This window comes from Dyella sp. (genome assembly GCF_035277725.1).
Classification (GTDB): domain Bacteria; phylum Pseudomonadota; class Gammaproteobacteria; order Xanthomonadales; family Rhodanobacteraceae; genus Dyella_B.
In genome coordinates this window covers 1-53941 of record NZ_DATEJY010000124.1, presented here as the reverse complement: position 1 = coordinate 53941, position 53941 = coordinate 1, and the positions used below count along the sequence as shown (strand labels likewise).

Below are 53941 nucleotides of genomic sequence, written 5' to 3'. Positions count from 1 at the left end.
TCAGGAAATTCGCGGAATTGTTGACGCAACGCCGTCCCTTATTGAGGGTTGCGGGGGTGATCTGGAGCGCCTTTACGCATATGTCGGTTTAGATTTTCAAACCACCGTTCACCAGCTCAATACGGTTTCGGATGCACTCTACGAACGCATCCGAAGCAGCTTTATCAGTAGTCGTTCAGAAGCGTGGCGTCTTTGCCGGACGCTCAAGGCGGATCTAATTAGAGAGCACGTTATTCGCGGTGTGGCGCTAGATCCCTATTTTGAGGTTATCAGCCACCTTCAGGATGCGCTGCGTGGTAATGAAACGAGAAATTGTGAAGGCCCAAATGATTGGAGGGCTGCAATCCGGGCGGCGCGGGATCACATTGAAGTAAGCAATTGGAGGCAGACAAATAACGAGCAAATTTATGCGCGTGAATTTGCTGTGGCGAGAGCCGGTAAGTTTCTCGATAGCCTCGGGTACGGTATCCGGTTGGCTCCTGATTTCATTGGTTTGGAAGATGCGGCAGAAACTGCGTTAGTCGCAGAAATAGAGAAGCTCGTATCTCAACTTGGAGGGCTCAACCTAGCTAGAAAAATCTTTGAATTTATATCGCCGGTCTATGATGCTGACATGCAGAGATATCATATCGTTCCCAATATCTCTGTGACGGGAGGAGGTGCGCCTCAAGTTCCTTGGGGTTATCTACTTCAGCTCGCAGTTAAGCATATTGATGGGAGGAAGCCATATTTAAATTTTGATAGCCACTGGCCTAGACTGTTGAAGCTAGTCACAGGATATGCTGCAGTCATTGATGTCCAGCCATACACCCATTCTGCTTGGTTTGGTTTTGATGCAACGGGCCTAATAAAATTCCTCCAGGAACAAGCGCTTTACGATTCAATCTTTCGATTTCCACAGTTGCGAAGTTCGGATGTGTTGAAGCTTTGCCGAGGAGCGCTTGCGTTTTTAGATGGTGGCGCTATCACCCCTGGGGGATGGTCGCTAGATGATGCCTTCGACGTAATCGGTCATCTTGTGGATCCAATGCATGACGTCCGAGGGCCAGTAATCGTAGAAGAAGCAAATATTAAGCGAGCTCTTCGGCATATTCCCGGAAATAGAGTAACTACTTTCCTTCGTGACGTGCTGTCCCATCCCCTAGAAGGGCCAAATCAGAAGTTCTCTCGGCCGACAGACGCACCGATGCCAACGGATAGAGCAAGAGGCGCAGACTTTTACCTCAAGCCGCTCATTCGGCGCTCGGGAGGTCGCTATCTGATAGTTGATCGGTCAATGTGCGGCTGGGGATATCTAGAAGCACTAATGACATCTTTGCGAGACCATTGTCACGAATTCGACAAGAAAGTTGGATTGGCTGTTGAAGGCTTTATCCAAGCGGAACTCGCGGGCCATGGCGTTCCATCAGTGAGCGGCAGCTATAGTCTGGCTGGCGAGGAAGGTGAGTGCGATTTAGTCGCAATAACATCGAAAGATTTAGTCTTCATGGAACTGAAAAAGAAATCTTTGACTCGGCGGGCTAGGGCCGGCTCGGATGCTGATCTTTTATTGGATCTTGCCGGAAGTTTGCTCGCGGCACAGGCCCAACTCGGGTGGCATGAGCTACGTATTGTCCAAGCCGGATCGTTGGACCTCACACGCGACATAATGCGGCATCATCTTTCGCTTGACGGACGCGGTGTCGAGAGAGTTGCCGTCGGATTGATGGACTTTGGCAGCTTCCAGGATCGGATAATGTTGAAGCACTTCTTGGAAGCTACGCTCAGGGTTGAGTTCAACTCAAAAGATGTGAGCTACGCCAAGCGCTTCAAAGAGATGAACGAAGCGCTAGGGGAGATTAGAGAACAGTTTTCGAAGGCGTACGATGGTAAAGCTGAGGTCCATCAGCCCTTTTTTAACTGTTGGTTCGTGAGCGTGCCCCAGCTCTTAATTTTCCTGGACGAAGTAACAGGGGCGGACAGCTTCAGAGACACGCTCTGGAGATACAGGCATATGACCTACGGTACGTGTGACTTGTATTTTGAAGTTTCAAAGATCAGGTCGTTGGCGAAGGGAGCCGATCGCTCGATTTGATTCCTTTGGCGGGGTGAATCACTTATGAGTGCAGGAATTTCAAAGCGCAGTCGCGTATCAATTGGCTATCGGCAGTGGTGAACCCCAATAACGGCCGAGCGGGATACCTTGCCGTCGGCCCATCCGGCGCCACACGATCCCTGCCACCTTCCTGATGTACGCGCGCCAGACGGGCCACGCGTCCGAAAAAGCCCACTTCTGTGCCTTCGCTGGTGACGTTCGTTTTCAGCCATCGCGCGGTGCGAAGCTTAACGAACATGTCCCCGTTTCGACGCCGGATCGCACCACGCTTCCCGCGCAGTGTGGGAGCGCGCTTGCGTGCAGTGTAGGGCGTGCCGTCCGGCGCCACCTGGGCGGCGATGCGCTGCTGTTGCGCGCGGCGCAGATCGAGGGCGATCGCGCGCGCGAGCTGCCGCCGTTGCGCCGGCGCAAGCTTGGCCAGCAGTGGTGCGGCCCACAGTTCCAGTTGCGTCAGGTCGTCGGCCACAGCCATGCGCTTGTCGGGTCAGCCGGGGGCTCGGCGGGATGATTCAACGTGCCGTCGTTGTTGGCGTAGATAGCTTCGGTGAGATCGATTTCGATGACGACGTCGGCTAGCTCGGAGGTCATCAGTTCGCACTCGAAACGAATGCCGCGCTCGGCCTGCGCCGGGTTCTTCAGCATGTCGGGCTGTTCCACCGCCACCCAGGCGATGACTGCCTTGGCCAAGCCATCCATGTCGCCCGCGAAGTCCTGCAGGATCGCGGTGAGCTGGTAGCTGTATTGCCACCCCGCGTTTTCGGTACCAGTGGCAACGAGCTTGCCTTTCTCCACAAAGATCGACAGACGCTGCGGATCGTTGGCGAGATCCGGCAATGCAGCGAGCAAGGCGACACGGAAGCGCTCTGGCTTATTCATGGTGTCGGTTCGCTGTTAGGGGGCGCTTCAAGTCGATCCAGCACCGCATTCAACTGCTCGCGGATTTCAAGACAGGTGCCGTAGTTGGCGGCGATGACGTCGGCGGCGCGAGAGGCTGTAATGTCGGAGGCCTGCGCATCAGTATCTCGGGCAGGGCCGGGCAAGCCATGCGTAGCGGCGGCGTCGTGCACGCGGACAAAGCCGCGAGGCAAAGGAAAAGCGCGATCTGTGGCAGGCGTGACATAGGTCGGAATCTCCCGCTGAAGCGTTTGCGTGGTGTCGTGGACCACGCGCACGCGGTCCACGTACTGGGTGACGATCTTCACGTCGCGCCGCATGGCCGATGCATCAAACAACGCGGCGAAGGTATTGGCCTCGGCTTTGGTCAGGCGGGACGACAGGGATGTGGTTTCGTGACGCTGCCAAGCGATCACGGCCAGCGCTGCGATCAATAGCGCGGCCAGGATGCCTGCCAAGCATTTGAGTACGAGATTCATGCGGCTTGGACCTCCTGTGGCGCGCTGGCGTCTTCCAGGCGGCAGCGCGCGATGTCGCAATTCACGCTGTCGAGTTCGACGCCAATGAAATGCCGCCCTTCGATCAGTGCGGCCACACCGGTGGTGCCGCTGCCGGCGAAGGGATCCAAAATCACGCCGCCCGGTGGGCATACCTTCACGATCGTGCGCATCAATTCCGTGGGCTTGCCGGTGACGTGATGCTTGTCTTTCTGGCGGATCGATTCGACGTGATAGCCGGGCAAGTAGCCGACCTCGATCCGTGGCGGCATGTCGCCCTTGCTGCCCCACACGGCATATTCGGCGCCATTGCGGAAACGGCCGGGACCGCTGGGGCGTCCGGCGGGTTTCAGCCACGGCACGATGCCGCGCCAGGTGGCACCGGCCGTTTGCAGTGCATCGGTAGTGCTGGGAAGTTGCCGCCAGTCGGTGAAGAGCACCACGGGCGAGCCAGGCTTGGCGACACGCAAGGCTTCGGTGAGCCACAGCGTGACCCACAGCGTCCAGCTTCGCTGATCGCGATTGTCACCGCTGAAGCCGTGGTAGTCGCGTTGCGTGCCGGTCTGCACGTATTTCTTGACTGGGGACTGTTGGCGTTGTGCCATGTGCAAGCCGCCGGAGCTGTACGGCGGATCGGTGATGATCGCGTCCACGGACGCATCGGGAAGGGTACGCAGGAAGGAAAGGGCTTCGCCCTGATGCAACTGATACGACAAGGGTCTACATCTCCACACGGTTGAGCACCCAGCCAAAGAGATACTTTCGCTGGGACGGTTTGGATTCGGTGATGGCGAGATAGCGCTCGGCCTGGATGCCATTGAGGCCGCGCATCAGTACGGTGATGCCTTGCGGTCCACGCCAGCGCAGAAACGTGCGCAGCGCGTCGAGCGTGACGGCACCAATGCGGCCGTCCACGTGCAGATCGCCATAGCGGCTGCCGGTATCGTTAAAGCCATTGAGCCAGCGCTGCAGAAACATGGCGGCGATCGCGGTGCCCATGTTGACGCCGGTATCGATCAGCTCCGCGCCGACGTTGGGCTCGATGGCGAACACGTCCGCGAAACGCGGTTCATCCACGTAACGCTTGCGATAAATGGCGCGCGCCACCGCTTCGGGCATGTCTTTCATCGGGCCTGTGTAGCCATAGGCGCGCGCCGATGCGACGGTGATGCCCCACTTGGTTTCCTTGCCGGCATCGTCGGGGTCGTTGGTATAGGCGTCCCAGCCTTCGGCTTTCATCACGTGGGTGATGAGGGACTCGATACGCTGTTCGGGGAAGGCGATCACCACGTGTCCCTCCGCCAGATCCACGCGAGCCAGGCGCGCGGCGCACGCAACACGTGGGCGAGGTTGCCGCGATGGATGACCAGCAGGATCGCGAGGGCGACGGTCAGCAAGGCTTCCAGCGGCCCCGGCGGCGGGCGAATGCCACATAGGAGTTTGACGGCGGTAGTGGTGCACGCGACGACGAGGAGCCACGACGCCCACGCAATGGCATGGCGATGACGCGAGTGGCCACGGCGGAAGGTGAGCAAGCGCAGCACGATGACGAGGCAAGCCATCAGTTGCAGCAGGGACCAAACGCCGATCAGCGCGAAGGGCAGGGGCACGGTTCAATCTCCTTTGCGGAACAGGGTGGCGAGGTCGAACGTCTTGGCGCGTTCGATCAGTTGCATGGTCAACGTGACGACGAGCGCGCCGGCCAGGAAGGCCGCGATAGCCGTGCTGTGCAGCGGCACGTGCGCGAGAACCTCGGGCGCGGCGAGGTAACCCACCACGGTGCTGATGACGAGATAGATCACGCGCCGCATCAGGGGCAGGTCGCGCGAGCTGGTCACGAACAGCGCCGCGCCCGCGACCGCGCCGACCAGGGCGTTGCCGTCGATGCCAGGCAGCAGCGCGGTGGTGGCGGTCGCGGTGCCCAGTGCGGCGGAGGTCGCGAGGGTGGCGAGGGCAGGCTCGGACATCATCAATCCCATAGCTGGAGAGTGGCGAGCACACGCGTGCCGACGTCTTGCGCGTCGGGAATCAGCACAGGCGTGCCCATCGGGAGGACCGGGCCGAGTGCTGCGAGGCCGCGGTTCAATTCGTAGACCGTTTCAACCACGCCGGCCGTCACGCCGAACGTGCGCCAACAGATCGCATCGACGGTATCGCCCTGGCGTGCGTAGACCGTCTGCGCCATTCAAAGCAGCTCCACCACATTGCGCGGCCGGCCGAGAATGTCGGCGACCGCCCAGCGCGCATTGCGCCGGAAATCGTCGGCCGAATCGCTTTCGCCTTGGCCGCGATAGTCACCCGCACGCGTGTTGTCCCAGTCGCGGTATTTCTCGGCGATATCGGCTTGCACGGTGCTGGCGACGGCGCGCAGATACCGGTGCACCAACGCGCTCGCGCCCGCGATGGTTTCGCCGACGTCGGCGGCGTTGTCCCAGCCTTCGCCGATGCGCGCGGCTTTGTAGGTCGCCAGCTGCGTGTTGACGTCCAGGATGGCTTCGATCGCACTCGCGCGCAGTCGCTCGGCCGTGACGTTGCCGGTGAGGCGTGTGGAGGCGCGCAGCATGGCGAGGTCCACGTCTGGCCAGAAGCCGTCGTTGGTGATGACGCCTTCGTTGTTGTTGGGGATGGCGAGGGTGCCGCCGTTCGCAATCACGCTGCCCATGGAAGTCCTTTAAAAAATCCGGCGGTGGACGGGGGGCACGGCATGCGTCATGCGCATCGTTCGCCACCCGTGCCGCCGGGGCGCCGGGGGGGAGGCTCAGGGGCCGCGCGAACGCGGCGAAGGGTTGCCGGCGGACGGGCCGGAGTCCGAATTGCGCAGTCGCCGTTCCAACTGCTCGATGTCTTTTTTCGCGCCCACCTTGTCGTTCAATTCCACCGCGCGGCGCAGATGGTCCAGCGCGCGTTGCGGCGTTTGCTCGGCCTGGTGACGGCCGATGGCAAAGTGAAGCTTGGCGCGTACCTGATCGGGCATGTCACGCATGGCGGTCAGAGCCAGGATCGTTTCCAGCACGTCGATGTCGAACGGCTTGCCCGCGTCGTATGCCTTGAGCGCCTGCACCGCCGGCTCTTCGGCCACCAGCGTGGCCGGCGTGCGCTCGAAGCGATCCGGCAGCGACAGGTTGTGGTCGAGCACGTAGCGCGCGACATCGAGCGCACCGCTGTAATCGCCGATATCGATGCGCCAGGTCAGCACGTAGCCGATCACGTCATCCTGCACACCCTGGCCGCTGGCGAGCACGCCGGCCACGTAATCGTCGTAATCGGGCAGGATCTCGCGCTTGATGGCGATCTTGCGTTCGACCGATTGCACCTGGTGCAACCGGCGCCGGTCGGCGTCGAGCTTGGCGCGCATGAGGTTGTGCGCGCGGGAGGTGGACGCATCCACCGCCGCGCCGGGCGCCGCTTGCGCGGTCGCCCGTTTCGCTTCCACACGCATCAGGTGCGCTTGAGCGGGAGACAAGCCCATGATCAGCCGCCCGTCTTCACCGACCAGTCGCCCAGCACGATGTTTTCCACCAGTACCGCGCCTTGCAGGCGTTCGACCACGTAGGCGTCATTGCTCGACTGGTAATCGGCCACCTGGTCGTAGTCGGGCTCGTCGCGCAGCAGCCGACGGCGTGCACCGGCCTGGTAGTAGATCGAGAGATTGTCCGGGCGCGTGATCAGCAGCGAGTTGCCGGGGAAGTAGGGCAAGCCCAAACCCTGCAGGCCGCCCATGGTTTTCTGGCTGACGAGAATTTGCGTGGCCAGTTCATCGGTCGCGCGCTGCTGCTGGTTGATCTTCGGAAAATACTTGTCGTGCATCAGCTTGCGGCCGACGTGCACGCGCAGGCCCGTGTCTTCCTGGAACCAGGGCGCCAACAGCAGGATCGCGTCGTAGACCAATGCATCGAGGTTTTCGTAGTCGCCACCCGGACCCACGCGCACCTGCTTGCTGTCGGCCTTGGCTTCCGTCATCACCTGGGCCGGTGCTTGCTCACGCAGGATTTGCAGCCAGCCCTTGTTGACGTCCTGCAACAAGGGGTTCTTGGCGATATCGGTATCGTCGGCGACGCTCGTGCCGTTCCAGCCGATCATCAAACGGTCCAGTGCTTGCTGAGTGACCAGCATGGCGGAGAGGCGCGTCTGGAAATCCGGAAACTTCGCCCACGCATCGAGTGTGGCGTAGGGGAAGGACGTGTCAAAGTTGGTCTGGTAGCAGGTGTAGGGCTGCGCATCCATGTCGCCCATATAGCGCGGCTGACGCTTTTTATTCGCGCTCGTCTTGGTGCGGCTGGCCACGGGACCGGCCACGCCAAGATGCAGCTTTTCGCCGGTCTTCTCGGTGACCGGGTGAACGTTGATCAGCTTCAGGTAATCGCTCGACTCCTGGATGCGATTTTCCATCGTCTGCTGCACGGACGGCTGCACGTCGAATTTCTCGGACGCGCTGGTCACGCCGTTGAGCTTCGCGACCTGGGTAGAGAGGGCATGGAACTTGACGCGGGTTTCGTTCTTCATGGGTGTCCTTGTGTGAAGGCGTGGAAGGCGAGGCGCACAGGAGGGATCAGAAGTCGGTGAGCGCGTCGTCGGTGCCGGTCGCCAGGGGGCGAGTGGCGGTCGTGGCCGGCGTGGTGTGGAACAGCCGCTCCAACGCGTCCACGCGCGCGGTCACGTCCGTGATGCGCTGGGCACTGGCATTAAGCGTGGTGTCCACCTGCTCGAACTGGCGCGCGGTCTGTGCGCTTTGTGCTTCGCCGTGCTCGGCGATTTCTTCCAGCGCCGATTCGATATCGCCAAAGCGGCGGTTGTCGTTGGTATCCTTGCGGGTGAAGAGCTTGCGCACGCGCTCCAGAATGCTCGGCGCTTCGCTGTCGTCGGTGAATTCGATCAGCGTTTCCACCGCTGCCGAGAAATGGTTGTCCGGGTGTAGCTTGCGCGCGGCGAGGGGATTGGCGGTCGGGTTGGAGGCCGCAAATTGCAGCATTTCGGTGCCGAGGCTGGCCGGGTTATCGGTGACGGCCAGGCCCACCAGGTACGCCTTGCCGCTGTCGGCAAATTTCGGGTTGACCTCGATCGAGGTGAAGACCTTCTGGCCCTTTTGCGTGAGGTTGACCAGGTCATCGGTCGGCGTGATCACCGCGAACAGTTCCAGCTTGCCCTCGGCGTTCTGTTCCTGCGACAGCGCATCGACAAAGCCGTAATTGCGGAACGGACCATCCGGCAACAGCCCACGGATGTGTTCAAGGTTGATCGTGGCGCGGTATTTGGCCGGGTCGTAGCTGTCGGCCATCTGCGTAATCCATTCGCGCTGGATAGTGCGGCCGTCAACGGTCGCGCCTTCGGTGGCAACGCGGAATTTCTTGGACTTCTTCATACACGGGGCCTCGGCGTAATCGATTCGTGGAGTCCTCGCCAGCATCGGGACCGTCGTTCACACCGGCAATAAAGCGCGGTTCTGTACGCCGCCATGCAGAACACCCCGCCGCCCAGCCCCCGCATGCGCGTCCCTACGCTGTCGCCATGCTCATTCCCGCCGTCGGCACCGATCCCCGCACGCTCGCGCGCAGCCTGTATTTCCAGGGCTGGAGCGTGACGGCCATCGCCGAGCAGATCGGCCAGGCGCGTTCCACCGTGGAATCGTGGAAACAGCGCGACGGCTGGGCGAACGCGAAACCGATCGATCGCGTGGATGCGGTGCTGGAAGCGCGCCTATGCCAGTTGATCGCCAAGGACCGCAAGGACGCGCACGACTTCAAGGAAATCGACCTCTTGATGCGCCAGGTCGCGCAGATTGCGCGCGTGCATCGTTATGAGGCGCCGGGCGGTCACGAAGGGCACCTCAACCCGAACGTCGCGAATCGCAATGCGAGGCCGAAAAAGAAGCCGCTCAAGAACGACTACAGCCCCGAGCAGGAAACGCGGCTGGTGGAAGCGTTCATGGATTCGCTGTTCGCCTACCAGCGGACCTGGTACGACGCCGGCCTCGCGCAGCGCATCCGCAATATCCTGAAGTCGCGCCAGATCGGCGCGACCTGGTACTTCGCGCGCGAGGCGCTGGTCGATGCGATCACGACCGGGCGCAATCAGATTTTCCTGTCGGCCAGTCGTGCGCAGGCCGATGTATTTCGCCAATACCTCACGCAGTTTGCGAAGGAGGCGGCCGAGATCGAGCTGAAAGGCGATCCGATCACCCTGCCAAACGATGCCTCGCTGTACTTCCTCGGCACCAACGCACGCACGGCACAGAGCTATCACGGCAACCTGTATTTCGACGAATACTTCTGGGTGTACGCCTTCCAGACGCTGCGCAAAGTTGCGTCCGGTATGGCGATCCATAAGAAATGGCGGCAGACGTATTTCTCCACCCCATCGGCGCTAAGCCATGACGCCTATCCCTTCTGGTCGGGCGCGCTGTTCAACAAGGGCAGGGCGAAGGCGGATCGCGTCGAGATCGACATCAACCACGTGGCGCTGGTGAATGGTCTCGCGTGCGCAGACGGCCAGTGGCGGCAGATCGTGACCGTACTGGACGCGATGGCCGGCGGCTGCAACCTCTTCGACATCGACCAGTTGCGCCTGGAATACAGCGCTGAGGAATTCCAGCAGCTCTTGATGTGCGAATTCATCGACGACTCCGCGTCGGTGTTTCCGTTCTCCCTGGTGCGTCGCTGCATGGTCGACAGCTGGGAGGTGTGGGACGACTTCCGTTCCTATGCGCCGCGTCCGCTCGGCGATGCACCGGTGTCCATCGGCTTCGACCCTTCCAAGGGCACGAGCGGCGGCGATCCGTCGGGTTGTACGGTGAACGCGCTGCCCTCATCCATGCGGGACATGTTCCGCGTGGTGGAGAAACACCAATGGCCAGGTCAGGACTTCGACGCGCAGGCCGGCAACATCAAGCGCCTTTGCGATGTGTACAACGTCGCCGATATCGCCATTGACACTACCGGCATGGGCACCGGCGTGTATCAGTTGGTGAAGCAGTTCTTTCCCACGGCGCGCGCGATCCAGTATTCGCCCGAATCCAAGGCGCTGATGGTGATGAAAGCGCAGGACGTCATGGGCAAGGGACGCCTGGAATGGGACGCCGGCTGGACCGATCTCGCCGCGGCCTTCATGGCGATCCGCAAAACCCTCACCCCGAGCGGGCGGCACGTCACCTATGACGCCAGCCGCTCGGCCGATGTCGGCCACGCGGATCTCGCCTGGTCGGTGATGCATTCCCTTATCGTCGAACCGCTGGAAGGCCGCGCGGCCAACAGCCAAAGCTTCATGGAGATTTCCTGATGGGCAAGCGCAAGACCACCCGGCCGCAGGCCGACGTTGCCGCGACCACAACCGCTAAGGCGCATGCCTTCACCTTCGGCGAACCGGAGCCGATCGACCGCGCGTCGCTGCTGGACTACGTACAGGTGTGGAACAACGGGCGCTGGTACGAGCCGCCCATCAGCGCGTTGGGGTTGGCCAACATGTTGCGCACAGCGCCGCATCATTCCTCGGCGATCTTCATCAAGCGCAATTTGCTGGTGTCGTCCTTTATCCCCACACCGTACCTGTCCGTGGCCGACTTCGAGGCATTCGCCACCGACTACCTGGTCTTTGCGCATGCGTACCTGGAACAGATCCCGGCCATGTCCAAGCGGCTGCTGCGGCTCAAGCGGTCACCGGCGTTGTTCACACGTGTGGGTGTCAACGGCGGGCCGTGTTGGTTCGTGCCGTACACGGGCGAGGCGTTCCAGTTCGAGAATCCGGTGTGCCAGCTCATGGCGCCGGACGTCAGCCAGGAAATCTACGGCGTGCCGGAATACTTGAGCGCCTTGCATGCGGCGCAGCTCAATAAGTCGGCGACGCTGTTCCGGCGCAAGTATTACGACAACGGCTCGCATGCGGGTTTCATTCTCTACATGACCGATGCGGCCCAGCAAACGGCCGACATCGATGCGCTCCGCGATGCGTTGAAAAACTCGAAGGGACCGGGGAATTTTCGGAACCTGTTCATGTACGCGCCCAACGGCAAGAAAGACGGGCTGCAGCTCATTCCGATCAGCGAGGTCGCGGCGAAGGACGACTTTGCCTCGATTAAGAACACCAGTCGCGATGACATCTTGGCTGCGCATCGCGTGCCACCGCAGTTGCTGGGGATGATTCCAACCAATGCGGGCGGCTTCGGTGATGTCGAGAAGGCAAAGCAGGTGTTTGTTGAAAACGAGATTGCCCCGATTCAAACCAAGCTGACCGGGCTCAACGCGCTCATCGGCGTCGATGCGTTTAGATTCAAGTCTTTCGTTGCGTAATGTAGATGATGCTCGATAGCGCATCGTTTCGTTTCTTGCGCACCGTCTCTGGTGAGAAACACAGTTATCATATTGATAGCGAAATGCTGAGTGCGGAAGGGATGAGCTGGCAGAGCGCGCGCTGAAGGTCATTCATGGGGTCGGTGTGTGTAACCGGAGCAACATGCTGATCGAGGTTGAGTGCTGCCGAGATGAGCTTGTCGAATGCCAGTAGCTACCGGAGGCCGAGATAAGGTTCGTTTGATGGCGTGAACACGATGGGCGTGTCATTCATGGCATGCTTGGTTCCCCATTCTGAGCTTTCGAAGGTTGCTGTCGACGTCGGCTTAAGTTGCCTCGATCAGAGCGGGGCCCGTTGGCTCGTCGTGCCCGTCAGGTACAAATTGCTTTCTGAATACGTTAGCGAGAACATTTTGGGCGTGTTTCAGCGCTACCGCTCTGTTGAGGTCTTCCCAGTGACCTTTCACATCCCGGTATCTCTCTCTAAGCATTTCGAGGAAGTCGTTTGTTAAGAATAGAGCGCAGTGCGAATCGTCTTCAGGCGTAGGATCGTAGAAAACATTGAACAGGCCTGGCTCTGACTGTCGTATCTCTTGGACGCTTGCAACGCAGAAGCCGTGGTAGTTGTCCAAATCGGCTTCAGGAATACTTGGCTTCCTTTGCCGGGTTTGTTGATTTTTTCGCTCAGCAAGTTGGTGCCCGTTTTGGTGGGTCCTGTTGGGTTCTTGCAACGCGGCCCACGCGACGGACTCTTCGCGTTTCGTTACTCCGTGTTCGTTGGTTCTTGATTGAAAAACGAATGCTCCCACGGGGTAGTTTTGAAGTTGGCCGGTGCGCACTTGTCCGACGTAATACATGCGTTTCCAGAAAATTTGTCGTCTAACATCTTCTTCGTTAGGGAGCGGGTTGCCGGCTCGCCGATCAAGAAGTGCCAGTTTTGCGGATTTAGATTCGGGAGAAATGGCCATATTGCGTTTAGAGCTTTGTCCGTGAGTGGCGTTTTCTTTCCAACATACTCAAGTTTGCTGCCGGCGGTGACCATTGATTGAACGTCTTTTCCAGAAACGATTAGCGCTGCAATAAGGTCGTCTTTGTACCACGAGAAAGTCACGTCGCCATCTTCGTCCCACGACAACATTGGCGCTGGTATATCAGCGGTTTTCAATTCATTGAGAACGACATTTGCTGCTGCTACAGCGAAAGCGTCGCAGTTCTCCCCGTAATTGCAGAGTGAGTAGAGCTCGCGCGACACCAATTCCCACTCGTGGGTATGAATATGCACGTCATCTAGCGCCGTCTTGCTCGTAACCGCCACGACAAACGTTCGAGCTTCGTTAGTTTCAGTCGAGGCTGAAGTAGACGAAATTTGAAGTACGGAAAGTTTACTTTTCACGAGCCCACTCCCGATACTTGGTTGTTACTCGTTCAAAAAGCTCGCTCTGCAATTTGTATGCAGTTGCAAGCGGCCATTTTACGTCTACGGCGGGCGAGGTATTAAAATCCATCGTTCCACGTACCAGCCACATCGGTGCAGATGCTGTTTTTGGAAGAGGCAAAGAGCCAAAAAGTACGACCATCGCTTGCTGTTGAACCACCGCCCACTGCTGGAGCAAGTTGAATTGAGTTTCTCCAACCGTTTCACTAGTGGCGTGTTCATTGCCCTGCACAGCTAGGTCAGTAAGGTCTGCCGCTTGAGAAGTAAGGTACGGAAACCGTTGCAAGACGATTGCATTCGCAGATTTCAATGAATCTTCATTCCACACTGCGTTCGCCTGAACAGCTACTCGATTGATCTCCACATTGAATTCAAGTTTTGCTAGTGCGTCCAATATTTCCCGGACGCGTGCGAAAGCTTTTTCGAAATCAATTAAGCCGAACAGGTTTCCTTGCTTCTCTTGATGAACATCTTTCGCGGTTCCGCGCAGCGACAAGTCTAGGCGGCCAGGCCCTACTGAAAGCATGTACGCGTAGCTTTCGTCGGAAGCAAGAACAACGGCCGACTTGTCGACTGGTCGAGCGTTAACAGATTCCGGGCCAGGCAGGCCGAGAGCACCCCAAATATCTTCAGGCCTGCCCTGCAGAACTCCGTTCAGGAAAAGGGTAAGGGAGCAACTTTCAAGGACCATGTGCCTGGTTTTTCAGAATAGAGAGGGGAAGGTCGGGCGCGGAGTTCCACGTCCGGAGAAAATGGCTGTGCTCACCGTTGATCTCAAGGTCTGAGAAAAGTTCGCATACAACTTGGCGGCACATGTATGCCAAAGGCCGCCAAGGTTGAGTACGTCGACGGTGAAAAGTTGGTCTGCCCATGCATTTGGGGTGCGCACCACAAGGCAGGCACCTGCTCGCCTGCTTGCAATAGTGGCTAGTTGGTTCACTCCTGTCCCCCTTGATCCCTGTGGTCCAAGACTAACGAAATTTCGTTGCCTTCACATTAGCCGCGCGCCACTTGGATGCAATGACATGTCCCGTGAAAGGCCCGTGAAAGCCCTGTGTATACCGCGCCGCCCCAATGATAGGCGGGATCGATCGCGGTCGCGCGGTCGTCCCCCTCCTCGCCTGCGCGCTTCCCCCCTCGCTTTTGACGCAGGTGACGCAAGGCCGAAAACGGGGCCATGGCAAGCCCCGATAGGGCTCGGAACGGGCGCCCGGGTGACGCGGTTTGACGCATCGGAAGACGGGGCACTTCGCGTTTTAGGCTTGGTGCCACGCGGGGTCGGCAGCTTCGATGTGCGAGCCGAGGTCGCGCATCAGGCTACTCAGGAGCGTAATGGCCTGATGGGGCTCCATCGCATTTTTCCGCAGCGCCTCTCCCACGCCTGCCAGCGCATGGGCGGTATCGCCGATACGCAGGGCGATGTCGCTGCACTTATCGGCCAGCTCATGCCGGTTTTGAGAGAAGACGATATCGGGTGCGGCGCTGACGGGGCCGGTGAGGCGCAGCGGCGTTGCATCCGCCCTATGCTGGCGGCGGCCATCGTCGCGGAAGACCCAGCACTTCGGGATGCGCCGGCCACGGGAAAACATATCCTCGCGACCGATGAAGGGGTATTGCAGCGAGGTTTTGAGCAGGCGACTTAGCTTGGAACGTTCGGCGATGGGAAGACCACGTCGCCACGCGGCAAGGATCAGGGTCGTCAGGTGGATCGCGATCAATCCCTGGTTGTCGGAATAGTTCACGCGCTCCCCGCGTTCGATGAGTTCCTCGTAGGTGTCCCAGAACTGGGCGACGATCGGGTGCTCGTCCGCGCAGATGGGGGAGGGCGGCTGGCCCGTGACCAGGGCATCAAACGCGCGGATCACGGCCAGGTGGAATTTCGGACTGACCCACATGGCATAGGCATAGACCAGTTCCTTGGTGACGTAGGTGCCGGGGGAGGCACCGCCGTGAACCAAGGCCACTGGAGCAAACGCCATTTCTGGCGTTTGCTCAGCGACCAAGGCTTGAAAGCCTTCGGTGCGGGTATAGCGGTTTGGACTGTGGCGCGCTTCGCCACCTGCGACACGATGCAAGTCATTGAGGCAGAAGCGACCGGCGCTATCGCGGCGGATCGTGGTCTTAAGGATGGTGAGTTCCTGCAAGGGTGTCCTCCATACGGGATAAAGAGCCAGTAAGCCGAAATGACGCCAAGGATGGTCCCGAGGGAGACCATCGCCGGATTCGATTTTGGAAAAGGTGATTTTGGTGACCGTGTTGCCGAAAGGCAATCTAAGCCTTTGTTTTAATTTTTAAAATCGGGTTACGGAAAAAGGTAATCTCAAGGTAATAAAAATTACCCTTCTCCGTAAGTGCTTGAATGTAAAGGCAATGGTGGAAGGGAAAAATTACCTTCCAGAAAGGTAATCGAATTACCTCAAATTACCTTTGGATTACCTTTTTCCGATCTCGCCTAAATCATTGATTGAGCGAAAGAAATGGGATGTTTTGCCGGTGTGGTTACCAAAATTACCTTTTTCCGACGATGCCAAACATTGGGGCCTATATAGAGGTGGCCCGTCGCTATCGTTCCTGGCTCTCTGCAGTTCCACCTTCTCCATCGTTGCGACCACTTCGTCCAGTTGTGCGTGGATGGCGCGCGTTTGCGTGGTCATCAGCGTGTACAGGTGGTCGGCGTCGACCATGCCGGCGCGCAGTCCTGCAACCATGCCGGCAGCCAGGCTTTCCAAGGCCGCGACGTGCTGCTGGGCGTGGACGATCAACGTGAGAAGTGTTGCTGCTGTAGTCATTCCGGTTATTCCCTTCTGTTCCTCCGGATAACATCGTGGCCCACAATGACTAACGCAAGTTTTTTCGTTGGTAGTTTGTGGAGCGAAGTGGATCAACAGTGGCACGTGATTGCCTCGGCTAAGCTGGTACCAGTTCCTTGAGGGCGGGCAATTCGTTTGCCCATTCGGACGACCGGGGGGGAGAACTGATATGTCGCCAATGCACGCTTGGCTCAATCATATTTTCGGTGACCCTACCGTAGCCTTGGTGGTCGGCCTGATGGGTGGTGGGCTGATCGGTTATGCAATTAGCTGGTGGTTTGCGCGAAGCAGCAGCAAGGAACTGCGCAACCAAGTCAAGACGCTGCGCGCGCATGTTGAACTGCCGGCTCGTATGCTTGAAGCACAAGGGCAAGGTCAAAAAGTGACACTGAATCGAAACGAGGAAGGGGAGGTTACCGGCTTGGTGCATCACGCGAGTCTGCACGATGAAATTCAGAGCAGTGTGCAGATACTCGGTGCCACCCTGACAACGGTGAAGCCCGAGGACTCGCCACCGAGACCGAAATGAAGCTGTTCTTGATCAAGCGCCGTATCACGCGGCGGTGTTGCCTTAACTGCTTATCGAAGATCAATACTGTCGTGCGATGAACTGGTCGATATGCGTGTCCTCTGTCATCGCCGCTAAAGCAGCTTCATCATCGATGCCCACGTGGGGCATCGGTTCCAACAAACCGGTGACGTCATACACAGACAGCTCTAGCCAATCGAGCTCATCTCCGCGTGGTGCCCCACCCACAGAGCGTTGAAACGGCCCGAGTGTTCCCCATGCGTCGGCTTCCCTGGTTGCTCGGTTACACGCATCCACTGGGTTTGTGGCGTGGCCTACGAAGACAACGAAACCGGTGGCGTCACAGATTACTCCATATGTACGCATGGATTTTCCTCTTATTTGGTTCTTAGAAAAACTAGACCGTCGACGTGCTTCAAGCTGTATACCCAGATACTTGGTCACGCAGGCTGCGGAATGCTTTGTTGGTTTCTTTAGCAGGCCTCCGTCGCTGCCCCATGGCTTGCACTCAAGCCATCCAATGCGTATTTCTTCTCGGTGGGGCTGGGCGTTCAACGACCTCACCTGTCTTAAATTGCTGCTTACACATTGGGCAGTCGATGGTGATGGTTCCGTACTTTCGATTTTTCTGCAGAACAGCCTTCTTGCCGCTGTCAAAGCATGGCTGACATAAATAATGCTGTGGCTCGCCAGATGCTTCAGACGCTCGATATACGAAAACACCTGGCGAAAGCTGAAATAATGCATAGCGACCGCGCTCGGCCAGTGCTTCGTTGAGCTTGCGAATTTCTTCACAAGCTTCGAAGTATTTGCCTTGCAGCTCCGCAAATTGGGCATTGTGTGTGAACAGGTTGTCCTGTGCTTTTAAGAGCTGACCGTTCATCTCCGATATGATCGAAGCGACCTTATTGAAGTCGCGAAGGCCGATCATCGCTTCGCCAAGTTGCTTAGCATGGGAAAGTGCGGTGAATGCTGTGCTTATGGAGGCGTAGTCCATGGGTGTTCCTGCATGTGGTCACTTTGGCCTAAATAGCATATCGCTCACGCTTTAGGGGCGTAATAGGGGCGGGATTCCTCGGCCCTTGCCGGGCGCGAAAAGAATCTTCCACTCGTGCCCGGTGTCGCATACTCGACAGAACGGCTGCGCCGCATAGTCGACGCGGAATAAACCAAGTCATCGCTCCAGAAGTGGCTTGCGTCGCCGATAAGAAGTTATCTGCCCGAATGGATACGCTCGTGAACGTGAAATCCCGCAATGCTCGCCTCGATATGCTCAAGGACGGGTTGGACCTGGTCAGAAATTACGGCTTCGGGTTGACGGTGCTCAGTTTGTCCTATGCAGTGGGATATGACCATTGGCAGTTTGGCCGCGTCGGACCGAAACTCGTGTCGGTTTTGGGAACCTTAATTGCAGTTTTCTATATTGGGGGCACCCTTTTCCACTTCTGTGCTAAGCACTGGCCCGAAGGACGGTTGGCGCAAGCACTCTGGTTGGTTTTCATCTCTTTCACGCTGGTCTTTGGTGGCGAGTTTTGCATCATCATCGTCACCAGATACCAGGAATGGGTCCATGTGAAATCTGCGGTCAGCCATTGATATGACGAACTGCATTGTTGTGGTGCCTTGGAAAACCCCGGCGTACTGGAAGTGGCTCTCTGATAGCTGCTGGAATCGGTGCATAAAATTCCCGCGTAACCTATTGATAAAAGGAAGCGCGCGAACCCAATTTGTATAAATTGGAGCCATCTAACTATTTGATTTTTCGATTAAATTTATCTGACTGTTAATCAGGGGGTCGTTGGTTCGAGTCCAACTTCGGGCGCCATAGTTTCTTCTCAGGTTCCCTCACTGAACCTCAGCATTCTGAAAAAGCCCGCTTTTATGCGGGCTTTTTTGCATCTGTCGTTGCAGTTCTTCTCATGGTCTCTCAGCAAAGCGCAACGCGGATGAGGGTATTTTTAGGGGTACATAGATGCCGCAAGATATTGCGACAGCTATGTACCCCAGGGCACACTCCCTCCGTCGCAAAGCACGGAGAGAGAAACGATGGCAGAACTGACCGCCCTAGCTGCACGCAACGCGCAACCAAGAGAAAAGCCATATCGGCTCGCTGCAGGTAGGGGACTCTATCTACAGGTCATGCCCAATGGGGCGAAGTATTGGCGCCAGAAGTACCGATACCTTGGAAAGGCCATGATGATTGGGCACGGTGTTTTCCCGGAGGTGAGTTTGGCGCAAGCCCGTGAAGCCTGTGATGAAGCACGGAAGGTTTTAGCGTCAGGCGTTGATCCAAGCAGCCATCGCAAAATGGCTAAGCGGGCGCTGAAAGTTCAAACCGAGAACAGCGTGAAGGCGGTAGTGACCGAATGGTATCGGCTGCATAGGGACGAATGGTCCGAAACCTATGCTGAGCGCATCATCCATTCCATGGAGAACGACATTTTTCCGTGGCTCGGTGATCGTCCCATTGGGAGCATAGAACCGCGTGATCTTCTTGTCCGTTTGCAGGAAATTCAGCAGCGAGGAGCCAAAGAAACAGGACATCGACTGCGGCGTTGGCTAAGTCACGTCTTCCGTTACGCGATAGTCAAGGGTGTTGCCGAGCGTGATCCTGCTGCGGATTTGCAGGGAGCATTAAAGCCCATCGACCAGAACAATTTCCCTACCATTACAGAGCCGGAACGCATTGGCGAACTTTTGCGGGCCATTGAAGGATATTCAGGCACCTATATCACGCGCGCCGCGTTGAAGCTGTCACCCCTCGTGTTCACCCGGCCCGGAGAACTTCGCTTTGCAGAATGGAGCGAGTTTGACCTGGAAAAAGGGGAATGGTTGGTACCTGGAAGCCGCCTCAAGCTGCGCAAGGCACAAAAGAAAGTGGCAAAGCCGCACGTTGTCCCATTGAGTCGTCAAGCAGTGCAGATTCTTATCGGGTTGAAACCTTTGACGGGAGCGGGCCGTTATGTTTTCCCTGGTGAGCGTACGGCAACTCGTCCTTTATCAGAAAACACGCTCAATGCCGCGTTGCATCGCATGGGTTTCAAAGGTGAAATCGTGGCACATGGCTTCAGGCACATGGCGAGCACCGCACTTAATGAAGCAGGGTGGAGTGAAGATGCTATCGAGCGCCAGCTTGCACATAAAGATAAAAACTTCATCCGTGCCACATACAACAAGGCTCAGTATCTGGAAGAGCGGCGCGCCATGATGCAAGCCTGGGCAGACTACCTGGACAAATTGCGCGTAAAGGATGTGGAGCGGCCTACCGCATTGCGGAAGGTTGCGTAGGCGGGCAACGTATACCGTTACCCGCCAAGTGTTTTATTCTGAGGCAAGCAACCGTAGCAACTGATCAGCGCGCACCTTGAGGTCCGTGCTGATCACATCCAGAAGCTGATAGGCAGCATCGGCATGCAGCACGTTCCGGCGCATGCCTTCGGCGATACCCGTCGACGCCGCATCCAGTGCATCGAGGCGCTGACGCAACGCTTCCACGTGACGAATCAGCTCCGCGGCGGGCGTGATCAACTCCGTGAGATGGTGGGCCATCAAGATCATAGTGTCTCCCTGTTTTGACTAATTCTGGGGTCACTCGACGGCGCGTGCCGGCGTCGAGTTTGTTCTCGCAAAATATTGCGCACCAGAATATCAGTCAGCACGCTTATCGCCCACACGGACACGACAATGATTGTCGACATCACAACGATCACTGCGTGAAACATTGTCGCGCGTCGACCATGCATCATGACTCATGCTCGATCGTGCACGATATCGATCAATCGTGCATCGTCGATGGTGCACGATCGCGACGAAACACCCAGCACTTCACCGACACGCCGCGACCTTCCACGATACGGATGGCGCTATTCACCGTGCGATAAGCGATAAATTTTCGCGCCCGGCTTTCCGGCAATAAGCGCTTAAGTTCACCGTATGAGGGAGCCTTTAACCCAAATTGTGTAGCGCGGCTCTGAAACTCCGGCAGGCTCACGGCAATCAAATCATCATCGCGACTGTGATTGAGCTTCTCGCCCTGGTCCGTGTCGTTGAGGTGATCGAACAACTCCCAAAATTCCTGCACGACGGGATGATCCGCGTTGATCGCCTTCTGTCGATCCACCGCCATCTGCGTGAGCAGGTCGAACGCCGCGCGCTTCTGCTCGACCGTGATCGGTACGACGTGCTCGAGCGCATCCACCAGCGCCATGATCTGCGCGTGGTTCTTGCAGATACGCATGCTCTTCAAATTCGGATGGGCTTTAAGCATGGCTTCGTAGCCCGGCGCGAACTCCGCCATGGTGGCGAGGATCTTCTTTTCACGCCGGACCGCCGCCAGGACAAAGCCGCTCACCTGGTCCGCCGGCCAGTTTTCCAACGCCTTGCCGGCCACGCTGCCTTCGGGCGTGTGACCGCTCTTGTCGAACGTCAGATGCACGATGCGCTGCAGGATCGCCTCGCTGGCATCGACCACGGCGTTCTGGCTGATGACGACCGTGCCACGAAACGGTGGCTCGTAGGTTTCATTACCGGCGCTCTTGAGGCCGCGGGCACGGCCAATGCGTCCGTTGTAGAGCGGCTTCAACTCGTCCCAATCAAATTGCTTGGCGTGCAGTTTGTCCGAACCGTTGGAGCGATCGGCTTCGATCATCACGATCGGCAGATTGCCGACCTGGCCGAAGGTGCGCGTGCGGCCTGCCAGGGTGCTCTTGGTGGGGTCAATACCTTCATGGTCACGACCCAGCAGCTTCCACAGAAACTCCAGCAGCGTGGTTTTGCCGGCGCCGGCCTCGCCGATGACTTCGAGAAAAGGAAAGCTTTTGTCGCGTGCGCGGATCTGCTCGGCAAACAGGCTGCCCAACCAAAACGCGAGCGTAACCAGGCCCTTCACACCAAAGGCCGTCCACAGATGGCCGAACCAGGCGTCGGTGTAATCGGCGCGGTTCGTGTTGATGTCCAGCTTCATCGAGTGCAGCAGGCTCTTGATGTTGAGCTTGCCGATCTCGAAGTAATCCTCGCTGTTTAATTCATACAGCACGCCGTCCTTGACCGCGACATCGCCCAGCACATAGGTCGCGTGTTCTTTGCTGTAGCCGATGAAGTCGATGGTTTCCACGGTCTTGATGGTGCCGAGCTGGTCTTCCATCAGGCGCAGCAACTGCTGCGTATTACCGGTGAACAGCCCGCCGGGACAGATGCTGGCCAGCCGTTTACCAAACTCGCTCGCCGCCGTGACCTGCGCACCGATAAAGGTGTTCTTCACCGCCGGCCGGTCGTCGGGCAGGCTGACGCGGAAGTAATACCAGCTCTCATCCGTGACATCGTTGCGCTGGAAGTACAGCGCGCGCGGGTAACAGGTGCTGATCGGCGTGACGGCGTTGCATTCCTGCAGTGCGGCGTCTTTGAGCTCGTCGTCGCTCAGGCCATGGTCTTTATCTTCGAGCGCTTCGCGCGCCTTGGCGACTTTGGCGAGGTCCAGCTTGAACCACCACAGGCGGTTGCCATACTCGAAGGGAAACTCCGCCTTGTTCGCCCGGCTGTAGATCAACAGGGCTTTTTCGCTTGGCGTGCGCGCGATCAGCAGCGCGCCTTCGTGCAGGTAGTCTTTGAGGTGCGCAGGGCTGAGCCGGTCGCGCTGATGCAGGTCGTTCCAGTCGATTTTGTCGCGGCCGTTCTGTCGGATCTGCGCGGCCTTGCAATCCCAGCCTTGCTGGCGTGCCTGCTTTACCCACTTGCGAATGTAGCGCTGCCCAGCACCGTCGTTATCGGTGCCATCGGTATCCAGCGCCCACACCAACGTCGGCCGGTGTCCCGCGCGCAGCGTGGTGAGTTTCTCCAACGCATGATGCGGGTAGTTGTTGCAGCTGAGCGCCGCCACCGCCGGGATGCCGTGCAACCACAGCGCGATGGCATCAAAGACGCCCTCGACGATCCAGACCTCGTCGACCGTCGACAAATCCAAGCCTGGCGGTGCCCACCAGTGGCCGGCATGCTGGCTGCCGAAGTTGAAGCGGGCCTTCTTCTTGCCGAATCGCTGTGGTTGATCGATCAACCGTTCCCAGTATCCGCCGCCGGGCAACGGAAACCGCACCGTAGCCGTGCTGGCATCCAGCTCGCGATCGACATAGCTCTCCTGCGTGTAGCAACCGCGCAAGCGCGCGATATCAAAACCACGCGCGTGGGTGAGGTAGGCGTCCGCCGCCGCGTGCGGGTTGGTCTCGGAGACCACGAAGCGCTCTGACCAGCTTTCAAAGAGATCGGCATAGAGATCTTTGACGTGACCTTCCCACCCGCACTTGTTCTCGCGGCCACAGCGCACCACCCACGGGCTGTGCGCATTCGTGTAGAGCTCTTTCTTGTCGCAGTGGGGACAGCGCCCTTCCTGCAGCCACTTGCCTTCCTTGTCCTTGAACGCGTAATCCCTGAGCAGGCGTTGCGTGATGTCCTGATGCAGGGATGTGTTCATGTGTCGCCGCCACGCGCCGCGATCCAGGCGTTGATGGCGCTCTCGCGCCATCCCACCGCCTTGCCGCCCAGGCTGACGGCGCGGGGAAAGTGACCGGCGGCGATGCGCCGGTACACCGTGGCCGCGGACAGCCCTGTGCGTGCGCACACCACAGGCAGGCGAAGAATGCAGTCACGCGGTGCCAATGCCGGCACCGCGTCATGTTCGACGGCATTCACGGCGCGGCCTCCGGCGCCGCATCCCGTTGCGCCATAACGGCGCGATAGTGGTGAGCCGCCGCGATCAGCGCGCTTCCCACCTCGATGGCTTGGTCGAGGGACAGGTAGATGCCGGCGGGACCAGCGTGCAACGCGACAGGATGCCGTGTACCCGCGAAGGCGCTGGTGGTGACATCGAGCTGGCCATCGGTGAGCGCAACGGTGGTGTGGCTGGCCAGAGCAGGAACAAGTTGACTGTGCATGCGCGTGTCCCGTCAGTGCGTGGTCGCCATCGCCTCGTGGCGCGCTGCATGCTCACGCGCGAGACGGATGAGATCGGCGGCGGTAAAGGCGATGCGCGCGCGCGTCACGGGATCGACGACGAAGACGGCAAAGCTCGTGCAGTGCGTCAGCTCCACGTGGGCCTTGGTGGCTCGCGTATCCACCTCGCCCAGTGCTTGCAACGCGACGATATGGGCGCGTTCCGTGGTGGCGCCGTGTTCCTGCAAATGCTGCGCGCAGCGTCCGATCAGGTGGTGGCGGTCGTGGGTGAGATGTTCGGCCTGGTGGGCGAGCAGGTAGCCGATGGCCACCTCGTGCAGGGTCGTCTGCGACATGGTGAAGTCTCTCCGGGTTGTGGGAACGAATCAGCCGGCCGGGGTGGCCGGCTCGCTGCGGTGCGCTTGCCCGGTGGCGAGCGGAATGGCAATGGCGGGATTGGGGATGTCGCTCGGGCACAAGGTGCGCAGGGCTTCCAGCCCGGCTACCCAGATATGCCCGCAGGCATCGTTCTGGCACTCGAAGCGCACCTCGCGGTACGTGGGCGTCAGGAGGTCGCTGCTGCGCGCGCGGGCGAAGCTCAGGCAGTGCGGGCACTTCACCCTGAAGCGACTCTCGCGCCGTGCGGAAGCTGAACCGGTCGGGTGGCGGCTCATGCGCGATTCACTCCGACGGCCTTATTCATGCAGCGCGCACCGGGCGGCACGGCGGCGGAGGCTTCATAGCTTGCCAGGCCGCGCAGGTACATCTGGCGGGCAAAGGCGGCGCTGGAGCAATCGTTTTGGCGAACCAACGCATCATGCCGGGCGTGCTCGGGGGCGAGCAGGCGCAGGGCAATGACCTTTTTGGTGACCCCTCGCGGGGAATAGCGGACGGGGGATTTACGCATGCTCGGCATGGGGTACGATGGCCTCGATGTGTCACACAATCCGAAGAATACACGCAAATTGCGTTATTGCAATATGAGATATGCAGGAATTACGCAAAACGAGGGAGAGGCACGTGGCCGAATTTGAAGCAGCACCGATCATCGACCGGATGCAGGAAGTGGTCGGGGTACGAACGGATATCGCGTTAGGGCAGTATTTTGGCTACGGCACCAGCACGGTCAGCGGCTGGCGGACGCGGAACAAGGTGCCCTACGAGGAATGCATGATTCTTGCAAAGCGCAAGGGCGTCAGCCTGGATTGGCTACTGCTGGGGACCGGAGCGATGCATGGGGAAGCGACCTCCGCCACGATCACCGAAAGCGGCAGCAGTGATCCTCGGATGCATCGCATCGGGGGATTCCTGTCGCACTGGATGGGTACGCATAACGAAGACGAAAAGGCGTGGCTGGAAATGCAGCTTGCTCGTGCGGTACCCGAATATGCCGATTGGGTAGCATCGCGCCATAAAACGTAATCCGTCACATTTTTTCGCACTCACTTCCCCGCCAGGCTTAAGTAAGCACCGCGCCCGCCGACTACTCCAATAGCCATGCAGGGTCGCGTGTGACGCGGCCGTCGAGCGGATGACACGTGCGAGGGATCAAATGAGCGGAGATATCAGCAGCCGGCTGGATGCACTTCTGGCAGAAAGGGACGCCGAGCGACAGAAATACAGTAGCCGCGTAGAAGAAAACATTCGAAAGGCCAACGCCGCAGAGAAGCGTTTTCTCGAACTCCGAGACGACGTGGTTCGACCTGCCATGGAGGAAGTGGGGCGATGGCTTGTCGGGAAAAATATCCAGTTCGAGATCGACTGTTCCAACTACGTACTGTTCAACAGCAGCTACCCTGCGATCGAATTCGAGATGGTTTTGGATGAAAGAGGGCGCGGGTATAGCAATCCATTCTATCGAGTCGTTTGGAATCACGACAAAGTGGAATTGACCAAGAACGTGCGTATTTATGGGGGAGGGACGCAGGCATCGAAGGCAGGCGATATCACCCTGGAAGAGCTGACCAAAGAAAAGGTGCAAGATGACCTTTTGGACGTCATAAAAACAGCCATCTAGCGATGGGTTGCGATTAGAGTTAATGCTGCTCCGGAAGCACGTCGTCAGTGCGATGTTCTAGCTCTAGCCGCGTTACGAAGCCTTGCCCATCCAGCGAGTGCTCTGCACGCACGACAATCCAATCGGTCGCATTGATATCAGGCTTGAACCCGCGCACGTGCGCGTGCATCTCGGGAGAGATATCCGGGCGCCCGCGCGCAAGCGTGTAGTTGAACGTCACAATACCGCGCAGCAGTCGACAATATTCACTACGCGCGGCGCGTAGTGCATTGCTCTTGCTCGCGTAGATGGTACGCAACGTTTTCACACCTTGGCTGTCGTCAGTACCGACCAGGACCGCTTCGGTCTTGCCGGTGTTCACATCGTCGTATAGCGCACGAATGCCCCCGTACGCATCACGATCCGCCGCGTGATAGCGATGCTGGTCACCATCGGCACGCACCAACGTCACGCTGGGCAGCGGCTTGCCGGTCGCGGTGGTACCTTCGCCGATCGGGCAGAAGATCAGCACCCCCGCTTTGATGGTGGCCACTGCATCGTAGTGCTTGCCTAGCCGTGTCAGAAAGTTGATATCGCTTTCGTTGGTCTGCTCGATATGATCAACCACTGCATCGGCAAGACTCGGATGACAGCGCGAGGTGAGCCCATTGCGCCCTGCTAGCTGGTTGATGATCGCGCCGAGTGTCGTATCGATATAACTCTGCTCGCGCTGCTCACGCAGATTGCCACGCAGGTGCGCACTGCGCCCGCGCAGGATGAGCTGATCGGGCGCACCGGTATGTTCCAGCTCGTCGATCGCAAACGTGCCCATGTCGGTGAGCCCGGTGTCATCCCAACCCAGCCACACCTGCAGTGTGGCGGTCTTCGGCGGCAGCGCGAGTTGCCCATCATGATCGCTGAGTGCGATATCGAGCTGGTCGGCGCTGTACTGCCGGCAAGCACTGATGGTGAGCGAGATCAGACGTGGCGCAAGCGTTGACGTCAGATCGCGACCGTCGAGCGTGACCTTCCACCGCGGCTTCGGGTTGCTGCTGCTCATGCATAACCCTGCATCGCACTGCCGTTATTGACGGTACCGGTAAGGTTGTCGTGACCCGGTGGCGCACTCTGCACGCGCCCGTCATCCGTGCGGGCCAGCGAGATCGTAAATTCCGTCCGCCGCGGTACGCCGTCCGGCGTGAAATACGTGGCCCCTTCCTGCAGGTGATCGATGACCCAGGCGCCCAACACATTGCCGGTGCCATCCACCAATGCGTAGGCATCACCGGTGTCGGCCATGGTGCGCAGCGTGGTGAGGCTCAACCGTTTGCCGGCGATCTCCGGTACCAACACGCCGCTCAAGGTGATCGTATCTTCGCCCGGCCCGACATATTGCCGTGCCTCGCGCGCACCCACGCGGCTGTTGCCGGGATGTCGCCACGCGGTCGAGCGGCGCAGCTCGTGATACGCGAGATCCGGCAGTTGAAACACAAATTGGCCCAGTGCCATCAGCATGTATTACTCCGAATCACTCAAGCGCGAGCGATGCGCCGCCGCCTTGGCGCGCTCGCGCCGATCCAGCTCGGCGGAGACGGCGCGTGCCGTCGCGTGCGCATCCGCGCCCGGCGCGGCATGCACGGTGACCGCGTAGCTGTTGGTGATGGTGCTCCCCGCGTTGGCCGCCTTGAGCGGGGGGCTGCTATCAAGCGCAAATCGCGGTGGCGGCACTTGGCCGTCATTCCAGTCCCACGTGCGTGCGTCGCTGCTGGCGCTGGCTTTGTCTTGTCCGAGCGCGGCTTTCAGGGCGCGCCACTTGTCGAGCAACCCCTCGATCTTGTCGCTGATCCAGCGGAAGGCGGTGGCGAAGGGCTGTTTGAGGACCTCGGTGATCCCGCTCCAATTCACGGTGATCCAGCCGATGCATTCACCAATGGTTGTGCCGAGCCACGTGAACGCCTGTACGGCCCAGGTGATCGCCGTGACCACACCAGCCAGTGCGGCGCCGAGCACGCGGCCGAAAGTAACACCGCGTGCGGTGGCGCCCGCCAATTGGTCGGACGTCGCCTGGAGCGGTTCAAACAACCCGACGAGCCAACGCCATACCGCACCCAATGCATCGGCGATGGCATCCCATGCGGGTTTCAGCGGAGCGAGCGCCGTACCGAGCGCGAACAACGCCGGCAGCAGTTCATCACGCAGGCCCATACCGATGCCGCCGAAGAACGCCTTGATCGGCTGCCAGTATTTCCAAACGACGATGCCCAGCGCTGCGACGGCCGCGATCAGTGCTAGCACCGGCCAGCTCACTCCGGTGATCGCCAGCATGGCTGCACGCGCGCCAGTTGCCATCGCCGGAAAGACATTGCGTGCGAGTCCACCCAGACGTGCCAGCATGCCCGCACCGGCGGTTTCTCCGCCCGCGGCGGCCGCACCGCGTGCCGCCCATCCCAACCGGACGCGCCCCATCGTAAAGCGCAGCAGCGCGAACTGGCCGATCAATCCGCCCAGCACCACCATCAAGCCGCCAGCACTCATCATCAGCACGCCAAAACCACCCGCGATGAGCGCCAAGCCTTTGGCGATGACCGGATGTTTCTGCCCGCCCTCCGCCAGTATCTTCAACACGACGACCAGCTTGCGCAAACCGGCCACGTACAGCGGCAGCACCTCTTTGCCGAGCGTGAGGTACAGATTGCGTTTCTCCGCGTCGAGGTCCGCTTCCTGACCGGCGGCGGTGTCACCGGTCATGCGATATGCGTCGTCGAGGCTGGCAAACTTGCCCGCGGCAGCCAGCTGCTTCTCGATGTTCGCGCGCTGCATGAACATGCCGGCGAAGAGATCGCCGCCTTTGCGCGCACTGAAGAGCGCATTGAGCTTGCTTACCACCTGGTCATCGGTGAGCTTGCCCGTCGGGTTAAGCCGCGGGATGACCTCGGTCATCATGTACTGATAGGGGTTGCTCTCGTAGAGCGCCTGGTTCTTGAGCGCCCCCGGCAACATCTTGGTGATGTGGCCGTTCTTGCCGTATTTGACGGCGTCCTTGTTGATCAGGCCGAGCTGCGCGAGCGCTTCGGCGGTTTGCTGCGTGCTGCGTCCCGCCGCCCAGTTCTGATACGCCGACGCAAAGCCGGTACCGGCGCGCATGCCGCCCATTTCCTGGATGGTGTGCATGGCGCCGAAGAACAGCGCCTTCTCGTCCATCAGCTTGGCGGCGACGCCACCGACCTTCATGGTTTCCAGATAGTCGGAGGGCTTCACCAGGCCACCCGAGCCGACATACGCGCGGCTCATCATGTCCAGCAGATGCTGGAACTCTTCCGGCGTCTTGGTGGCATTGCGCAGCTCACCGGTACGGATCGCATCGATCAGCTGGTTGACCGTCTCCTGGCCATGGCCACTGCCATCGCCATGCTCGGCCATCAGCGATTCAAAGGTGTACTTGGCTTTCAGCAGCGACGGTGCAACCTGCACGGCCTCGTGCATGTCGCGGAAGATCGAATTCGCGTCCTTGAGGATCTCCAGCTTGTCGTTGACGGCGCTGCCGCGGGTGGTGTCGCTCCGCACGAAGCGTTCCGCTTGCGCGACGTCCGCGTCACTGACGCCCTGTGCGCGCAGTTGCGCGAGGTTCGTTTGATAGATCTTCGCCTCGTGGATCGCGGGTTGCACCTGGTCCACCAGGTGTCGGCCCGTCTGCATGGCGGCATAGCCGGCGATCGACAGGTTCGCACCCATCGCTTGGCCGCGCGCCAGGCGCTCGCGCAGCGCGACGAGTTGTTGCGCCTGGACGCCTTGCGCCCGTAATGCGGCCGTCTGCTGTTCCATCACGCGCGTGGCGGCGGCTGATTGCGTGCGCAGCCGTGCTTCGGCCGCACCGAGGTGCCGTGTATCGACACCGGCCGCGGCGAGCCCTTCGCGTAGCTGCTGCAGCGTGCGAATCTGCTCGACCTTCTGCGTCTTGAGATCACGCGCCTCCGCCGTCAGCCGCTTGAACTGGCGGGACAGCGCGGCGGTGGGCTTGTCGGTCTCGCGCATCTCGCGCGCCACCGCATTGATGCGCGCCTGCAGATCCTTCATGCGCACTGCGGTATCGCGCGTGCCTTGTTTCAGCTTGCGGAAGTCGCCCGCTTTTTTCTGCACCTCATCCAATTGGTGCAGCGTGTCGCGCGTTTTCTTGAGTTGCTCGGCAGCGGCCTTGCTGGCCGCCTGCACCTTCTTGAGCGGCGCGGTCGCCTTATCCAGGGTCTGCAACAGGACCGATAGCTTGAGATCCACACATCACTCCGTACCGCTACGCAGCCGGGCGCGTTCGCGCCAGGCCATCAGTTCGTCCAATTCGAAATCGGCCATCGCGACGGGAGACCAGTGGAACACGACCGCGATGTCCGCCATCACGTCCTCTACGCAGACAGGAACGCCGCTTTCTGCGACGGCAGCAAAAAACCGACGATCTCCGCGCCGAGCTTCATGAGGTCGCTGGGGTCGAGGTTTTCCACGTCACTGCCGGTCAAGGTGGGCAGGGACACACGCGGGAGCACCTTGATCAGCGCGGACACGTCCAACTGCGCCAGGTCGGACAGGTTGACGCCGCGCAGCTCGCCGGACTTGGGACGACGCAGATCCACGGAGGCGATGGTCTGGTTGCCGCGCACGATGGGGGCATCCAGCGTGACGGTGACCATGCCGGTTGATGCAGAGGTCGGGATATCGTGGGGTTGCGTCATGGTGGCTCCAAAACAAAGAAGAAAGGGACGGCTCGCCGATAGCGGCGGGCAGCGAAAGAAGAAAAAGGCGGGTTAAACGCCGAGCGCGCGGCGCTGGTCGGCGAGACGATCGATACCGCCGACGTTGAAGATGAAGTTCAGCGGATCGATCTCGATCAGCACCTCACCGTTGACGGTGAGCTTGTAATAGGCGCAGCTCGTCGTGAACTTGTGCTGGGTGTTGTCAGCCGGCTTTGCGGTACCGAAGTCGATTTCCTTGTGACGCCCGCGCACCACGACCTCCACCGCATCGGTCGCCCCGGTGTCGTCGCGCTGATACGCACCGGCAAAGCGCAGCAGGCAGCCGACGGCGCTGGTAACGCCGAACTGCTTGAGCGCATCCAGCATGATGCCGCCGGCCGTCCATTCCAGGGTGATCGGCTCACCGCCGAGATCGGCTTCGACGCCGGTGTCCATGCCACCGCCGCGCCACTCTTCCATCTTGCGGCTGAGCTTGGGCAAGGTGATTTCGGCAATCTGGCCGAGATAGCTGTTGCCGTTGTTGAACAGGTTGAAATTCTTGAGCTTGCGCGGCAGGGCCATAGGGGCATTCCTTCAAAGGGCAGAGAGCGAGCGGCTGGCATGCCAGCTGCTGTCGGTCAGGCGTTGATCGATGCGGCGAAATCGACGAGATAGCGATCCGTGATGCGCTGGCGAAGCTGCAGGTCTTCCAGCGGCGGAACCGGCGTGTAGTCGTAGTCGATGAAGAGATCGCCGCCGGCCAGCGAGGCCACGGCATTGGCGGATTCGTCGTACCAGGCACTCGCGCCGATCACGTAACCGCCGGTCTTCATCTCTCGGAACTTGGCGTTGATGCCTTCGAGGATGTCTTTCACCAGGCTGGGATACATCGACTTGTCGACGGCCCACATATGGCCGTCTGCAATGGTGTCGGCCAGCACCTGCGCGGTACGCGTCGCGCTCTCGAACACGAACTTGGGGTCGTCCGAACACGTGCGGTTACCCCAGAAGCGAAAACCCTGCGCATTGATGAGCGTGGTAATGCCGGCCTGGTTGAGGAGACCGGCATCGGTCGCCGGATCTTGCAGATCCCAGCTTACGTCGATGCTGATGCCGGTGACGCCGTTCACCGCCACGTTGGAGAGGGTTTTCTGCCAGCCCTGGCTCTCATCGATGGCGGCACGCAGACCCAGCGCATAGGCCGCGGAGGGCACTTCCACCGTCGCGTTGCTGGCTGTGTCCCACGCCATGAAGTTGGGCCACACCAGCATGACTTCGCGCTGGCTGAAGTTGGCGCGGTAGGCGATGACCTCTTCCACCTTCGTGGCATCGGGCACGTTGAGGTACGTCATCGCGCGCAGCTTCTTGGCGATCGTCGCCAGGGCCACGCCAACAGGCTGGGTATCGAGGCCTGGCGCCCCCAGGATGCGTGGCTTCACACCCAGGCGCGCTTGCGCCGCCAACAGGGCCTGCGCGCCGGTCAGCCGGCCGTTGGCGGCCGTCGTGCCAATGACATTACTGGTGGTCTCCGCGGCATCTTTGCCCTGCGCCACGCGCACCACCACCAGCACCGGCTTGGTTTGCGCATCGATGGCGTTGAGCGCGGCAACCAGCGTGCCCTTACCGGGACTGCCCGCCTTGCCGATCGCCATCTTGAGATCGGTGACCAGTGTCGGCGTATCGAGGGGAAAGGTCGCGGGATCGGCGTCCTCGCTGATCGCCACCAAGCCGATGACGGCGGTGGACACGGTAGTAATGGTTCGCGCGCCATCGGTTACTTCGATAACGCGCACACCGTGGTGATAAGCCTGGGCCATGAAGGATTCCTCGTGAAGGGCGCCGCTACGACGCGGCGCTGAGTGACAGGGGGACGGTGAGGGAAACGGGCGTGGCGACCGGCGTGTCGGTGCGCATGCCATCCAGGATCAGCACGACCGGGCCGGGCGTGCCGCCGAGCTCTATCGACACGCGTGACAACTGCAGGCGCGGTTCCCAGCGCATGAGCGCGGTGGCGGTCGCGGCGTACAGGCGCAGTCGTGTCGCGGGATGAAAGGGATGGTCGATCAGGTACGGCAGCAGCGAGCCGTACTCACGGCGCATCACGCGCGTGCCATAGGGCGTTTGCAGGATGTCGCTGATGGACTGCTGCAGATGGGCCAGCCCGTCGATGGCTTTGCCGGTGGTGGCATCGATACCGCGCATGGTTACGTCGGCTCGCCGGAAAGGTAGGTACCGGGCTGCACGCCTTAGGTCTTGTGATGCTGCAGGCTGATGGTGCCGGCGATCACGTCGTCCGCCGCTTTGATGCCAGCATCCACGGTGATGCTGTCGGTGACGTGCAATGCACCGGCAATGCGCGTATTGCCGGCGATGTTGATCCCGGCCGGTGCGTCAAGAATGATTTTGCCGCCCGAAGGCAACGCCACGCGGAGTTCGTGCTGTTCTGGGGCGTAGCTGATCAGTGCACCGTCGGGATATTGCGTGATGTGCGTGGTATCACCCTCGATCGGCGCGGGCGCGTCGTCCGCGTACAACGCTGGCAGCACCGTGCCGCGTGCGGTGTCACCACCCGGGCAAAGCAGAATGACCTGCTCGCCGACGCTAGGTGCCCACCAGGTACGCGCATCACTCGCGCGATAGGTTAGCCAGCGCAGGGGTTTGGTGACCAGTTCGCCGCTTTGAACCGTGCAGCGACGTGCCGCGTGATCGACGGAGGCGATCACGCCGTAGCGCAGCAGGTTTTGCAGCAGGCGGGAGAGTTCGACAAGAGCGTCCATGCCGGCATGCTGCCGACGTGGGGTCCTTGTGAGCGAGAAAAAAAAGCTGTACCAAAGTATTGGTACAGCTCTTTTCGCAACTCTATGGCGTATGAATAAGCTCGAGTTCGTCGAAATGCGGGTTGGTGATGCGAGGGGTTACGTTTCCTGCCAAATCCTCAGTTTGAACATAGTCTGCACTCCAAGTGACCTCGAAGGAGACAGGCGGCAAAAGGAAATCGTCCCAACGCCCGACCGGGCCACCTGGTCGGGGCGGTTGGGGGATAGTTGGCCAAGTAGATCCAACGGGAGGAGCAGTGCCCGGAAAACCGAGATTGAAGGAACGCAAATCCTCAGGTCCTAGTGGTTGCGAGCCGTAGACCCCAGATCCGCTATAACTTCCGGCCAAATTGAAAGCCGCCAATGCCTCCTGAGAAGGCGGGGCTGGCACCCAAAAGCTACCTACCAATTCGATATCAAGACGACACTGGAAGGAAACTCTTGTCATTTCCTTTCGGAGAAACACGGGTGGCTGAAATGTGCGCTTGAATACTCTTACGTTGTTAGCGTTAGGATAGCTATTTATCGATGCAGCATGCTTGGCTTCAATTTCTTGGTAAACGGATGCCCAAAAGGTTGCGTCGTCTTTCAATAAGGATACGGCCACAGACGGAAGCTGTTGGGCCAAGCTGGGTGGTATGTCAGAAGCAAGCACATTGAGCTCGTTGCTCAATGCATCAATATTCTCCACTACCTTGACGCGCTTGCCTTGTGTGCGCGCAAGAATGTGTTCCCTAAGCAATTCATCGTTGGTAACAACGATCGCCGTATCAGTCGTTTTGTCTATCACATCCGAACAAAACTGAAAGAACGTTTCTGCAACCACGGCATCCTTAAACCCTTTTTCCTTTGAATTGTCAGGGCTGAAAGGTAGTTGGCGAAATCCAGCTGCATACGTAAGTGCGTCCCAGTTCACGCGTGACATATCACATTCGACGACTGATACGCCGTGGCTATTCAAGTCTTCTTCCGCAAGATCGCTGATGCGTTTATGTACTTGGGAGATGTCCCAAAGAGCTTTGTTAAACAATCTCGGCATTTTTGAAGCGTGGGAAACCGCACTCTTTGCAGCTTCCCGCATGTGATGCTCACGCTCGTTTCGGACCATACGCGGTATTGCCCAGCTTAGATTGAGCTTTTTATGCTTCGGATCGTTGATAACGGCAATGACTTTGGATGGAAGAAAGTTGTCAGTTGTGCCGCTGGATTCCTGACCCTTGCCAGCAAATATCGCGTTTGTATCCAAGACGATATGCGTTTTGTGAACCCTTCTTGCCATTGCGGTGACCCCTCCCTGTGGCTAGATCCCTAGAATATAGTCGATACCGGGCGATTTGACGTGCAATTGAATCACTAAGGCGGAGCATCGTACGAAACCAACATCCACGTGCTGGTCGCTTCATTCCAGACGGCGTCCGCATGGTCGCTGGTCGGTGGCGGTAGCGTCGTCAATGTGTCAGGTAATTCAACTCCGGCGGGCAATGATGGCGCTCGTTCTGCGGTAGCTTTTACCCACAATGGATAACGACTGTAATCGGGCGCGGCGACCCATGCCCCCTGACCCTCATCCCACGCAGCACATTTGCAATCTTGGGAGCTATACGTCGGGGGAGTTATGCATGTAATGCCCGGTGGCAACATATTTCCAAGCGCAAGTGTATTTGGCACAGGAAGCGCTGTTTTGGTATCCCACAGCATGATGTAACGAAAATCATCCACCGCCTCCCATGTGCTGCCATCCTGTGCGAGACGACGCGCTTTCAGCGGCCCCGGATTGGAGCCAGGCTCCACAAAGGTGGCGTTGCTCGGCAATGGATACGTGCCTTCCAGCGGCGAGAGATAGGCTTCCAATTCGCCAAGATACTCGCGCGTTTTGGTACAGAACGTGTATGCCCGTTTCGTCGGCGGAAAATTTGTATCATGCATGGATGTGCGCTCCTCAATACGCAATGCAGTGGAGCAGGTAAGTGCCAGCAGGCAGGTTGTCAGTCCCGCCTGCAGCCGCGACCGTCAGCGTGTGCGTGTGACCACCCGCACCGCCGACACCGACGGTGTGGTTGTGATCGCCGACTGCCGCGACGTAGATGTTGTGCGAGTGGTTGCCGGGACCGTTCATGCCGATCGCGTGACCATGATTGCCTTGCCAATCGGTGGAGAAGTTGTGCGCATGATTGCCAGCGTCATTCGTTTGCCGCTGCATGCTACGGAACGATGGTCCACCACCGCCGACATAGCTCGATCCTGATCCGTCGCCGAAGATGTTATTCAACGTGACGTGTGAATGTTGTCCCTGCGCATCGGTCGAGCCGCTGTGTGCATGATTGCCTTGGCCGTCCGTCCAGGCGTAATGGATGTGATCGCCCTGCGCATCCGCACTGGCTGCGTGTGCATGCGAACCGGCATTACCCAAGCTCACGGTGTGCGCGTGATCGCCAACGGCCGCTGCAGAAGCCGTGTGGGTGTGCGACAGGATCGTACCGGCGTCGTACGTGCCGACCTTGGCGGCCTTGGTCGTCACTCGGACGGACGTGCCTTCGCGAAGATTCGGAATATTGAAGGTGTTGGTGCCATCGCCTGCCCCGTACGTCGTGCCGATGGCAGCGAACAGCGCTGCATACTGCGTGCGGGACAGCGCCGACCCATCGCACGCCAGGGTATTGGGTGGCGGCACGGTGGCGGCGGTGACGATAATTTGGCCAGGGACATACCGCGAGACGATGTCCAGTTTGGTGGCCAACGCTGCTGCTAGGCCGACGATATCGGCCATCGCATGCGTATGCGGCGTGGACGGAAACGCTGATGGCACACCGGTCAAGTTGCTCCATGCCTGATAAAACGCGCCTTCCTGGCCGTCCAGCAGATCCGCATCCAGCCCGTTGTTTGCGCCGGTGTCCTTGAGCGCACCACTTTTGAGACCAAGCCCGGCACGGAAGGCGATCGCATCCACCGCGGCCAGGAGCACCTTGACGAACTTGGTCGGCGCACTCGCACCAAGCCGATCATCCAGACCCGCCTTCAGCGTGGACGGCGTGATCGCGAGCGCGCTGTCCGCTCCGGCGACGGCATCGCTCGCGCTCGCCAACTGCACGACACCGGCCACGGCCGTGGTGGCTTTGTTGAGCTGGAAATTGGTATCGCCGAACACCAGGCTCGCCGCATTGATGTCCGCGAATCGCGTGTCGACGGCCAACAACAGCGTCGCCTGCGTGGATTTCTCCGCGAGCACGCCGGCCTGGCCGTAGACACCGAACAGCGTCCCATCCTGCAAGTACAGTCCAATGCCGCGAATGGTGTACGTGTCGGCGCTGTTGTCGCGGATCGTGACGTGCACGGTGTCGGCAGCTGTAGCGCCTCCACTCAAGGTGGAGAGCCGCTTGGATTCGCCGGGGAGCCTGGTGAGCGACGGATCGGGCGTGAAGGTCGCGGCTGTTAGGCCGACCGACGCCACCAGCACGGCATTGGTACCGTCGTGCTTGGCATTGACCAGGGCGGCACGGCCGGCTGTCGTGACGGTGAGGGTCAAGGCTTGCGGCATATCAGGGTTCCTCGGCGGGCGCGGTGAGATCCAGGCGCGCGAAGACACAGGGGCGTGCGACCACGGCAAGGCCGGTTGCCGCGTAGAGGTTCACGCCCTGCGTAAAGGTGAAGTGCGAGCGCACCGGTTTCGTGCGTATGACTTCCGCGATGACGTCATCGACGTACTGCGCGGTGGCTTCGGCACCATCGGCGCCCGATAGTGTCATCGACAACTCGAAGGTGTGCGGTTCGCCCTTCGGCTCCTTCTGCCACCACTCGGTGATCTCCACCGCACCGCCAAAGCTCTCGACGACGTCGCTCACGCTTTTGGCCGTGCCCTTGTGCTTCTGGATCTCAAAGGCGCTGGCAATGCGGGCGCGCTTGATGTGCTCGGGCCAATCGCTGCGCCAGGTATCGAGCGACAGTGCCCAGGCCAGCCACGGCAGCAGCGCAAGCGGGCATGTCTGGGGATTCCACAGGTCGCGGATCGGCACGGGCACGTCGGCGATGCGCGCCATGGCGGCTTCGAGCGAGCGCTCGGCCGGCGTGGCGTTGGGCGGCAAGAGACTATTCATCGTTGCCGCCATAACGGAGATCAATAGCCGTGCAGTACGCCGCTTGGGTCCGGCTGATCACCAGGCGATCGCTCGGTGAATCGAGATCCACACGCTGCATGCCAGGCACGTGAATCGCCGCATCGAGCCCGCTGCGCGTGATGTCGCGTCCGAGCTTGTGGGTGTCGACGACGAACTTGGCCAGGTTCCGGTCCGAGTTATCCAGCACCACGGCGCTATCCGGGCCGGCGAGCGTGTAGCGTGTGCCCACCACGCGATACGGGATGATCTCGGCGCTCTGCACGATGACCTCGTCGGTGAGCGGACGCACCTTGATCGACGACAGCGCGGCCATCACCACATCGAGCGTGGCTTGTGGTGCGGTGCCATCGCCCGTGCGCGACAACACCGTTACCAGCACCTGGCCGGGCGAGGGACTGGTCGCGCTGGCATCCAATACATCCGGGCTCGCGCTGAGGGCGTGGAAGATGTACGCCCCTTCGGGGCCGGCGACGGAGAAGCCTTCGGGCGAGAGGCGGATACGGCGCAGGTAATCCTCATCGCTCTCCATCATTTTAGGAATGCCGCGCGAGGGATCGCCCGGGTCCAAGGTCAAGCGTTCGACGTTGTAGAACGCACCGAGATTGTCGAGATCGTTGCCACGGGCGTAGGGCAGCATCACCGCTTTGGCGCCGTCATTGACGCGCTGGCGCAGCAGCATTTCCCGGTACGCGGCGACCTGCAGCACCTTGTACGCCGGATCGGATTCGGTCAGGGCGGTAAACGTACCATCGCGCGCACGCAGGTCCATCAGCATGTCCGCCACGATCTGCTCGAAGGCGATCGTCTCCACGACGGCGGGCGCCGGGAGCTGTGAGAGATCGACGGCAGTCAGGCCGGACATGGGAAACGGGTAAGGCGCCGAAGCATGCGCGCATGCTGCCGAGGGCGAACCTCGCGAGGCGAGCACAGGGCGATGTACCGGAGAGGTGGTACAGCGGTATCACCCTGTCGTGCAGCGTGTCGCGCAAGGCATCCTCACGGCACCACGTGGAGCGGCCGACATCGCGCGCGAACGCGATGCCGACCATCCAACCTGCAGTCATTCCTGCAAGCCGAACCGAAGGCTCCACACCCCGTCGACGGAGCCCGGCGAGGCTAACACGCCCGTCAAGAGAATCTACGGATGCAGGATGTTCGCTGCTCGCGCTGTGCGAAATTGCTCGCGCGCGCTCGTCGCTTCGATGCGATCGAAATCAAGTGCCCGCGTTGCGGCACGTTTAATGTGTTGAGGGCCGTTCCGAGCCCCCTGCCAGAGAGCCAGGGAGCGCCATGCGAGAACGACCATGCACGACAAAACCATTCCCTACACGCTTCATCGCGGCGACGCGTTACAGGTGCTGCGCACGCTGCCGGACGCGAGCGTTGATGCGGTGATCACCGATCCACCGTATTGCTCCGGCGGGCAGACCATGGCTGCACGCGCCAAGCCCACCGGCGAGAAGTACATCAACAGCGACGCGAAGACCAAGCTTCCTGACTTTGAAGGGGATTTTCGTGATCAGCGTGGATTTCTTGCCTGGGCGAGCCAATGGCTGGCCGAGTGCCATCGTGTCACGCGTCCCGGTGGACATCTGCTGACGTTCATCGATTGGCGCATGCTGCCGACGATGACGGATGCCGTGCAGGTCGCTGGCTGGGTGTGGCAGGGCATCGTGGTGTGGGACAAGACCAACGGGTGCCGGCCGCAACGCGGGCGTTTCCGTAGCCAATCGGAATACGTGGTATGGGCAAGCCGTGGATCGGTCGATACGCAGGCCCATCCAGTGGTGTTGCCGGGGGTGTTCTCCGTGCATCCCCAGCGCGGTGGCAAACGACACCAGGTCGGGAAACCGGAAGCGCTGATGGATCAACTCATGGCGATCGTCCCGCCGGCCAGTACCGTACTGGACCCTTTTATGGGAAGCGGCACGACAGGTGTCGCGGCGCTGCGCGCCGGACATCGGTTCGTCGGTATCGAAATGTCGGACGGCTACTTCGACATTGCCCGAGAGCGGCTGCCATCGATATCGTCATCTTGCGGTTAGTTTTAGTGTTGCCGGAAGCGACTGGCTTCCGGCGCTATTCTGCCGCGCGCCCGCCGGTAGAACCGGCCACGCCAGGCGGCGGTATAACGCATGTCACGCTATATCGATGGTGCGCTACCCGTTGGTAATAGCAGGTGGCGCCGCGATCGGCCATGAGATCGACCAAGGTGGCCCAGACCGTTTTCTCGACAGCGTTATCGGTGTGGGTGCAAGGAATGGCGAGGCTGTGACTCGGCCCGAGCATCGCCTCGAGGGCGGGCATTTCATCCAGGGTAATCTCAAAGCGATGCTGACCACCGTGTTCCAAACAAGCCGTAAAGTTCTTGACCGCCTTCAAATGCGTGACTGACATGGGGTGTCCTAGGACGCATAAGCAGTCGTTGGTCTCAAACTCTAGAAGTGCCTGCTTGAACCTGGCGCAACAAACACCTTGGTAACACGTGTTCCACTCGGCGTAGCCGACCTAGCGCGTGAGATGGTAGAGGAGGAGATCGCGCACTCGCTGTCGATCCTCCATGCTGAAGCCGAGCAACGCGCGTCGTGCATAGCGCACCCGTGGGCCGGTGGGCGTCACGCGATCCGTCAGACCGTATTGGTGCACACGTGCAATGCGTTCGGTTCGGCCCGTGAACGCTACCTCCGCCGCATCGGCCGTGGCGTTGGTTTTGAGGTATTTGGCCGTTCGCAGTTTCGCAAACATCTTTCCGCGCTTGACGCGCCCTGCCTTGTTGCGCAGCTTGGGTACTTTGCGCGGCACGTACGGTGTGCCATCGGGATTGCGTTGATCGGCAATCCGTTGCTGCTGACTTCGACGTAACGCGATCGCCACCGATTGCGCGAGCCGACGACGCTTTGCAGGGCTAGTGGCCAATAGCAACCCATCCACCCAATCTTCCAGCAGCGTCAGATCCGTATCGCTCATGCGGGCTGATCCCATTCCGCGATCAACGCGTCACGCAAAAACAACCGCCAATGTTTTGCCATCAGTAGTGGCTCAGGCATTGGTTCGTCAATGTGCGTGATATCCAGGCGACCATTGTCACTCTCGGCAACGATCACGCGTTCGGTCAACTTCAGCGTGAGGCTGAGATCACACGCGTCATGGCTGATGATGTCCGCTTCGAAGGTGATGCCATCGGGCCGCATGCCGACGTTGTCGAGCAGCTCCGGCTGATTGTCGCGCACCCACAGCAGGAGCGGCACCATCACGGTATCGGGATCGCCCGCATAATCGGTCAGGATGACGTTGAGCGTGTAGCTGTATTCGAACGACAGGCCCGGTACGTAGGTGGCGATCACCGAGCCCTTGTCCACGAACACCAGCAGGTTTTCGGGATTACGTGCGAGATCCGACAGCGCTGCCGTCAGCGCCTGGCGCAAGCTGGCCGGCTTCTTCATGGCGTGGCCTGGTTGGCGTGTACCCACGACTGCAGCGCCTTCACTTGCTCGATGGCCGCGTGACAGGTGACGTAGTTGTCGACGACGGTGCCGGCAAGGGTAGAGAGCGCAAGCCCGCTGGGCTGCGCATCAGTAGCTCCGGCGGGAGCGGGCAGGTCATTCGCGGCGGCGGCGTCGTGCACGCGCACAAAGCCAACAGGCACAGAGCAAGCAGCATCCGCTTGGGCGGTGACATAGACTGGGATCTCCTTGGTCAGCGTGGCGCCGCGCTCATACACGACGCGTACGCGGTCGACGTAACGCGTCACGATGTGTTCGCTGGCCTTAGCGGCGGCGAGTTGGTCAGCCAGGTCACGCTGCATAATGATGGCGGTGTCCGCACGCGCCTCAGCGAGCGCAATGCGTTGCTGCGTGACGACGTGATAGAGCCACAGGGCGCCGAGAAGGGCAGCGCCGAGCAGCACCTGGCGCAGCAGCGTCATGCGACCTCCGAAACAGGCGGCCGTGCGGCGGCATGGCGTGCATATGCCTTGGCGAGCTTCACATCGTAGAGGTTGTCGGCATACGCCGGACCGTTGTAGCTCCGCGCAAACGCCGTCCACTTGCGACCGCGCAGCGCCTTCAACAGCTCCGCATCGCTTTGCACGAATTGCATGAATGCTTGCAGCTGTTCGGCTTCGCCCTTGGCGAAGGCCGCGGCCATCTGTGTGGCGTTGGTGTAACCGAGCACCTTGGCGTGATAACCCATGACCTGGAAACGCCCCCAGCTACACGCTTCCATGGCGGGCTCACTGGCAATTGCCATGGCCTGCGCCAGGCGCGCGTATTCGGCGGCACCACCGACGTACCCACCACGCACCTGGCTCAAAATCGACGCCGGTGCATTCACGCTGACCGGATCGATACCGTATGCCTGCAACTGCCGCCAGAACACATGCCGCTCGAACAGGATCACCACCCGCCCATCCGGGAGGTAACCGGTACGCGGGCTTTCCACTTCGACCACCGCGTTGATCGCGGCGCTCTCGCAGCCGAGTTCCGCTGCCGCGTGCTCGATATCCGCTTGCCTCAGTGCACGCGGATCGACGGTGCCGAGCAAGGCGTCCTGCATGCGCGGCCCCGCGATGCCATCCTCGACCAGGTGACGGCTACGCTGAAACGCACGCACCGCGGTCTCGGTGGCCGGTCCGTACCAGCCGTCGATGGCGATTGATTGGCCAGCGCGATTCAATCGCTGCTGTAGCACGGTGACATCCGCACCGTGATCACCGGCGCGCAAAGGTTTAGTCGTCATGATTCGTCCGAAGGATGGCCGCGACATTGCCCTGTGCCGTAAGACTCAGTACGCACAGCACGAGCGACACGCCAAGATCACCGAGGTGAATGGGCGTGTTCGCATAGAGGCCCAACATGACACCCAGCGCCGTGCTGCCGGTGCTGACGATCAGCACCCAAGCGCACCCGCTAACCGCGAGGCGATACCGAGCACCGGCGCGTCGATACAAGAGCAGGCGCGCGCACGTGATGGCGTTCGTGGTGAAGAGCAGCGCAGTAAAGAGGTGGTCCATCAGGAGCCTCCCCGACGCAGCCAGGTGGTGAGGTCGATGGTCTTGATCCGCTCCAGCACCTGGACGGTGACGGCGATGGCGAATGCTGCAGCGAGGAATGCGGCGACACCCGTGGCCTGCACGCCGATGCGCGTCGCCACTTCCGGTGCCGCGAGGTAGCCGATGATCCAACTGATAAACAGGTAGATGCCGCGCGAAGTCATCGACACATCCCGCGCATGCAGCGCGACGAGGGCCGCGCCGGCAAAAGCGCCGACGATGGCATTGCCATCGATACCGGGCACCAGGGTGGCCAGGCCCACGCCGGTGGCGACGAAGGCGAGCGTGGTGGTGGTCGTGGGTTCGGCCATCGTGCGTCCTTCAGGTCCAGAGTTGTACCTGCGCCGTCACGGACTGCGCGGTTTGAGCGGTGTCGGGTAAGTGAACCGGATAGCCTTGCGGCAACACCGGGCCGAGATCGGCGAGGCCGGGATTCGCGGCGAACGCCGCTTCCGTCACGCTGGCGGTGCGCCCCAGCACGCGCTGACAGAGCGCATCGAGCGTTTCGCCCTGCAGCGCACGCACGATCATCAGAGCAGCTCCACCGTGGCGCGTGGACGGCCCAGGATGTCGCGAATCGCATAGCGGGCTTGCCGGCGGTAATCGTCGACGGACAATTCCATCGCTTCGGCACGCCGTTGTCCGGCATCGGTACTATCGACATCCCGATAGCGTTCGATCAGTTCGGCTTTCGCCGTCGCGTACACAGCGCGCTGATAGAGCAGTACCAGCCGCGAGGCGTCACCGATCACCTTGCTCGGCACGTCCGCAAGCGACGCGCGACCGAGCGCTTCCTGCTGGTGTTGCCACGCATCCAGTTCGTCCTCCACCGCCGACATCGCCAGCGCGACGCTTTCGGTGAGGCGCGCATCGGTGACGGTGCCGTCCAGACGTAGCACCGCGCGCACGTCGGCGAGGGCGATTGGCGGATACCAGTCGCCCGACCGGATCGCGGGCGGTTCAAGGTGAGGGGCGGTAGCGACAAAGCCGGACATCGGGATCTCTTCGATAAGGTGCGGCGGTGGTCGGTGGGTCATCCGGATGGGAGAGAGGTCATCGGAGGCCCACCGAGCCGCCGCGGCGCTCGGGGCGAGCTCAGGTCGCGACAACAAGCTGCTTCTGCAGCTTGCCGATCTCGGTCTTGATGCCGAGTCGCGGATTCAGGCGCAGCGCATGCTGCAGGTGGTCGAGGGCTTGAGTGGGACTGGTGTCGCGCAGTGCAAGCCCAACGGCCTTGTGCAGCTTGGCCCGTACTTCATCGGGCATGTCGCGCCCCTCACTCAGTTGCCCGACGCGCAAGAGCTGATCGACGGTGACCGTGGTGCCGGGCTTCTCGCTCTGATCGGCGATTTCCTCGACTACCAGCGTGGCGACGTCGCGCTGATAGTGCTCGGGCAGCTTCAAGTCGTGCTTCAGGAGATGCGCGGCCATGTCGAGCGCGGACTCCAGCGCACCGGTGTCGATGTGCCACACCATCAGCGTGGCGAACACATCGTCCTGCACCGGTTGATCGGCGTCGAGCACACCGGCAATCCATGCGTCGTATTCCGGCAAGCGCTGACGTTTGACCGCGATCTTCTGCTGGATGGACTGGATACTCTTCAGCACGCGCTTGTCTTCGGCGAGCTTGGCAAGCATCAAGTCGTAGGCGCTGCCGGTGAGCTGTCGCGAACCGGTGTTGGCGGCCAGGCTCGCTGCCTGGGCCGCCAACACACGCTCCCGATGACGCATGGCGGGGCTGGTCATCGTGGACGTCCTCAGTGCTTCAGCTCGATGTTTTCGAAGAGGGCCACCGTGCCGTAGTGCTCGACCACGTAAGCATCGTTGGAGGACTCGTAGTTCTCGATCTGGTCGCGCTCCGGTCGATCGCGCAGCAAACGGCGGCGAGCGCCTTCCTGCCAGTAGATGGAGAGATTGCTGAGCGGCGTCACCAGCACGGCGTTATCCGGGAAGCCCGGCACACGGATGGCCGGCAGCCCGCCCATCGCTTCGCGGCTGATCAGGATGTCGCTGGCCAACTCGTCCGTGGCGCGCTGGTCACGGTTGAGTTTCGCGAACATCTTGTCGTGCAGCAGCTTGCGCCCGCAGATGGCGACGAGATCCGTCGCATCACGGTACGGCTCCTCCAGCAGCATCACCGCGTCGTAGACCAGCGCGTCGATGTTGGCGTAATCGCAGCCAGCGACGGTGCCGACCTGGATCTTGCCTTGGGTCGCGCCTTCCTTCATCCAATGGCTGGGCGCCTCCGTGCGGATGTGCTGCAACCAGCCGATGTTCACGTCCTGCAGCAGCGGGTTGGCGGCGCGATCCGTGTCGGCGGCGACCTTCACGCCATTGAAGCCGATCAGGATGCGGTCCAGTGCCTGGCGCTTGATAATCGCGTCGCGCAGACGCGTTTGGAAATCAGGAAACTTCGCCCACGCATCGATCTGCTGGTATTTGATCAAGGTATCGAAGTCCGTCTTCTCGCAGCGATAGCCCTGATTCTTGAGATCGCTGACATCGCGCGGCATGCGGTCCTTGGTGCGCGTATCGGTGCGCCCGGCAATGGTGCCGGTGACGCCCAGCATCACTTTTTCGCCTTCCTGTTCCTGCACGCCGATGACGTTGATCTTGCCCAGGAAGTCACTGCTGGCCTGCAGTTGGTTTTCCAGCGTCTGTTGCACGGTCGGTGTCACGCTGAATTTGCTCGCGGCGCTGTCCACGCCATTGAGCTGAGCCACGCGTTCCGCGTAGGCGTTGAAGAGGCGGCGGGTGTCGTTACGCATGAAGGCTCCGGGGCGGGCAAGCGAGAATCGGAAAAGAAAGCGAGGGCGGATCAGCAGTCGGTTTGCAAGACGCCGCTACCGCCGGTGGCCGGCGGGCGTGGCGTAAACGCGGGCGTGGCCTCCAGTTCGGCACGCAGCGTGGCGAAGGCGGTACTGGTGTCCCTGCCGGCCTGCTCGATGGCATCCAGGCGGTGCGTGAAAGCGCAGAGCTGATCGGTGAATTGCTGGGTCGTCGTGGTCGAGTGCGAGGCAAGCTGCTCCAACGCCTCGGTCAGACCATTCAAGGCATCGCCCAGCTCGGTAAACTGCGCGTCCTGCACCTTGGCGTTGCCGGCGAGTTTCGCCAGGCGTTCCTTGATCGCGGCGAACAGCGTCGTGGTGCTATTGGTCGATTCCTCTTCCCACTCGATCTCGATGGGCTCGGCAGCAGTGAAGAGGTTGTCCGGCGACAGCTTGCGGCTCGCGAGCGGATTGGCGGAGGCCTGCGCTGCAAAGGTCAGCATGTCGGTGCCGAGGCTGGCCGGGCTGTCGGTGACACCGAGGCCCACCAGCTACGCGCGGCCGGTGCTGGCGAATTTCGGATTGACCTCAATGCTGCTGTAAATCTTCTGCTTGGCCTTGGTCATGCTCACCAGATCGGCCGTGGGCTCGATCTGCGCAAACAAGGCCAGCTTGCCCTTGAGATCGCCGTCGGTGATTTCTTCGGCCTTCACCGCTGTCACGTCGCCGTAGGCCTTGAACGGACCATCCGGCATCAGGCCACGGATGTGCTCGAGGAAAATGCGCGCGCCGTAGGTCTGCGGGTTGTAGGTCGCGGCGATGTCGCTGATCCAACTGCGCTCCATCGTGCGGCCGTCGGTGGTTGCGCCTTCGACGGCGACGCGGAAGAACTTGCTTTTGGCCATGGCCGACACCTCGTGAACGCAGCAACGTAAAAGGACGGGGCCATCCTCGACACCGCGCGTCGCGCGAGCAACGCGATAGCGCGGTACCAATCCACTGGTACCCAGCGCTAAGCGATCGATACGAGCGCGCGCGGGCGACGATGCGCGCATGGTGATGCCTGCTCCCGAAGTCGATCAGCGCCGCAGTGCGCGGGCCTTGTATTGGCAGGGATGGCGCGTGTCGGACATCGCGCAAACGATAGGGATCGCGCGCACCACCGTGGAATCGTGGAAGACGCGCGATGCATGGGACAAAGCGCCGGTGATCGAACGCGTCGAAACCTGCATCGAAGCGCGCATGGTGCAGTTGGTCACCAAAGATCCAAAGACCGGCAGCGACTACAAGGAAATCGATCTGCTCGGCCGTCAGATCGAGCGCCTGGCACGTGTGCGCCGGTACGAAGCACCCGGCGGGAACGAGGCGGATCTCAATCCAGCCATCGAAGCGCGCAACGCCGGCCCGAAGAAACAACCCAAACGCAACACCTTCAGCGAGGAACAGGTCGAGCACCTGCGCAAGACATTCCTCACTTCGTTGTTCGAGTACCAACACACCTGGCATCGCGCGGCGGACGAACGCACGCGCATGATTCTGAAGAGTCGCCAGATCGGTGCGACGTGGTATTTCGCGCGCGAAGCGCTGTTTGATGCCATCAGCACGGGGCGCAACCAGATCTTCCTGTCGGCCAGCAAAGCGCAGGCGCACATCTTCAAGCAGTACATCCGCCAGTTCGCGCTGGAGACCTGCGACATCGACCTCAAGGGTGATCCGATCGTCCTATGGAATGGCGCGCACCTGTACTTTCTCGGTCAGAACGCGCGCACCGCGCAGGGCTATCACGGCAATTTCTACTACGACGAGTTCTTCTGGACCTGCAATTTCGAGGAGATCAACAAGGTCGCCTCTGGCATGGCCATGCACAAGCAATGGCGCAAGACGTATTTCTCCACGCCCAGCGCTAAAAGCCATCTCGCGTACCCGTACTGGACGGGCGATCGTTACAACCGCCGCCGGCCAAAGGATCAACGGTTGGACCTCGTCACCACGCATGAAGCGCTGGTCGGCGGTCTGCGCTGCCCGGACAAGGTGTGGCGGCAAATCGTCACAATCGAGGATGCCGAGCGCGGAGGCTGCAGCTTGTTCGATCTGGATGAGCTGCGCATCGAGTACACGCCGGACGAATTCGCCAACCTCCTGATGTGTCAGTTCCTGGATGACGGGGACAGCCTCTTTACCCTGGCGATGATGCAAGGCTGCATGGTCGACAGTTGGGTGGACTGGACCGATCTGCAGCCGCTGGCGATGCGTCCGTTCGGGTATGCGCCGGTGTGGATCGGGTATGACCCCTCTCTGGGCGAGGGCGGTGACAGCGCGGGGTTGGTGGTCGTGGCGCCGCCCAGCAAGCCGGGCGGTAAATTCCGCGTGCTGGAACGGCATCGCCTGAAGGGGATGGACTTCGAGGCACAGGCGGATTTCATCCGCAAGATCACCAAGCGCTACAGCGTGACGTACATCGGCATTGATGGCACCGGCATCGGTGCCGCCGTGCATCAGTTGGTAGTCCAGTTCTTTCCGTTGGCACGGAAGATCGTGTATTCGCCCGATACCAAAGCGCAGATGGTGATGAAGGCGCAGAACGTGATCGGCAAGGGACGGCTGGAATTCGACGCCGGCTGGACGGATCTCGCCCAATCGTTCATGGCCATCCGCAAGACGCTCAGCCACAGCGGCCGACAGGTGACCTACACCGCTGGCCGTACCGAAGACACCGGCCACGCGGATCTCGCGTGGGCCTGCATGCATGCCCTGATCAACGAACCCCTGGAAGGCGCGACCGCGCGCAATACCAGTTTGCTGGAGATTTTCTGATGAGTGAGTCCGTGACGATGCCGCGTATCGAGGCATTTGCGTTTGGCGATCCAACGCCCGTGCTTGATGGGCGTGAGGTGCTCGAGTACATGGAAGCGTGGCGCAATGGGCGCTGGTACGAACCGCCGGTGTCGCTGGAGGGTTTGGCACGCTCGTTTCGTGCAACACCCCATCATTCCAGTGCGATCTATGTGAAGCGCAACATTCTGGTGTCGTCGTTCAAGCCACACCGCTTGCTGAGTCGCGAAGCGTTTGCGCGTTACGTGCTCGACTATCTAGTGTTCGGCAACAGTTACCTGGAAGCGCCCAAAAATCGGTTGGGCAAGGTACAACCGCTGCAACCGTCCCTGGCGAAGTACATGCGCCGTGGGTGTGATGATCTAGACACCTACTTCATGGTGAAAGGGTGGAAGACGGAGTACGAGTTTGCGCCGGGTTCGGTGTTCCATCTGAGGGAGCCGGATGTGCATCAGGAAATCTATGGTGTGCCGGAATACCTGGCGGCGTTGCAAAGCGCTTGGCTCAACGAATCGGGCACGTTGTTTCGGCGCAAGTATTACCTCAACGGTTCACATGCTGGGTACATTTTGTATCTCACCGACGCACTATCCGATGAAGCACAAGTCGATGCGATCAAGACGGCGCTCAAGAACAGCAAGGGGCCGGGGAATTTTAGGAACCTGTTTATGTACGCGCCCGGCGGCAAGAAGGATGGGCTTCAATTGATGCCGATCAGCGAGGTGGCCGCCAAAGATGAGTTCTTCAATATCAAAAATGTGACGCGCGATGATGTGCTTGCTGCACATCGCGTACCGCCGCAGTTGCTTGGCTTGGTGCCGACGGGCACCACCGGCTTCGGATCGGTTGTGCCCGCTGCACAGGTGTTTGTTGTTAACGAGCTTGTGCCATTGCAAGCACGCCTGAGTGAGCTGAACAACTGGATCGGAGAAGAGATACTTAAGTTTTCTCCATACTTAATAACTGACTTGTCCGGTAACCCTTCAATAGCAAGCAGCTAACAAGAATCACCCCCCTCACCAAGCGGTCTCTCTTAAGATCGCTTGAACAAACGCCAATTATTTGGGAGTGAACCGCCCCGGGATTCGTGGAGGTGCGTGAGGTCCATAGCCCATACGGGTCACAGTACGTGAGCGGATTGTCATCGACATAAATATGGCAATATAAAATGCGTCCTGAGGCCCATTAACCACATTCGGGCGCGTGTTTTGCAGCCTCAGTTCGTCTCTTCCCAAAATTAGACACTTCATCCTCGGCGGTCTGCCGCCAGTTTTGATCTTTCATTCGCGCGATTCGACTGGACAACACAGCAAGCAATTGCTTATCACCCGCTACATCGTACTGACCCATCATGTCGATCATTCCGAGCAGCGCGGCGATGTCACGCAGACTCAGGTCGTCGGGTTGTGTGTCCAGTTTCGAGCGGAGAAGCTTCACCGCAGGCGGCCCGTTCAATGCGAAGCAAGGCGCAAGGTATATGGCCGGCGGATGGTGAATCTGATTGCCAAAAAAAAACAAGTCCAGTTGGTCTTCCAAGGAACGCCGGCGAAACGTCTGAGTCTGTTGGTTGACAGGTTGATCGTAGAATTTGCGTGCCGCCGCTAGTTTAGCGTGCTCCATCCCATAGCTCGCACAGCCACTGATGAACATAAAGATGCATAGAACCATGATCCGCGCGCTTATTTTCCACATGAGCAATTCGTCCCGGCAGATTTAAGATCGTTAAGAATTTTGCTTCCCATGGCATACGCAGGCTTTTCATATTTACTGTCTTCGGCGTAACCACTGCGAACCGACCAAAGGTACGAGACCCAAGTCATACCTTGACGATATTGGCCCACATGAACCAGTTCGTGCCCCAAAATCGATAGCCCCTGTGGCGTGCCTCCGGGGTAGGCGCCAGGTCTAAAGTAAATATCGTTTCCCCTGGTGATTCCGGCCATGTCTTTCGGCGTGTACCAAGGAACGCTTCCATCGTGGACGTCCGCGTTATCCAGATCGATCTTGGGAATGTACGGGCTCAGGAGACTCTTTTCGCAGTCGTTGAGCGCGCGCAGCCCAAGTGGGTCAACATCGTTGATCGGATTTCCCCCGACATAGGCATAGGTGTTAATTCCTCCATCCAATCCAGATGGATCACTCTCCAAATATTTCCCTACGCCTGAGCTGTAGTCCCGAAACCCGTTGCTCCATATACCCGTTTCAGAATCGTAATACTGTCCCGGAAATCCTAAATTCAGCGGCACCGCATTATTCAGGACCACAGTGCGATCGAAAGCAAAGTTATGTGCACGCCACACTATGGCCTGCGAAGTATCGGTCATCGCCTCTGGCCGGCCCAGTTGATCATCGTGAATAGCCAGTACCTGTCCACCGTACACGCGTCCGATCAGACGGCCGTTGAGCCAGACGTAGTCAATCCAACCGTTGCCTTGGTTTTCGGCCATCAGCGAGCCTAAACTGCTTGGCGCAAAGATCGTAGAAGTACCGTTCACCGTTTTTTCTAAACGCTGCCCTTCCGGATTCACGTAATACGTGGCGCCGTTAGCGGCAATCAGCCGATTGAACGGACTATAAGTAAAGGTAGGAGTGCCCGATACCGTAGTGAGGTTACCATTTGGGTCGTAGCCATAGCTGACATTGCTACCACCAGAAAGGCCGGTGACCTGATTATTGGTAGAGCTGGTGCCGACAGTGTTGGAAGTCCCGTTCACCACCTGAGTAATGCGGTTACCATTCGCGTCATATTGGAAGGCCTCGTTGTCCGCGTTGCCATAGGCAACAGTGAGGCGGGACATAGCGTCGTAACCAAAGTTTTGCGTCATCGAGCCTTCTACGCCATTGTTGATGCCAACAATGCGGTTGGCAGTATCGTACGAAAAACCGAGACTTTGTACGTTGCCGGCATTGATGGACGTCAAGCGCCCATCGCTGTCGTAACTGAGAGTATTTGCAATACCGTTGCTAGATGTCCACTGCGTCATCGCAGCATCGCCTGGCTGGTAAGTAACGTTGGTCGCGGTGTTGGTTACATTGCCGCCTACACTCAGCTGTACGCTCGACACTACGCCATTGGTATAGCTATACACAGCCTGATTGCCATCAGGATAATTCACCGCCGTTACATGCCCAGTAGCATCATAGTTGTAACCTAGCGCATAGGTTATGCCAGCAATGGAAAACCCACGACCGGAAAGCCAGCCTTCCGAAGTGTAGGTGTACGAGGTGCTGCCCGTGTTGTCGCTGAGCGTACACAACCGGCCGACACCATTCGTGCACGAGTCATAAGTGAAGACTTGCGTTTGGCCCCCCGCGCTTAAGCTCACCGTGCGACTCAGGCTGTCATAGCCGTACGTGGTCGTCGTGCCATCTGCCCGCGTCATCGAAGCAGGGCGGCCATAGGCATCGTAGCTATAGTTCGTCGTACCAGTATCCGGGCTCACCTGCTGCCACAACTGTCCCAAGCCATCGTAGTTGTAGTTGGTGATCAGACCGCGCGGATCAGTCACGCTGGTTACGTGATCGCCTGCGTCGTAGCCTATCTGAGTTACGGTGGGGGTATCAGCCAATGCAATCTGCGGCGTGATGGCATACCCCGTAAGAGCTGCGCAAATGATTGCTGATAATCGGCGCATAGGATGGCTCATCTTTGTACCACTCGGGGATGACTGGTCAACCTTGGATAAATGAACATGTTTCATTACGGCGACCCCGTGGTTTCGGCTTCCATGGTGGATGTCGAGGACGAAATATTTGCCCCGATGGCATTAAAGAAATCGACGCGGAGCTGGTAGATACGCCCACGAGTGGGTGCCGTCTGCGGCCAGGTGGCCGTGGTGTACTGAGTTACCGGATTGCTGCTGACCGCCACCGGTGATGCAGCCGCATTCGAAATGCCGCCTCCTGCATCCCCATCGCCGGCTGGGACACCCACATATGTCCATGTGTACTGCACCGAAACCGCCGCAGCTGGTACAGGGCCTGATGCTTTGACCAAAGGATGTCCTGACCCGATCGTGGAGCACATCACAATGAAAGCTTGCCATGTATTGCCGTCGGCCAGCTGATAGCCCAGAGCTGCATGCCCTGACTTCCCAACCGCAATATCGCAGGGCGCCCCATAGGACTGTCCATTGCTTCCTACGGGAATGTTTACGGTCACGGTGACTGCCGCGCTCCAGGGACCGGAACCGATCGTGTTGTAAGGCTGAACTTGATAAGCGTAAGTACCCGCAGGGCGACCCGACGTGCTCCAACTGGTTGCGCTACTGTTTTGAACCGTGGTCCATGCGCCGCCATTGACGGACTCTTGCAGCACATAGTTAGTAGCGTCGGTGACCCCATTCCAGCTGATAGAGAAGCTTCCATTACCGTTCGTGCCTGGCGCACTAATGGAAGGCGCACTGCTCGGCGCCAGCGTCACTGCAACACTGGCAACGGCGCTGAAAGGACCGCAGCCGCCAATATTGCATCCCCGCGCTTCGTAGCCGTACGTTGCGGTCGCATGACCGCTCGCATTCCAACTTTGAGCCGACGTGTTCTGCACAGTGGACCAGCCGCCGCCATTGACCTGCTCTTGCAGCTGATAGCTAGTGGCGGCACCGACGCTCGTCCAGCTGATGCCATAACTGCCGCTGTGATTGGTCGATGGCGCGGTCAATGCCGGGGCACCGGTCGGTGGCAACGTCACTACAACGGTGCTGGAGGGGCTCCATGGACCGCAGCCTAGACTGATACAGGCAGCCACCTGGTAGGCATAGGTACCTGCGGGCCGTCCCGTCGTGCTCCAACTGGTGGAGGAGGTGCTCTGGACGGTAGTCCAACTTCCGCCATTCACCTTCTCCTGCAGGGTGTATGTTTGGGCGCCACTAACGCCAGTCCAACTTACGGTAAATGCTCCAGTGTTATTGGATGCCGGCACACTCAGCGTGGGTGCTGTCGTCGGTACCAGCTGAACGCTGATGGAGCTTGTGGCGCTATAGCCGCCACACCCGGCGCTATTGCATGCCCTTACTTGATAGCCGTAGGTGCCGTTTACCTTGCCCGCGGAGCTCCAATTGGTCGCTCCATTGGACTGCACGTCTGACCACGCGCCGCCATTCACCTGTTCTTGCAATTCGTAGTACGTGGCATCCGACACCGCAGTCCAGCTCACGGCGTAACTTCCCGTGGTACTGGTCGCTGCCAGGCTGATCGAGGGAACACCAGTAGGCGGAAATACCGTTGCTCCGCCGCTTTCAGTAATTTTTTTCGCGCGGTTCAGTTCATCGTACTCATACGCGATGACGTGGCCCGCAGCATTGGTGGCGGAATGAATGTTTCCATTGCCGTCGTAACTGTAGGTCACCGATTGACCGTGGTTGCCGTTCTTTTGATAAAGCCTGCCGAGTTCGTCATAACTCGCTGTCCAGGAGAGACTCACATTGCCAGAGCGGGCCAGCGTATATGACGTGACGTCGCCCATCGCGTCATACCCAAACGTCTCGGTGGAAGCACCGTCCTTGTCGTTATGGGTGATGGTCTGCAACACGCCTCCAGCGTTGCGGTTCCAAGTGGTCGCCTGGCCGTCCGGATCGCTCTCGCTGTTTACTAGCCCAAACTGATCGTAGGTATAGGTCCAGCGCGCAGCGCTGCCATTGGGATAGGTGGTTCGCGTCATTAGCAGGCCGCGGCCGTCGTAGGTGAAGTCGGTTGCGTCACCGTTGGGTCCTACGACATGGCCCGGCTCATCGAGCGCATTGTAGTTACTGTATGTCGTGGTCTGACCCAGCCCATTCGCTTGCGAGACTAAGTTACCTAGTGCGTCGTAGGTATAGACGTCGGTATCGCTGTTATTCGGCGAGGGATGAGCGACCGACATGGTCTTAACCATGCCATTGGGATAGAGCGTGTATGTGTAAGTGGTCGTGAGCGTCTGCCCTTGTGTGCCGTTAGCGGTAAGATTTTTGACCGACACGGATGCTAGGCGGTTTTGGGCGTTATAGCTGTAGAGCGTCTGAGACAAACCAGCCACCGTAACCGAAAGGAGGCGATCGGTACCAGGCGTGCTATCCCATTGATACGTGGTCGTGCGAGCAATGCTCGTACCTGATGCTTCTACCGTCTGCTGAAGCTGGCCGGTGGCGGCGTATAGATACGTCGTCGTGTTGCCATTGTTGTCGACCTCCGACTGCATATTGCCATTGC

At 59.7% G+C, this 53941-nt stretch carries 63 protein-coding genes, 1 tRNA gene and 2 pseudogenes (1 of these 66 cut by a window edge); 13 read left to right on the top strand and 53 right to left on the bottom strand.

Going from position 1 to position 53941, the window contains the following annotated elements; genetic code table 11:
• A protein-coding gene (locus tag VJR68_RS11590) for a hypothetical protein (RefSeq protein ID WP_324147830.1) crosses the window boundary here: on the top strand, nucleotides 1-2074 show its 3' portion. It extends 8 nt beyond the left edge of the window; the window shows 2074 of its 2082 coding nt (coding positions 9-2082); the start codon falls outside the window, past its left edge; it ends in the stop codon at nucleotides 2072-2074.
• Between the two features lie 22 nt (nucleotides 2075-2096).
• Here the strand turns inward: VJR68_RS11590 and VJR68_RS11585 are convergent, their stop codons facing one another.
• The 12 genes from VJR68_RS11585 to VJR68_RS11530 all read right to left on the bottom strand — a co-directional run bounded on the left by VJR68_RS11585 (nucleotide 2097) and on the right by VJR68_RS11530 (nucleotide 8845).
• Nucleotides 2097-2567, bottom strand: coding sequence for a phage virion morphogenesis protein (locus VJR68_RS11585; protein WP_324147829.1), 471 nt, complete (start codon nucleotides 2565-2567; stop codon nucleotides 2097-2099).
• Nucleotides 2546-2971: a phage tail protein gene (locus VJR68_RS11580; protein ID WP_324147828.1), complete on the bottom strand. Its 426-nt coding sequence runs from the start codon at nucleotides 2969-2971 to the stop codon at nucleotides 2546-2548. Before VJR68_RS11580 ends, VJR68_RS11585 begins: the two co-directional genes overlap by 22 nt.
• Entirely contained in the window at nucleotides 2968-3447 is a 480-nt protein-coding gene (locus VJR68_RS11575) for a hypothetical protein (protein ID WP_324147827.1), read from the bottom strand. Before VJR68_RS11575 ends, VJR68_RS11580 begins: the two co-directional genes overlap by 4 nt.
• 17 nt (nucleotides 3448-3464) lie before the next feature.
• Entirely contained in the window at nucleotides 3465-4202 is a 738-nt protein-coding gene (locus tag VJR68_RS11570; protein WP_324147826.1) for a site-specific DNA-methyltransferase, read from the bottom strand.
• A gap of 4 nt (nucleotides 4203-4206) precedes the next feature.
• The gene (locus VJR68_RS11565; RefSeq protein ID WP_324147825.1) at nucleotides 4207-4776 is read right to left on the bottom strand and encodes a glycoside hydrolase family 108 protein; all 570 of its coding nucleotides are present in this window, start codon (nucleotides 4774-4776) and stop codon (nucleotides 4207-4209) included.
• Nucleotides 4770-5096, bottom strand: coding sequence for a phage holin family protein (locus VJR68_RS11560; protein ID WP_324147824.1), 327 nt, complete (start codon nucleotides 5094-5096; stop codon nucleotides 4770-4772). Before VJR68_RS11560 ends, VJR68_RS11565 begins: the two co-directional genes overlap by 7 nt.
• 3 nt (nucleotides 5097-5099) lie before the next feature.
• Entirely contained in the window at nucleotides 5100-5453 is a 354-nt protein-coding gene (locus tag VJR68_RS11555) for a putative holin (protein ID WP_324147823.1), read from the bottom strand.
• Nucleotides 5454-5455: 2 nt separating this feature from the next.
• Nucleotides 5456-5671 carry a tail protein X gene (locus VJR68_RS11550; protein WP_324147822.1) on the bottom strand — a complete coding sequence of 72 codons (216 nt, stop codon included), beginning with the start codon at nucleotides 5669-5671 and terminating at the stop codon, nucleotides 5456-5458.
• Nucleotides 5672-6148: a head completion/stabilization protein gene (locus VJR68_RS11545; RefSeq protein ID WP_324147821.1), complete on the bottom strand. Its 477-nt coding sequence runs from the start codon at nucleotides 6146-6148 to the stop codon at nucleotides 5672-5674.
• Between the two features lie 96 nt (nucleotides 6149-6244).
• Nucleotides 6245-6955 (bottom strand): phage terminase small subunit, encoded by a 711-nt coding sequence (gene gpM / locus VJR68_RS11540; RefSeq protein ID WP_324147820.1) that lies wholly within the window; start codon nucleotides 6953-6955, stop codon nucleotides 6245-6247.
• Nucleotides 6956-6957: 2 nt separating this feature from the next.
• Nucleotides 6958-7989 carry a phage major capsid protein, P2 family gene (locus VJR68_RS11535; protein ID WP_324147819.1) on the bottom strand — a complete coding sequence of 344 codons (1032 nt, stop codon included), beginning with the start codon at nucleotides 7987-7989 and terminating at the stop codon, nucleotides 6958-6960.
• Nucleotides 7990-8035: 46 nt separating this feature from the next.
• Nucleotides 8036-8845: a GPO family capsid scaffolding protein gene (locus VJR68_RS11530; RefSeq protein ID WP_324147818.1), complete on the bottom strand. Its 810-nt coding sequence runs from the start codon at nucleotides 8843-8845 to the stop codon at nucleotides 8036-8038.
• Between the two features lie 146 nt (nucleotides 8846-8991).
• Here VJR68_RS11530 and VJR68_RS11525 point away from each other — a divergent pair, with 146 nt between their 5' ends.
• On the top strand, nucleotides 8992-10758 hold the full coding sequence (locus tag VJR68_RS11525; protein WP_324147817.1) for a terminase large subunit domain-containing protein: 1767 nt from the start codon (nucleotides 8992-8994) through the stop codon (nucleotides 10756-10758).
• Nucleotides 10758-11765 carry a phage portal protein gene (locus tag VJR68_RS11520; RefSeq protein ID WP_324147816.1) on the top strand — a complete coding sequence of 336 codons (1008 nt, stop codon included), beginning with the start codon at nucleotides 10758-10760 and terminating at the stop codon, nucleotides 11763-11765. Before VJR68_RS11525 ends, VJR68_RS11520 begins: the two co-directional genes overlap by 1 nt.
• 763 nt (nucleotides 11766-12528) lie before the next feature.
• Here the strand turns inward: VJR68_RS11520 and VJR68_RS11515 are convergent.
• The 4 genes from VJR68_RS11515 to VJR68_RS11500 form a co-directional block, all read right to left on the bottom strand.
• Nucleotides 12529-13158 (bottom strand): hypothetical protein, encoded by a 630-nt coding sequence (locus VJR68_RS11515; protein WP_324147815.1) that lies wholly within the window; start codon nucleotides 13156-13158, stop codon nucleotides 12529-12531.
• Entirely contained in the window at nucleotides 13148-13891 is a 744-nt protein-coding gene (locus VJR68_RS11510) for a hypothetical protein (protein WP_324147814.1), read from the bottom strand. Before VJR68_RS11510 ends, VJR68_RS11515 begins: the two co-directional genes overlap by 11 nt.
• Before the next feature lie 565 nt (nucleotides 13892-14456).
• Nucleotides 14457-15344, bottom strand: a complete 888-nt coding sequence (locus VJR68_RS11505; RefSeq protein WP_324147813.1) for a KilA-N domain-containing protein — start codon at nucleotides 15342-15344, stop codon at nucleotides 14457-14459.
• Nucleotides 15345-15632: 288 nt separating this feature from the next.
• Nucleotides 15633-15989: a hypothetical protein gene (locus VJR68_RS11500; RefSeq protein WP_324147812.1), complete on the bottom strand. Its 357-nt coding sequence runs from the start codon at nucleotides 15987-15989 to the stop codon at nucleotides 15633-15635.
• Nucleotides 15990-16179: 190 nt separating this feature from the next.
• On the opposite strand from VJR68_RS11500, the gene VJR68_RS11495 reads away from it, so the two are divergent.
• A complete protein-coding gene (locus VJR68_RS11495) occupies nucleotides 16180-16539 on the top strand; it encodes a hypothetical protein (protein WP_324147811.1) in 360 nt (119 codons plus the stop codon).
• Between the two features lie 508 nt (nucleotides 16540-17047).
• Here VJR68_RS11495 and VJR68_RS11490 read toward each other — a convergent pair.
• Complete coding sequence (locus tag VJR68_RS11490; RefSeq protein WP_324147810.1) at nucleotides 17048-17536, bottom strand: hypothetical protein; 489 nt, start codon at nucleotides 17534-17536, stop codon at nucleotides 17048-17050.
• A 239-nt stretch (nucleotides 17537-17775) separates the two neighbouring features.
• Between VJR68_RS11490 and VJR68_RS11485 the strand changes: the two genes are divergently transcribed.
• The 3 genes from VJR68_RS11485 (at nucleotide 17776) to VJR68_RS11475 (ending at nucleotide 19827) form a co-directional block, all read left to right on the top strand.
• A complete protein-coding gene (locus VJR68_RS11485; protein ID WP_324147809.1) occupies nucleotides 17776-18135 on the top strand; it encodes a hypothetical protein in 360 nt (119 codons plus the stop codon).
• 118 nt (nucleotides 18136-18253) lie between these two features.
• A tRNA-Asn gene (locus tag VJR68_RS11480) sits at nucleotides 18254-18364 on the top strand.
• 221 nt (nucleotides 18365-18585) lie between these two features.
• Nucleotides 18586-19827, top strand: a complete 1242-nt coding sequence (locus VJR68_RS11475; RefSeq protein ID WP_324147808.1) for a tyrosine-type recombinase/integrase — start codon at nucleotides 18586-18588, stop codon at nucleotides 19825-19827.
• A gap of 33 nt (nucleotides 19828-19860) precedes the next feature.
• Here VJR68_RS11475 and VJR68_RS11470 read toward each other — a convergent pair whose 3' ends face one another.
• From VJR68_RS11470 to VJR68_RS11440, 7 genes are all read right to left on the bottom strand, one after another.
• Entirely contained in the window at nucleotides 19861-20097 is a 237-nt protein-coding gene (locus VJR68_RS11470; protein WP_324147807.1) for a hypothetical protein, read from the bottom strand.
• A 217-nt stretch (nucleotides 20098-20314) separates the two neighbouring features.
• A complete protein-coding gene (locus tag VJR68_RS11465) occupies nucleotides 20315-23002 on the bottom strand; it encodes a toprim domain-containing protein (protein ID WP_324147806.1) in 2688 nt (895 codons plus the stop codon).
• Nucleotides 22999-23220 (bottom strand): AlpA family transcriptional regulator, encoded by a 222-nt coding sequence (locus tag VJR68_RS11460; RefSeq protein ID WP_324147805.1) that lies wholly within the window; start codon nucleotides 23218-23220, stop codon nucleotides 22999-23001. The genes VJR68_RS11465 and VJR68_RS11460 overlap by 4 nt, the downstream gene beginning before the upstream one ends.
• Nucleotides 23217-23462, bottom strand: a complete 246-nt coding sequence (locus VJR68_RS11455) for a hypothetical protein (RefSeq protein ID WP_324147804.1) — start codon at nucleotides 23460-23462, stop codon at nucleotides 23217-23219. The genes VJR68_RS11460 and VJR68_RS11455 overlap by 4 nt, the downstream gene beginning before the upstream one ends.
• Nucleotides 23463-23474: 12 nt before the next feature.
• Nucleotides 23475-23816 (bottom strand): hypothetical protein, encoded by a 342-nt coding sequence (locus tag VJR68_RS11450; protein ID WP_324147803.1) that lies wholly within the window; start codon nucleotides 23814-23816, stop codon nucleotides 23475-23477.
• Nucleotides 23817-23846: 30 nt separating this feature from the next.
• Nucleotides 23847-24134 (bottom strand): ogr/Delta-like zinc finger family protein, encoded by a 288-nt coding sequence (locus VJR68_RS11445; RefSeq protein ID WP_324147802.1) that lies wholly within the window; start codon nucleotides 24132-24134, stop codon nucleotides 23847-23849.
• Nucleotides 24131-24376 carry a hypothetical protein gene (locus tag VJR68_RS11440; RefSeq protein ID WP_324147801.1) on the bottom strand — a complete coding sequence of 82 codons (246 nt, stop codon included), beginning with the start codon at nucleotides 24374-24376 and terminating at the stop codon, nucleotides 24131-24133. The genes VJR68_RS11445 and VJR68_RS11440 overlap by 4 nt, the downstream gene beginning before the upstream one ends.
• A gap of 104 nt (nucleotides 24377-24480) precedes the next feature.
• Here VJR68_RS11440 and VJR68_RS11435 point away from each other — a divergent pair, with 104 nt between their 5' ends.
• Together VJR68_RS11435 and VJR68_RS11430 are read left to right on the top strand one after the other, a co-directional pair.
• On the top strand, nucleotides 24481-24882 hold the full coding sequence (locus VJR68_RS11435; protein ID WP_324147800.1) for a helix-turn-helix domain-containing protein: 402 nt from the start codon (nucleotides 24481-24483) through the stop codon (nucleotides 24880-24882).
• Between the two features lie 130 nt (nucleotides 24883-25012).
• Nucleotides 25013-25477, top strand: coding sequence for a hypothetical protein (locus tag VJR68_RS11430; RefSeq protein WP_324147799.1), 465 nt, complete (start codon nucleotides 25013-25015; stop codon nucleotides 25475-25477).
• A gap of 19 nt (nucleotides 25478-25496) precedes the next feature.
• On the opposite strand, the gene VJR68_RS11425 is transcribed toward VJR68_RS11430, so the two are convergent.
• The 14 genes from VJR68_RS11425 to VJR68_RS11360 all read right to left on the bottom strand — a co-directional run bounded on the left by VJR68_RS11425 (nucleotide 25497) and on the right by VJR68_RS11360 (nucleotide 37967).
• Nucleotides 25497-26516 carry a phage late control D family protein gene (locus VJR68_RS11425; protein ID WP_324147798.1) on the bottom strand — a complete coding sequence of 340 codons (1020 nt, stop codon included), beginning with the start codon at nucleotides 26514-26516 and terminating at the stop codon, nucleotides 25497-25499.
• Nucleotides 26513-26971 carry a phage tail protein gene (locus tag VJR68_RS11420; protein WP_324147797.1) on the bottom strand — a complete coding sequence of 153 codons (459 nt, stop codon included), beginning with the start codon at nucleotides 26969-26971 and terminating at the stop codon, nucleotides 26513-26515. The genes VJR68_RS11425 and VJR68_RS11420 overlap by 4 nt, the downstream gene beginning before the upstream one ends.
• Before the next feature lie 3 nt (nucleotides 26972-26974).
• Nucleotides 26975-29728, bottom strand: coding sequence for a hypothetical protein (locus VJR68_RS11415; RefSeq protein WP_324147796.1), 2754 nt, complete (start codon nucleotides 29726-29728; stop codon nucleotides 26975-26977).
• A 3-nt stretch (nucleotides 29729-29731) separates the two neighbouring features.
• Nucleotides 29732-29845, bottom strand: a complete 114-nt coding sequence (locus VJR68_RS11410) for a GpE family phage tail protein (RefSeq protein WP_324147795.1) — start codon at nucleotides 29843-29845, stop codon at nucleotides 29732-29734.
• 8 nt (nucleotides 29846-29853) lie between these two features.
• Nucleotides 29854-30177: a phage tail assembly protein gene (locus VJR68_RS11405; RefSeq protein WP_324147794.1), complete on the bottom strand. Its 324-nt coding sequence runs from the start codon at nucleotides 30175-30177 to the stop codon at nucleotides 29854-29856.
• 72 nt (nucleotides 30178-30249) lie between these two features.
• A complete protein-coding gene (locus tag VJR68_RS11400) occupies nucleotides 30250-30759 on the bottom strand; it encodes a phage major tail tube protein (protein WP_324147793.1) in 510 nt (169 codons plus the stop codon).
• A 56-nt stretch (nucleotides 30760-30815) separates the two neighbouring features.
• Nucleotides 30816-31994: a phage tail sheath protein gene (locus VJR68_RS11395; RefSeq protein WP_324147792.1), complete on the bottom strand. Its 1179-nt coding sequence runs from the start codon at nucleotides 31992-31994 to the stop codon at nucleotides 30816-30818.
• Between the two features lie 25 nt (nucleotides 31995-32019).
• Nucleotides 32020-32379 carry a GPW/gp25 family protein gene (locus VJR68_RS11390; RefSeq protein WP_324147791.1) on the bottom strand — a complete coding sequence of 120 codons (360 nt, stop codon included), beginning with the start codon at nucleotides 32377-32379 and terminating at the stop codon, nucleotides 32020-32022.
• 44 nt (nucleotides 32380-32423) lie between these two features.
• Nucleotides 32424-32954 (bottom strand): phage baseplate assembly protein V, encoded by a 531-nt coding sequence (locus VJR68_RS11385; protein WP_324147790.1) that lies wholly within the window; start codon nucleotides 32952-32954, stop codon nucleotides 32424-32426.
• Nucleotides 32955-33036: 82 nt separating this feature from the next.
• The gene (locus VJR68_RS11380) at nucleotides 33037-34239 is read right to left on the bottom strand and encodes a hypothetical protein (protein ID WP_324147789.1); all 1203 of its coding nucleotides are present in this window, start codon (nucleotides 34237-34239) and stop codon (nucleotides 33037-33039) included.
• A 107-nt stretch (nucleotides 34240-34346) separates the two neighbouring features.
• Nucleotides 34347-34919 carry a phage tail protein gene (locus VJR68_RS11375; protein WP_324147788.1) on the bottom strand — a complete coding sequence of 191 codons (573 nt, stop codon included), beginning with the start codon at nucleotides 34917-34919 and terminating at the stop codon, nucleotides 34347-34349.
• A gap of 13 nt (nucleotides 34920-34932) precedes the next feature.
• Complete coding sequence (locus tag VJR68_RS11370) at nucleotides 34933-36528, bottom strand: tail fiber protein (protein WP_324147787.1); 1596 nt, start codon at nucleotides 36526-36528, stop codon at nucleotides 34933-34935.
• A 1-nt stretch (nucleotide 36529) separates the two neighbouring features.
• On the bottom strand, nucleotides 36530-37084 hold the full coding sequence (locus tag VJR68_RS11365) for a phage tail protein I (RefSeq protein ID WP_414647771.1): 555 nt from the start codon (nucleotides 37082-37084) through the stop codon (nucleotides 36530-36532).
• Nucleotides 37077-37967 carry a baseplate assembly protein gene (locus VJR68_RS11360; RefSeq protein ID WP_324147785.1) on the bottom strand — a complete coding sequence of 297 codons (891 nt, stop codon included), beginning with the start codon at nucleotides 37965-37967 and terminating at the stop codon, nucleotides 37077-37079. The genes VJR68_RS11365 and VJR68_RS11360 overlap by 8 nt, the downstream gene beginning before the upstream one ends.
• A 282-nt stretch (nucleotides 37968-38249) precedes the next feature.
• On the opposite strand from VJR68_RS11360, the gene VJR68_RS22055 reads away from it, so the two are divergent.
• Nucleotides 38250-38492 carry a Com family DNA-binding transcriptional regulator gene (locus VJR68_RS22055; RefSeq protein WP_414647770.1) on the top strand — a complete coding sequence of 81 codons (243 nt, stop codon included), beginning with the start codon at nucleotides 38250-38252 and terminating at the stop codon, nucleotides 38490-38492.
• The gene (locus tag VJR68_RS11355; protein ID WP_324147784.1) at nucleotides 38410-39150 is read left to right on the top strand and encodes a site-specific DNA-methyltransferase; all 741 of its coding nucleotides are present in this window, start codon (nucleotides 38410-38412) and stop codon (nucleotides 39148-39150) included. The genes VJR68_RS22055 and VJR68_RS11355 overlap by 83 nt, the downstream gene beginning before the upstream one ends.
• A gap of 34 nt (nucleotides 39151-39184) precedes the next feature.
• Here VJR68_RS11355 and VJR68_RS11350 read toward each other — a convergent pair whose 3' ends face one another.
• The 12 genes and pseudogenes from VJR68_RS11350 to VJR68_RS11295 all read right to left on the bottom strand — a co-directional run bounded on the left by VJR68_RS11350 (nucleotide 39185) and on the right by VJR68_RS11295 (nucleotide 45837).
• Complete coding sequence (locus VJR68_RS11350; RefSeq protein WP_324147783.1) at nucleotides 39185-39502, bottom strand: hypothetical protein; 318 nt, start codon at nucleotides 39500-39502, stop codon at nucleotides 39185-39187.
• Between the two features lie 111 nt (nucleotides 39503-39613).
• Nucleotides 39614-40072, bottom strand: a complete 459-nt coding sequence (locus VJR68_RS11345) for a phage virion morphogenesis protein (RefSeq protein WP_324147782.1) — start codon at nucleotides 40070-40072, stop codon at nucleotides 39614-39616.
• Nucleotides 40069-40548, bottom strand: a complete 480-nt coding sequence (locus VJR68_RS11340; protein ID WP_324147781.1) for a phage tail protein — start codon at nucleotides 40546-40548, stop codon at nucleotides 40069-40071. The genes VJR68_RS11345 and VJR68_RS11340 overlap by 4 nt, the downstream gene beginning before the upstream one ends.
• A complete protein-coding gene (locus VJR68_RS11335; RefSeq protein ID WP_324147780.1) occupies nucleotides 40545-41030 on the bottom strand; it encodes a hypothetical protein in 486 nt (161 codons plus the stop codon). Before VJR68_RS11335 ends, VJR68_RS11340 begins: the two co-directional genes overlap by 4 nt.
• Complete coding sequence (locus VJR68_RS11330) at nucleotides 41027-41842, bottom strand: N-acetylmuramidase family protein (protein WP_324147779.1); 816 nt, start codon at nucleotides 41840-41842, stop codon at nucleotides 41027-41029. Before VJR68_RS11330 ends, VJR68_RS11335 begins: the two co-directional genes overlap by 4 nt.
• A complete protein-coding gene (locus VJR68_RS11325) occupies nucleotides 41832-42116 on the bottom strand; it encodes a phage holin family protein (protein ID WP_324147778.1) in 285 nt (94 codons plus the stop codon). Before VJR68_RS11325 ends, VJR68_RS11330 begins: the two co-directional genes overlap by 11 nt.
• Nucleotides 42116-42466, bottom strand: coding sequence for a putative holin (locus tag VJR68_RS11320; RefSeq protein ID WP_324147777.1), 351 nt, complete (start codon nucleotides 42464-42466; stop codon nucleotides 42116-42118). Before VJR68_RS11320 ends, VJR68_RS11325 begins: the two co-directional genes overlap by 1 nt.
• A 10-nt stretch (nucleotides 42467-42476) precedes the next feature.
• The gene (locus VJR68_RS11315; protein ID WP_324147776.1) at nucleotides 42477-42686 is read right to left on the bottom strand and encodes a tail protein X; all 210 of its coding nucleotides are present in this window, start codon (nucleotides 42684-42686) and stop codon (nucleotides 42477-42479) included.
• The gene (locus VJR68_RS11310) at nucleotides 42686-43150 is read right to left on the bottom strand and encodes a head completion/stabilization protein (protein WP_324147775.1); all 465 of its coding nucleotides are present in this window, start codon (nucleotides 43148-43150) and stop codon (nucleotides 42686-42688) included. The genes VJR68_RS11315 and VJR68_RS11310 overlap by 1 nt, the downstream gene beginning before the upstream one ends.
• Before the next feature lie 100 nt (nucleotides 43151-43250).
• On the bottom strand, nucleotides 43251-43901 hold the full coding sequence (gene gpM / locus VJR68_RS11305; RefSeq protein WP_324147774.1) for a phage terminase small subunit: 651 nt from the start codon (nucleotides 43899-43901) through the stop codon (nucleotides 43251-43253).
• 11 nt (nucleotides 43902-43912) lie between these two features.
• Entirely contained in the window at nucleotides 43913-44923 is a 1011-nt protein-coding gene (locus VJR68_RS11300; RefSeq protein WP_324147773.1) for a phage major capsid protein, P2 family, read from the bottom strand.
• Between the two features lie 50 nt (nucleotides 44924-44973).
• Nucleotides 44974-45837, bottom strand: a pseudogene (locus VJR68_RS11295) (GPO family capsid scaffolding protein).
• A gap of 139 nt (nucleotides 45838-45976) precedes the next feature.
• Here VJR68_RS11295 and VJR68_RS11290 point away from each other — a divergent pair.
• The gene (locus tag VJR68_RS11290) at nucleotides 45977-47737 is read left to right on the top strand and encodes a terminase large subunit domain-containing protein (protein ID WP_324147772.1); all 1761 of its coding nucleotides are present in this window, start codon (nucleotides 45977-45979) and stop codon (nucleotides 47735-47737) included.
• Nucleotides 47737-48756: a phage portal protein gene (locus VJR68_RS11285; RefSeq protein ID WP_324147771.1), complete on the top strand. Its 1020-nt coding sequence runs from the start codon at nucleotides 47737-47739 to the stop codon at nucleotides 48754-48756. Before VJR68_RS11290 ends, VJR68_RS11285 begins: the two co-directional genes overlap by 1 nt.
• 184 nt (nucleotides 48757-48940) lie before the next feature.
• Here the strand turns inward: VJR68_RS11285 and VJR68_RS11280 are convergent, their stop codons facing one another.
• The 3 genes and pseudogenes from VJR68_RS11280 to VJR68_RS11270 all read right to left on the bottom strand — a co-directional run.
• Nucleotides 48941-49447, bottom strand: coding sequence for a hypothetical protein (locus tag VJR68_RS11280; RefSeq protein WP_324147770.1), 507 nt, complete (start codon nucleotides 49445-49447; stop codon nucleotides 48941-48943).
• Nucleotides 49435-51390, bottom strand: coding sequence for an RHS repeat-associated core domain-containing protein (locus VJR68_RS11275; RefSeq protein ID WP_324147769.1), 1956 nt, complete (start codon nucleotides 51388-51390; stop codon nucleotides 49435-49437). The genes VJR68_RS11280 and VJR68_RS11275 overlap by 13 nt, the downstream gene beginning before the upstream one ends.
• Before the next feature lie 65 nt (nucleotides 51391-51455).
• Nucleotides 51456-53941: pseudogene (locus tag VJR68_RS11270) on the bottom strand (hypothetical protein); the annotation flags it as partial.

Excerpts from the sequence above, each read along its gene's own strand:
- VJR68_RS11585 (WP_324147829.1), bottom strand. The coding sequence starts at position 2,567 with ATGGCTGTGGCCGACGACCTGACGCAACTGGAACTGTGGGCCGCACCA.
- VJR68_RS11580 (WP_324147828.1), bottom strand. The coding sequence starts at position 2,971 with ATGAATAAGCCAGAGCGCTTCCGTGTCGCCTTGCTCGCTGCATTGCCG.
- VJR68_RS11555 (WP_324147823.1), bottom strand. The coding sequence starts at position 5,453 with ATGTCCGAGCCTGCCCTCGCCACCCTCGCGACCTCCGCCGCACTGGGC.
- VJR68_RS11550 (WP_324147822.1), bottom strand. The coding sequence starts at position 5,671 with ATGGCGCAGACGGTCTACGCACGCCAGGGCGATACCGTCGATGCGATC.
- VJR68_RS11545 (WP_324147821.1), bottom strand. The coding sequence starts at position 6,148 with ATGGGCAGCGTGATTGCGAACGGCGGCACCCTCGCCATCCCCAACAAC.
- gpM (WP_324147820.1), bottom strand. The coding sequence starts at position 6,955 with ATGGGCTTGTCTCCCGCTCAAGCGCACCTGATGCGTGTGGAAGCGAAA.
- VJR68_RS11535 (WP_324147819.1), bottom strand. The coding sequence starts at position 7,989 with ATGAAGAACGAAACCCGCGTCAAGTTCCATGCCCTCTCTACCCAGGTC.
- VJR68_RS11530 (WP_324147818.1), bottom strand. The coding sequence starts at position 8,845 with ATGAAGAAGTCCAAGAAATTCCGCGTTGCCACCGAAGGCGCGACCGTT.
- VJR68_RS11525 (WP_324147817.1), top strand. The coding sequence starts at position 8,992 with ATGCTCATTCCCGCCGTCGGCACCGATCCCCGCACGCTCGCGCGCAGC.
- VJR68_RS11520 (WP_324147816.1), top strand. The coding sequence starts at position 10,758 with ATGGGCAAGCGCAAGACCACCCGGCCGCAGGCCGACGTTGCCGCGACC.
- VJR68_RS11510 (WP_324147814.1), bottom strand. The coding sequence starts at position 13,891 with ATGGTCCTTGAAAGTTGCTCCCTTACCCTTTTCCTGAACGGAGTTCTG.
- VJR68_RS11500 (WP_324147812.1), bottom strand. The coding sequence starts at position 15,989 with ATGACTACAGCAGCAACACTTCTCACGTTGATCGTCCACGCCCAGCAG.
- VJR68_RS11495 (WP_324147811.1), top strand. The coding sequence starts at position 16,180 with ATGTCGCCAATGCACGCTTGGCTCAATCATATTTTCGGTGACCCTACC.
- VJR68_RS11490 (WP_324147810.1), bottom strand. The coding sequence starts at position 17,536 with ATGGACTACGCCTCCATAAGCACAGCATTCACCGCACTTTCCCATGCT.
- VJR68_RS11475 (WP_324147808.1), top strand. The coding sequence starts at position 18,586 with ATGGCAGAACTGACCGCCCTAGCTGCACGCAACGCGCAACCAAGAGAA.
- VJR68_RS11470 (WP_324147807.1), bottom strand. The coding sequence starts at position 20,097 with ATGATCTTGATGGCCCACCATCTCACGGAGTTGATCACGCCCGCCGCG.
- VJR68_RS11465 (WP_324147806.1), bottom strand. The coding sequence starts at position 23,002 with ATGAACACATCCCTGCATCAGGACATCACGCAACGCCTGCTCAGGGAT.
- VJR68_RS11455 (WP_324147804.1), bottom strand. The coding sequence starts at position 23,462 with ATGCACAGTCAACTTGTTCCTGCTCTGGCCAGCCACACCACCGTTGCG.
- VJR68_RS11450 (WP_324147803.1), bottom strand. The coding sequence starts at position 23,816 with ATGTCGCAGACGACCCTGCACGAGGTGGCCATCGGCTACCTGCTCGCC.
- VJR68_RS11445 (WP_324147802.1), bottom strand. The coding sequence starts at position 24,134 with ATGAGCCGCCACCCGACCGGTTCAGCTTCCGCACGGCGCGAGAGTCGC.
- VJR68_RS11440 (WP_324147801.1), bottom strand. The coding sequence starts at position 24,376 with ATGCCGAGCATGCGTAAATCCCCCGTCCGCTATTCCCCGCGAGGGGTC.
- VJR68_RS11430 (WP_324147799.1), top strand. The coding sequence starts at position 25,013 with ATGAGCGGAGATATCAGCAGCCGGCTGGATGCACTTCTGGCAGAAAGG.
- VJR68_RS11425 (WP_324147798.1), bottom strand. The coding sequence starts at position 26,516 with ATGAGCAGCAGCAACCCGAAGCCGCGGTGGAAGGTCACGCTCGACGGT.
- VJR68_RS11420 (WP_324147797.1), bottom strand. The coding sequence starts at position 26,971 with ATGCTGATGGCACTGGGCCAATTTGTGTTTCAACTGCCGGATCTCGCG.
- VJR68_RS11410 (WP_324147795.1), bottom strand. The coding sequence starts at position 29,845 with ATGGCGGACATCGCGGTCGTGTTCCACTGGTCTCCCGTCGCGATGGCC.
- VJR68_RS11405 (WP_324147794.1), bottom strand. The coding sequence starts at position 30,177 with ATGACGCAACCCCACGATATCCCGACCTCTGCATCAACCGGCATGGTC.
- VJR68_RS11400 (WP_324147793.1), bottom strand. The coding sequence starts at position 30,759 with ATGGCCCTGCCGCGCAAGCTCAAGAATTTCAACCTGTTCAACAACGGC.
- VJR68_RS11395 (WP_324147792.1), bottom strand. The coding sequence starts at position 31,994 with ATGGCCCAGGCTTATCACCACGGTGTGCGCGTTATCGAAGTAACCGAT.
- VJR68_RS11390 (WP_324147791.1), bottom strand. The coding sequence starts at position 32,379 with ATGCGCGGTATCGATGCCACCACCGGCAAAGCCATCGACGGGCTGGCC.
- VJR68_RS11385 (WP_324147790.1), bottom strand. The coding sequence starts at position 32,954 with ATGGACGCTCTTGTCGAACTCTCCCGCCTGCTGCAAAACCTGCTGCGC.
- VJR68_RS11375 (WP_324147788.1), bottom strand. The coding sequence starts at position 34,919 with ATGCATGATACAAATTTTCCGCCGACGAAACGGGCATACACGTTCTGT.
- VJR68_RS11370 (WP_324147787.1), bottom strand. The coding sequence starts at position 36,528 with ATGCCGCAAGCCTTGACCCTCACCGTCACGACAGCCGGCCGTGCCGCC.
- VJR68_RS11365 (WP_414647771.1), bottom strand. The coding sequence starts at position 37,084 with ATGAATAGTCTCTTGCCGCCCAACGCCACGCCGGCCGAGCGCTCGCTC.
- VJR68_RS11360 (WP_324147785.1), bottom strand. The coding sequence starts at position 37,967 with ATGTCCGGCCTGACTGCCGTCGATCTCTCACAGCTCCCGGCGCCCGCC.
- VJR68_RS22055 (WP_414647770.1), top strand. The coding sequence starts at position 38,250 with ATGCAGGATGTTCGCTGCTCGCGCTGTGCGAAATTGCTCGCGCGCGCT.
- VJR68_RS11355 (WP_324147784.1), top strand. The coding sequence starts at position 38,410 with ATGCACGACAAAACCATTCCCTACACGCTTCATCGCGGCGACGCGTTA.
- VJR68_RS11350 (WP_324147783.1), bottom strand. The coding sequence starts at position 39,502 with ATGTCAGTCACGCATTTGAAGGCGGTCAAGAACTTTACGGCTTGTTTG.
- VJR68_RS11345 (WP_324147782.1), bottom strand. The coding sequence starts at position 40,072 with ATGAGCGATACGGATCTGACGCTGCTGGAAGATTGGGTGGATGGGTTG.
- VJR68_RS11340 (WP_324147781.1), bottom strand. The coding sequence starts at position 40,548 with ATGAAGAAGCCGGCCAGCTTGCGCCAGGCGCTGACGGCAGCGCTGTCG.
- VJR68_RS11335 (WP_324147780.1), bottom strand. The coding sequence starts at position 41,030 with ATGACGCTGCTGCGCCAGGTGCTGCTCGGCGCTGCCCTTCTCGGCGCC.
- VJR68_RS11330 (WP_324147779.1), bottom strand. The coding sequence starts at position 41,842 with ATGACGACTAAACCTTTGCGCGCCGGTGATCACGGTGCGGATGTCACC.
- VJR68_RS11325 (WP_324147778.1), bottom strand. The coding sequence starts at position 42,116 with ATGGACCACCTCTTTACTGCGCTGCTCTTCACCACGAACGCCATCACG.
- VJR68_RS11320 (WP_324147777.1), bottom strand. The coding sequence starts at position 42,466 with ATGGCCGAACCCACGACCACCACCACGCTCGCCTTCGTCGCCACCGGC.
- VJR68_RS11315 (WP_324147776.1), bottom strand. The coding sequence starts at position 42,686 with ATGATCGTGCGTGCGCTGCAGGGCGAAACGCTCGATGCGCTCTGTCAG.
- VJR68_RS11310 (WP_324147775.1), bottom strand. The coding sequence starts at position 43,150 with ATGTCCGGCTTTGTCGCTACCGCCCCTCACCTTGAACCGCCCGCGATC.
- gpM (WP_324147774.1), bottom strand. The coding sequence starts at position 43,901 with ATGACCAGCCCCGCCATGCGTCATCGGGAGCGTGTGTTGGCGGCCCAG.
- VJR68_RS11300 (WP_324147773.1), bottom strand. The coding sequence starts at position 44,923 with ATGCGTAACGACACCCGCCGCCTCTTCAACGCCTACGCGGAACGCGTG.
- VJR68_RS11290 (WP_324147772.1), top strand. The coding sequence starts at position 45,977 with ATGGTGATGCCTGCTCCCGAAGTCGATCAGCGCCGCAGTGCGCGGGCC.
- VJR68_RS11285 (WP_324147771.1), top strand. The coding sequence starts at position 47,737 with ATGAGTGAGTCCGTGACGATGCCGCGTATCGAGGCATTTGCGTTTGGC.
- VJR68_RS11280 (WP_324147770.1), bottom strand. The coding sequence starts at position 49,447 with ATGTGGAAAATAAGCGCGCGGATCATGGTTCTATGCATCTTTATGTTC.
- VJR68_RS11275 (WP_324147769.1), bottom strand. The coding sequence starts at position 51,390 with ATGCGCCGATTATCAGCAATCATTTGCGCAGCTCTTACGGGGTATGCC.